Source organism: Escherichia sp. E4385, assembly GCF_963883145.1.
GTDB lineage: Bacteria > Pseudomonadota > Gammaproteobacteria > Enterobacterales > Enterobacteriaceae > Escherichia.
Window position 1 is genome coordinate 57672 of record NZ_CAWOOJ010000020.1, and the last position, 40780, is coordinate 98451.

Annotated in this window: 37 protein-coding genes and 5 tRNA genes (1 of these 42 running past the window's edge); 10 read left to right on the top strand and 32 right to left on the bottom strand. The window is 51.9% G+C overall.

Going from position 1 to position 40780, the window contains the following annotated elements; translation table 11 throughout:
* The 4 genes from hemX to aslA all read left to right on the top strand — a co-directional run.
* A protein-coding gene (gene hemX / locus AACS80_RS20815) for a uroporphyrinogen-III C-methyltransferase (RefSeq protein ID WP_138183980.1) crosses the window boundary here: on the top strand, nt 1-1040 show its 3' portion. 148 nt of this gene lie to the left of the window's left edge; only the last 1040 of its 1188 coding nucleotides appear in the window; its start codon lies beyond the left edge, outside the window; its stop codon occupies nt 1038-1040.
* 2 nt (nt 1041-1042) lie between these two features.
* The gene (gene hemY / locus AACS80_RS20820) at nt 1043-2239 is read left to right on the top strand and encodes a protoheme IX biogenesis protein HemY (protein ID WP_130261205.1); all 1197 of its coding nucleotides are present in this window, start codon (nt 1043-1045) and stop codon (nt 2237-2239) included.
* 49 nt (nt 2240-2288) lie between these two features.
* Nucleotides 2289-2879 (top strand): hypothetical protein, encoded by a 591-nt coding sequence (locus AACS80_RS20825; RefSeq protein WP_130261204.1) that lies wholly within the window; start codon nt 2289-2291, stop codon nt 2877-2879.
* Nucleotides 2880-3512: 633 nt separating this feature from the next.
* Complete coding sequence (gene aslA, locus AACS80_RS20830; RefSeq protein ID WP_135410613.1) at nt 3513-5168, top strand: arylsulfatase AslA; 1656 nt, start codon at nt 3513-3515, stop codon at nt 5166-5168.
* A gap of 167 nt (nt 5169-5335) precedes the next feature.
* On the opposite strand, the gene AACS80_RS20835 is transcribed toward aslA, so the two are convergent.
* The 19 genes from AACS80_RS20835 to trxA form a co-directional block, all read right to left on the bottom strand.
* On the bottom strand, nt 5336-6571 hold the full coding sequence (locus AACS80_RS20835) for an anaerobic sulfatase maturase (protein ID WP_135410612.1): 1236 nt from the start codon (nt 6569-6571) through the stop codon (nt 5336-5338).
* A 146-nt stretch (nt 6572-6717) separates the two neighbouring features.
* A tRNA-Pro gene (locus AACS80_RS20840) sits at nt 6718-6794 on the bottom strand.
* A 42-nt stretch (nt 6795-6836) separates the two neighbouring features.
* Nucleotides 6837-6923 (bottom strand) — tRNA-Leu (locus AACS80_RS20845).
* A 20-nt stretch (nt 6924-6943) separates the two neighbouring features.
* Nucleotides 6944-7019, bottom strand: a tRNA-His gene (locus AACS80_RS20850).
* A 58-nt stretch (nt 7020-7077) separates the two neighbouring features.
* A tRNA-Arg gene (locus AACS80_RS20855) sits at nt 7078-7154 on the bottom strand.
* A 102-nt stretch (nt 7155-7256) separates the two neighbouring features.
* Nucleotides 7257-8642, bottom strand: coding sequence for a bifunctional threonine/serine APC transporter ThrP (gene thrP, locus AACS80_RS20860; protein WP_130209408.1), 1386 nt, complete (start codon nt 8640-8642; stop codon nt 7257-7259).
* A gap of 190 nt (nt 8643-8832) precedes the next feature.
* On the bottom strand, nt 8833-9573 hold the full coding sequence (gene wecG / locus AACS80_RS20865; protein WP_135410611.1) for a lipopolysaccharide N-acetylmannosaminouronosyltransferase: 741 nt from the start codon (nt 9571-9573) through the stop codon (nt 8833-8835).
* 2 nt (nt 9574-9575) lie between these two features.
* The gene (gene wzyE / locus AACS80_RS20870) at nt 9576-10928 is read right to left on the bottom strand and encodes an ECA oligosaccharide polymerase (protein ID WP_138183981.1); all 1353 of its coding nucleotides are present in this window, start codon (nt 10926-10928) and stop codon (nt 9576-9578) included.
* Complete coding sequence (gene rffT / locus AACS80_RS20875) at nt 10925-12004, bottom strand: TDP-N-acetylfucosamine:lipid II N-acetylfucosaminyltransferase (RefSeq protein WP_135410610.1); 1080 nt, start codon at nt 12002-12004, stop codon at nt 10925-10927. Before rffT ends, wzyE begins: the two co-directional genes overlap by 4 nt.
* Nucleotides 12001-13251 (bottom strand): lipid III flippase WzxE, encoded by a 1251-nt coding sequence (gene wzxE / locus AACS80_RS20880; RefSeq protein ID WP_135410609.1) that lies wholly within the window; start codon nt 13249-13251, stop codon nt 12001-12003. Before wzxE ends, rffT begins: the two co-directional genes overlap by 4 nt.
* A gap of 1 nt (nt 13252) precedes the next feature.
* Nucleotides 13253-14383 (bottom strand): dTDP-4-amino-4,6-dideoxygalactose transaminase, encoded by a 1131-nt coding sequence (gene rffA / locus AACS80_RS20885; RefSeq protein ID WP_130209398.1) that lies wholly within the window; start codon nt 14381-14383, stop codon nt 13253-13255.
* A gap of 4 nt (nt 14384-14387) precedes the next feature.
* Nucleotides 14388-15062: a dTDP-4-amino-4,6-dideoxy-D-galactose acyltransferase gene (rffC, locus tag AACS80_RS20890; RefSeq protein ID WP_130261198.1), complete on the bottom strand. Its 675-nt coding sequence runs from the start codon at nt 15060-15062 to the stop codon at nt 14388-14390.
* Nucleotides 15063-15102: 40 nt separating this feature from the next.
* Nucleotides 15103-16365 (bottom strand): UDP-N-acetyl-D-mannosamine dehydrogenase, encoded by a 1263-nt coding sequence (wecC, locus tag AACS80_RS20895; RefSeq protein WP_135410608.1) that lies wholly within the window; start codon nt 16363-16365, stop codon nt 15103-15105.
* The gene (wecB, locus tag AACS80_RS20900; protein ID WP_064530529.1) at nt 16362-17492 is read right to left on the bottom strand and encodes a non-hydrolyzing UDP-N-acetylglucosamine 2-epimerase; all 1131 of its coding nucleotides are present in this window, start codon (nt 17490-17492) and stop codon (nt 16362-16364) included. Before wecB ends, wecC begins: the two co-directional genes overlap by 4 nt.
* 55 nt (nt 17493-17547) lie before the next feature.
* On the bottom strand, nt 17548-18594 hold the full coding sequence (gene wzzE / locus AACS80_RS20905; protein WP_130209390.1) for an ECA polysaccharide chain length modulation protein: 1047 nt from the start codon (nt 18592-18594) through the stop codon (nt 17548-17550).
* An 11-nt stretch (nt 18595-18605) separates the two neighbouring features.
* Entirely contained in the window at nt 18606-19709 is a 1104-nt protein-coding gene (wecA, locus tag AACS80_RS20910; RefSeq protein WP_130209388.1) for a UDP-N-acetylglucosamine--undecaprenyl-phosphate N-acetylglucosaminephosphotransferase, read from the bottom strand.
* Between the two features lie 238 nt (nt 19710-19947).
* The gene (gene rho, locus AACS80_RS20915) at nt 19948-21207 is read right to left on the bottom strand and encodes a transcription termination factor Rho (RefSeq protein WP_001054527.1); all 1260 of its coding nucleotides are present in this window, start codon (nt 21205-21207) and stop codon (nt 19948-19950) included.
* Between the two features lie 87 nt (nt 21208-21294).
* Nucleotides 21295-21393: a rho operon leader peptide RhoL gene (gene rhoL / locus AACS80_RS20920; RefSeq protein ID WP_032145636.1), complete on the bottom strand. Its 99-nt coding sequence runs from the start codon at nt 21391-21393 to the stop codon at nt 21295-21297.
* A 139-nt stretch (nt 21394-21532) separates the two neighbouring features.
* The gene (gene trxA, locus AACS80_RS20925) at nt 21533-21862 is read right to left on the bottom strand and encodes a thioredoxin TrxA (protein ID WP_064530526.1); all 330 of its coding nucleotides are present in this window, start codon (nt 21860-21862) and stop codon (nt 21533-21535) included.
* A 130-nt stretch (nt 21863-21992) separates the two neighbouring features.
* Between trxA and rhlB the strand changes: the two genes are divergently transcribed.
* Both rhlB and gppA read left to right on the top strand, forming a co-directional pair.
* Nucleotides 21993-23258, top strand: a complete 1266-nt coding sequence (gene rhlB / locus AACS80_RS20930) for an ATP-dependent RNA helicase RhlB (RefSeq protein WP_130209386.1) — start codon at nt 21993-21995, stop codon at nt 23256-23258.
* A 135-nt stretch (nt 23259-23393) separates the two neighbouring features.
* Nucleotides 23394-24878 (top strand): guanosine-5'-triphosphate,3'-diphosphate diphosphatase, encoded by a 1485-nt coding sequence (gene gppA, locus AACS80_RS20935; RefSeq protein ID WP_135410607.1) that lies wholly within the window; start codon nt 23394-23396, stop codon nt 24876-24878.
* Nucleotides 24879-24923: 45 nt separating this feature from the next.
* Here gppA and rep read toward each other — a convergent pair whose 3' ends face one another.
* Nucleotides 24924-26945: a DNA helicase Rep gene (rep, locus tag AACS80_RS20940; RefSeq protein ID WP_001238867.1), complete on the bottom strand. Its 2022-nt coding sequence runs from the start codon at nt 26943-26945 to the stop codon at nt 24924-24926.
* A gap of 86 nt (nt 26946-27031) precedes the next feature.
* Here rep and ppiC point away from each other — a divergent pair, with 86 nt between their 5' ends.
* Entirely contained in the window at nt 27032-27313 is a 282-nt protein-coding gene (ppiC, locus tag AACS80_RS20945; RefSeq protein WP_001140251.1) for a peptidylprolyl isomerase PpiC, read from the top strand.
* Between the two features lie 45 nt (nt 27314-27358).
* Here ppiC and ilvC read toward each other — a convergent pair whose 3' ends face one another.
* Nucleotides 27359-28834, bottom strand: a complete 1476-nt coding sequence (gene ilvC, locus AACS80_RS20950; RefSeq protein WP_000024951.1) for a ketol-acid reductoisomerase — start codon at nt 28832-28834, stop codon at nt 27359-27361.
* A gap of 149 nt (nt 28835-28983) precedes the next feature.
* Here ilvC and ilvY point away from each other — a divergent pair, with 149 nt between their 5' ends.
* Nucleotides 28984-29871, top strand: a complete 888-nt coding sequence (ilvY, locus tag AACS80_RS20955) for an HTH-type transcriptional activator IlvY (RefSeq protein WP_135410606.1) — start codon at nt 28984-28986, stop codon at nt 29869-29871.
* Nucleotides 29872-29873: 2 nt separating this feature from the next.
* Here the strand turns inward: ilvY and AACS80_RS20960 are convergent, their stop codons facing one another.
* The 9 genes from AACS80_RS20960 to ilvL form a co-directional block, all read right to left on the bottom strand.
* Nucleotides 29874-30215: a helix-turn-helix domain-containing protein gene (locus tag AACS80_RS20960; protein WP_130258653.1), complete on the bottom strand. Its 342-nt coding sequence runs from the start codon at nt 30213-30215 to the stop codon at nt 29874-29876.
* A complete protein-coding gene (locus AACS80_RS20965) occupies nt 30212-30529 on the bottom strand; it encodes a type II toxin-antitoxin system RelE/ParE family toxin (RefSeq protein ID WP_165383357.1) in 318 nt (105 codons plus the stop codon). The genes AACS80_RS20960 and AACS80_RS20965 overlap by 4 nt, the downstream gene beginning before the upstream one ends.
* A gap of 305 nt (nt 30530-30834) precedes the next feature.
* On the bottom strand, nt 30835-32379 hold the full coding sequence (ilvA, locus tag AACS80_RS20970) for a threonine ammonia-lyase, biosynthetic (protein WP_044867235.1): 1545 nt from the start codon (nt 32377-32379) through the stop codon (nt 30835-30837).
* Between the two features lie 2 nt (nt 32380-32381).
* Complete coding sequence (ilvD, locus tag AACS80_RS20975) at nt 32382-34232, bottom strand: dihydroxy-acid dehydratase (protein WP_135410604.1); 1851 nt, start codon at nt 34230-34232, stop codon at nt 32382-32384.
* 64 nt (nt 34233-34296) lie between these two features.
* Nucleotides 34297-35226, bottom strand: a complete 930-nt coding sequence (ilvE, locus tag AACS80_RS20980) for a branched-chain-amino-acid transaminase (protein ID WP_000208520.1) — start codon at nt 35224-35226, stop codon at nt 34297-34299.
* 19 nt (nt 35227-35245) lie between these two features.
* Nucleotides 35246-35509 (bottom strand): acetolactate synthase 2 small subunit, encoded by a 264-nt coding sequence (gene ilvM, locus AACS80_RS20985; protein ID WP_000983255.1) that lies wholly within the window; start codon nt 35507-35509, stop codon nt 35246-35248.
* The gene (ilvG, locus tag AACS80_RS20990; protein WP_135410603.1) at nt 35506-37152 is read right to left on the bottom strand and encodes an acetolactate synthase 2 catalytic subunit; all 1647 of its coding nucleotides are present in this window, start codon (nt 37150-37152) and stop codon (nt 35506-35508) included. Before ilvG ends, ilvM begins: the two co-directional genes overlap by 4 nt.
* A gap of 2 nt (nt 37153-37154) precedes the next feature.
* The gene (ilvX, locus tag AACS80_RS20995; protein ID WP_001387183.1) at nt 37155-37205 is read right to left on the bottom strand and encodes a peptide IlvX; all 51 of its coding nucleotides are present in this window, start codon (nt 37203-37205) and stop codon (nt 37155-37157) included.
* Nucleotides 37206-37291: 86 nt separating this feature from the next.
* A complete protein-coding gene (gene ilvL / locus AACS80_RS21000; RefSeq protein ID WP_001311244.1) occupies nt 37292-37390 on the bottom strand; it encodes an ilv operon leader peptide in 99 nt (32 codons plus the stop codon).
* 350 nt (nt 37391-37740) lie between these two features.
* On the opposite strand from ilvL, the gene AACS80_RS21005 reads away from it, so the two are divergent.
* A complete protein-coding gene (locus AACS80_RS21005) occupies nt 37741-39261 on the top strand; it encodes a YifB family Mg chelatase-like AAA ATPase (RefSeq protein ID WP_130209372.1) in 1521 nt (506 codons plus the stop codon).
* Between the two features lie 24 nt (nt 39262-39285).
* On the opposite strand, the gene maoP is transcribed toward AACS80_RS21005, so the two are convergent.
* A complete protein-coding gene (gene maoP, locus AACS80_RS21010) occupies nt 39286-39624 on the bottom strand; it encodes a macrodomain Ori organization protein MaoP (RefSeq protein WP_000841001.1) in 339 nt (112 codons plus the stop codon).
* A 118-nt stretch (nt 39625-39742) separates the two neighbouring features.
* Between maoP and hdfR the strand changes: the two genes are divergently transcribed.
* Nucleotides 39743-40582: an HTH-type transcriptional regulator HdfR gene (gene hdfR / locus AACS80_RS21015; RefSeq protein WP_130209370.1), complete on the top strand. Its 840-nt coding sequence runs from the start codon at nt 39743-39745 to the stop codon at nt 40580-40582.
* Nucleotides 40583-40677: 95 nt separating this feature from the next.
* On the opposite strand, the gene AACS80_RS21020 is transcribed toward hdfR, so the two are convergent.
* A tRNA-Trp gene (locus AACS80_RS21020) sits at nt 40678-40753 on the bottom strand.
* Between the last annotated feature and the right edge of the window lie 27 nt (nt 40754-40780).

Sequence of the window (40780 nt, forward strand, 5' to 3'; positions counted from 1 at the left end):
CAGGCGTCGGTTTGTATGGCTGGGGTAAACAACAGGCCGTCAGTCAGACTGCCACCAGCGATGCCCTGGCGAGCCAACTCACGGCACTGCAAAAAGCCCAGGAAAGCCAAAAAGCGGAGCTGGAAGGCATTATTAAGCAACAGGCTGTACAGTTAGAGCAGGCGAATCGACAGCAAGAAACGCTGGCAAAACAGCTGGATGAAGTCCAACAAAAGGTCGCTACCATCTCTGGTAGCGATGCCAAAACCTGGCTTCTGGCACAGGCGGACTTTCTGGTAAAACTTGCCGGACGTAAACTCTGGAGCGATCAGGACGTCACCACCGCAGCAGCGTTACTGAAAAGCGCTGATGCCAGCCTGGCAGATATGAATGACCCCAGCCTTATTGCTGTTCGTCGGGCAATTACCAATGATATTGCCAGCCTTTCTGCGGTAACGCAGGTGGATTATGACGGCATTATCCTCAAGTTGAATCAGCTCTCTAATCAAGTGGATAACCTGCGTCTGGCCGACAATGATAGCGACGGTTCGCCAATGGATTCCGATGGTGAAGAGCTTTCCAGCTCCATCAGCGAATGGCGCGTCAATCTGCAAAAAAGCTGGCAGAGTTTTATGGACAACTTCATTACGATTCGCCGTCGTGATGATACTGCCGTACCGCTGTTAGCGCCGAATCAGGATATCTATCTGCGCGAAAATATTCGTTCCCGTCTGCTGGTCGCCGCACAAGCAGTGCCGCGTCATCAGGAAGAGACGTACCGCCAGGCGCTGGAGAACGTCTCCACCTGGGTTCGTGCTTATTACGATACTGAAGATGCCACCACCAAAGCGTTTCTCGACGAGGTGGACCAGTTAAGCCAGCAAAATATCTCGATGGATCTCCCGGAAACACTGCAAAGCCAGGCGATGCTGGAAAAACTGATGCAGACTCGCGTGCGTAACCTGCTGGCGCAACCGGCAGCAGGGGCAACGGAAGCTAAACCTGCACCTGCACCTGCACCGCAAGCTGATGCCCCGGCAGCCGCGCCGCAAGGAGAATAACCATGCTAAAAGTGTTATTGCTCTTTGTGTTGCTGATTGCGGGGATCGTGGTCGGCCCGATGATTGCCGGTCATCAGGGTTACGTACTGATCCAGACCGACAACTACAATATCGAAACCAGCGTGACTGGCCTGGCGATCATTTTGATTCTGGCGATGGTCGTGCTGTTTGCCATTGAGTGGCTACTGCGGCGGATCTTCCGCACCGGCGCGCACACCCGGGGTTGGTTTGTCGGACGTAAGCGTCGCCGCGCACGTAAGCAGACTGAACAAGCGCTGCTAAAACTAGCGGAAGGCGATTATCAGCAAGTTGAAAAGCTGATGTCAAAAAATGCCGATCACGCTGAACAGCCGGTGGTGAACTACCTGCTGGCTGCCGAAGCCGCACAGCAACGCGGGGATGAAGCGCGCGCCAATCAGCATCTGGAACGTGCAGCAGAACTGGCGGGTAACGACACCATTCCGGTGGAAATTGCCCGCGTTCGCCTGCAACTGGCGCGTAATGAAAATCATGCGGCACGCCACGGCGTGGATAAGTTACTCGAAGTCACACCACGCCATCCGGAAGTGCTGCGTCTGGCAGAACAAGCGTATATCCGTACCGGCGCGTGGAGTTCACTGCTGGACATAATCCCGTCAATGGCGAAAGCCCACGTTGGTGATGAAGAACATCGCGCAATGCTGGAACAACAGGCATGGATTGGTCTGATGAATCAGGCACGGGCCGATGACGGCAGCGAAGGTTTACGTAACTGGTGGAAAAACCAAAGCCGGAAAACGCGTCATCAGGTGGCTTTGCAGGTGGCAATGGCGGAACATCTTATTGAATGTGACGATCATGATACTGCCCAGCAAATTATCATCGACGGCCTGAAACGCCAGTATGATGATCGCCTACTGCTGCCGATCCCACGTTTGAAAACTAATAACCCAGAACAGCTGGAAAAAGTACTGCGCCAACAGATCAAAAACGTGGGCGATCGCCCGCTGTTGTGGAGCACACTGGGTCAGTCGCTGATGAAACACGGTGAATGGCAGGAAGCATCGCTCGCCTTCCGCGCGGCGCTGAAACAACGCCCGGACGCCTACGATTACGCATGGCTTGCCGACGCGCTGGACAGACTGCACAAACCAGAAGAAGCCGCATCGATGCGCCGCGACGGCTTGATGTTGACGTTGCAGAACAACCCGCCGCAGTAATTTATATCGCCTCGTTCAGAGGCGATATTTTTTTACAAGGATGTCAAAAATGCGCATGCCTTCCCGCTACCTTTTCCGCTTGCCATCACCTGAAAGTAATCCTGTTCGGGTAAGGTTGTTACTCTGCTTTTTGATATGTGCTGCTCTGGCTGGCGTAGGCTGGCTGACTATTTCCTTCGTGCGTACGGGCAACACCTTCATCTTCTGGTTATCACTTTTTATTGTGTCTCTGATAGCCGCCGCGAAGCAGGATAAAATCAAGCTCCTCGAGAAACGCCGAATCATGGCCGATAAACGTCAGGGGCTTTCCATTTGTCAGTTTGCACGCCAGTTTAACCCTCGTACCGTAGATACATGGATCATTCGGGCTGTGTGGAATACCTTGCAAGAAAACGGCTATATCGGCTACCCACTGCCACTTAAAGCCGACGATAAACTGGACGAAGATCTGGATTTGGTAAACGATGCCGTTGAGTTAGAAGAGCTGGTCGAAGATATCGCCGCTCGCTGCGGACGCGATTTAACCGGAATAGAGAATAATCAGTTTCTTCCCATCGTCACGGTAGGCTCTCTTGTAAGGGTGCTAAATGCACAACCAATGACGCAAGAGAGACGTAGCCTGTTGTTTATTCAGCCATAAAAAAACGCCTGCTCTTATTACGGAGCAGGCGTTAAAACAGGTCTGTATGACAACAAGTGGGTGCTTCACTCAACGTTGTGTCCATGGTGTCTGATGAGGCATAAGCGACATCTGTCAGTGGACGATAAGCACCGTAAACGGCTCTGCGTCATTCCTAAGTTTATGAGGCACTAAGGCGAACATAAGAGATGAAATGAGCATCTACCCAATTATTATGCCATACAGGCCCGGGAAATAACATCCTTTAATACTTGTTATGAGAAAATTCTGCAATCCAGGTTTCTTTCATTCGCAATAATTACCTGAACAAATATTATCCAGCACCTTACTCTCTTTAATTATAAATACTGTGAATTGTTAAAAATATTCAATAACAAATATATATATTAATTACACTCCTAATCAAAAACAGCATCAATAATCAACACTATGCAATAAACCTGCCTTACATATCCCCCGCACCAGGGGTAGGATTGAAAACGCTCTCCTGATCTTTCGATTCATTCTCATGGCAAATAAATAATATATTTTCATCATAATTATTTATATACCCATTTTATCAGGGAGAGGGATCTCAATTATCAATGCTTAATTACGTCATCCATTTAATGACATGAAACCGGAGCATTTTGCATGGAAATTTCGTTTTCACCCAAACTACTGGTGATCGCAATCGCCGCCGCTATTCCTTTGCTGGCCAGTGCTGCAGATACCCCGTCAACCGCTACCACGCGCGAAGGCTATGCCGGGTATGATCACCCTAACCAGTACCTGGTTAAACCGGCGACCACCATTGCCGATAATATGATGCCTGTGATGCAGCATCCGGCACAGGATAAAGAAACCCAGCAGAAGCTGGCGGAATTAGAGAAAAAGACCGGTAAGAAACCGAACGTGGTTGTTTTCTTACTGGATGACGTGGGCTGGATGGATGTCGGCTTTAATGGCGGTGGCGTGGCGGTAGGTAACCCAACGCCAGATATTGACGCCGTTGCCAGCCAGGGATTGATTTTAACCTCTGCATATTCTCAACCAAGTTCTTCCCCTACCCGCGCCACCATTCTCACCGGACAATACTCCATCCACCACGGCATTCTGATGCCGCCGATGTACGGGCAACCGGGCGGTCTGCAAGGGTTAACCACCCTGCCGCAATTGCTGCACGACCAGGGTTACGTCACCCAGGCTATCGGGAAATGGCATATGGGGGAAAACAAAGAGTCGCAGCCGCAGAACGTCGGATTTGATGATTTCCGTGGCTTCAACTCCGTGTCCGATATGTATACCGAATGGCGCGATGTTCACGTCAACCCGGAAGTCGCCCTGAGTCCGGACCGTTCTGAATACATCAAGCAATTACCATTTAGCAAAGATGATGTTCATGCTGTACGCGGCGGCGAACAGGAGGCCATTGCTGACATCACGCCGAAATATATGGAAGACCTGGATCAACGCTGGATGGAATATGGCGTTAAGTTCCTCGACAAGATGGCGAAGAGTGATAAACCTTTCTTCCTCTATTACGGCACTCGCGGCTGTCACTTCGATAACTACCCGAACGCCAAATATGCGGGTAGCTCTCCGGCACGCACCTCGTATGGTGACTGCATGGTAGAGATGAACGATGTGTTCGCTAATCTCTACAAAACGCTGGAGAAAAACGGTCAGCTGGATAACACGCTTATTGTCTTCACCTCCGATAACGGTCCGGAAGCCGAAGTGCCTCCGCACGGTCGCACACCGTTCCGTGGAGCGAAAGGATCTACCTGGGAAGGCGGCGTTCGCGTTCCGACTTTCGTGTACTGGAAAGGCATGATCCAACCGCGTAAATCTGACGGTATTGTTGATCTGGCAGATCTCTTCCCAACAGCACTGGATCTGGCGGGGCATCCTGGGGCGAAAGTGGCGAATTTAGTGCCGAAAACCACCTTTATCGATGGTGTAGACCAGACATCTTTCTTCCTGGGAACAAACGGCCAGTCTAACCGTAAGGCCGAGCACTACTTCCTCAACGGCAAACTCTCTGCTGTGCGTATGGATGAGTTCAAGTATCACGTCCTGATTCAGCAGCCTTACGCTTATACCCAGAGCGGGTATCAGGGTGGGTTCACCGGCACGGTAATGCAAACAGCCGGATCGTCGGTGTTTAACCTCTACACCGATCCACAGGAAAGCGATTCTATCGGCGTGCGCCATATCCCGATGGGAGTACCACTGCAAACCGAAATGCACGCGTATATGGAGATCCTGAAGAAATATCCTCCACGCGCACAGATTAAATCTGACTAATCCGGCGCTATCGCAGTGATCTGCCTTTGCTGGATGCGATGCTGACGCATCTTATCCAGCCTACAGAACTCTGCAATTTATTGAATTTGCACGATCATGTAGGCCGGATAAGGCGTTTACGCCGCATCCGGCAATCAACCGCAGGCGGCCACAAAATGGCCGCTTTTTTACTTATTCACCACCATCAAATGCGCCTGCATAATGTCGCTGGCCGGGCGACCGTGCGCCAACAAATCAGCCATTGCTTTAAGATACGGCGGTAGATGGCGGAAATAACGCTGATACCCGGCACATAAATAATTCAGCCCTGGCTTGCCGCTGGCATCGAGCATAAAGCGGTGTTTCGGGCAGCCTCCCCAGCACGCTTTTAACACGTTACAACTGCGACACTGCGCCGGTAACTGCTTAAATTTATCTTCACCAAAAGTCTGCTGCTGCGGAGAATCTACCATTTCTGCGATGGTCTGCTGAAGCATATTCCCCAGTCGATATTGCGGATAAACATAGTGATCGCAGGCGTAAACGTCGCCGTTGTGCTCAACAATCATCGAGCGCCCACAGGTTGGCTGATGATGGCAAACCGCACCAGGCGCACCAACAAAATTGGCAAACGCCCATTCGATATTCATCACGAAAATCTTGCCGACGTCGCGTTTGATCCAGTGGTCGAATATCGCCACCAGAAACTCACCAAACTCATCGGGGCGCACCGACCATTCCGTCAGTTCGCCCTGAATATCGCCGGGCGCATGTAGTTTCAGTCCATCGCGGGCAGCTGTTTCATCAGCCAGACGCTCCACTACCGGAATAAACTGGATGAACTCCACGCCCGCATCACGCAGAAAATCATAGACCTGCAAAGGTTGTAACGCGCTGGTGCGGTTAACGCAGACCAGCACGTTATAGTCGACATGATGCTTTTGCAGCAGCGTCAGGACACGCATCACCAGCTTATGCGTTGGTCTGCCGCTTTTGGTCACGCGATATTGATTGTGGATCTCAGCCGGACCATCCAGCGACAGGCCAACAAGGAAATGATGCTCTGCGAGAAACGCGCACCATTCATCATCTAGCAGCACGCCGTTAGTCTGGAAGCTGTTACTTATCTTCCTGCCAGCACCATATTTCGCCTGTAGCGCCACGGCTCGGCGGTAAAACTCCAGCCCCATCAGCGTTGGCTCACCGCCCTGCCAGGTAAAAGCGACTTCGTTTTGTGGTTCGCTGGCGGCGATATAGTGACGGACATACGCTTCCAGCGTGTCTTCGTCCATATGAGTGACTGGCTTTTCACGGTAAAGGGATTGTTTTTCGAGATAAAAACAGTAGTCACAGTTCAGATTACAATCGGAACCGCTCGGTTTCGCCATCACGTGAAACGCACGCGTTGGAACCTGTTGCAGCATGGTTGCTCCTTGCCTGAAGTCATCCTTCAATAAGTTAAGGGCGAAATCATACCGTGTGGCAATGAGTTACTACGGGCGTTTATTGCGAAGGGAGAGTGATGAAATGCACAGAAAACAAAAAACCCCGCCGAAGCGGGGTTCAAAATTGGTCGGCGAGAGAGGATTCGAACCTCCGACCCACTGGTCCCAAACCAGTTGCGCTACCAAGCTGCGCTACTCGCCGAAATACTGCTTTTTGAATTTTTAGTTCAATTCTTTAAAGTCGTGGTGCGAGGGGGGGGACTTGAACCCCCACGTCCGTAAGAACACTAACACCTGAAGCTAGCGCGTCTACCAATTCCGCCACCTTCGCATTGTCACAACTTCTAATAATGGGGTGGCTAATGGGATTCGAACCCACGACAACTGGAATCACAATCCAGGGCTCTACCAACTGAGCTATAGCCACCACTACAAATCTTGTTACGCGGTATTACTACCACCGCAGCTCAAGCGCCGGGACTAAATGGCGCGCCCGACAGGATTCGAACCTGAGACCTCTGCCTCCGGAGGGCAGCGCTCTATCCAGCTGAGCTACGGGCGCTTAGCGCCGTTGCGGGGGTGGATAATACGGACTTCCCACCCCTCTGTCTAGTCCCTTTTTAAATAAAATGCGCGTTTGGTTACGGTTTGCGCGCTTTGCTGCTTATTTCTCCAGTTTATGCGCTTTACCGTGGCGATTAAGGCCAAAAACTTTATAAATCGCCGTCACCGCCAGCATGAAGATGATGCCGACAAACAGCGACATACGGGTATCTTCATTAAAGTACATACCGATCAAAACGCAAATCAGGAATGCCATTGTTACGTAGTTGGCCCACGGGAACAGGATTGAGCGGAACGGATGGCTGGCAATCGCCGCTTTGTGTGCACGACGAAAACGCAGCTGGCTTATCAAAATCACAAACCACGGCACCATGCCCGGAAGCACGCTGGCACTGTAGACGTAGACAAACACGCGCTGTGGGTTAGGGATGATGTAGTTCAGGCATGAGCCAATTAGCAGGATGACAATGGATACCGCCACTCCTGCAACCGGCACACCGTGACGGGAAACTTTCGCCATCGCCGCCGGTAACTGACGGTTTTTCGCCAGCGCGTAGAGCATACGTCCGCAACTGTACATGCCACTGTTACAGCCAGAGAGCGCAGCCGTCAGCACCACAAAGTTGATAATGCCCGCCGCTGCGGTAATGCCGATTTTGGCGAAAGTCAGTACAAACGGGCTGCCGTTGCTGCCTATTTCATTCCATGGGAAGATGGTGACGATAACGAAAATCGCGCCTACGTAGAAAATCAGGATTCGCCACAACACCTTGCCTACGGCACTGCGCAGCGTCACCTGCGGATTCTTCGCTTCACCGGCAGTAATGCCAATCAGCTCCACGCCCTGGTAGGACGCCACCACAATACACAATGCGGTCAGGAAACCTTTCCAGCCACCCGCAAAAAAACCGCCATGCTCTGTGAGATTGCTAAAACCAATCGACTGCCCGCCATTGCCAAAGCCAAAGAAAATCACGCCCAGACCAATGACAATCATCACGATAATCGTGGTGACTTTGATCATCGCGAACCAGAACTCGATTTCACCGTACAACCGCACCGCTGCCAGATTCGCCAGTGCCACCAGCGCCACTGCGATCAATGCGGGTATCCACTGCGCCATCTCCGGGAACCAGAACTGGACATAAACGCCAATGGCGGTGATTTCTGAGATCCCCACAGCCATCCACATAAACCAGTAAGACCAGGCAGTGAGATAGCCAAAGAACGGGCTCATGTAACGATGCGCATAAACGGCGAACGAACCGGTAACCGGTTCGAGGAACAACATTTCGCCCATTGAACGCATGATGAAAAAGACGAACAGCCCGGCGATGATATAGGCCAACAATACAGATGGCCCGGCCCATTTCAGGGTGCTAGCGGCCCCCATAAACAGACCAACGCCAATGGTGCCCCCCAGGGCGATGAGTTCGATATGTCGAGCTTCCAGCCCACGCTGTAGCTCTGGTTTGTTATCTGCCATAAATCCTCGTGTTGTGTTTGCATGCTTTCCGGTGTTACCGGTTATCGTTATGGGTACATCGAGTGTTGCGAATGTTTTCGTAATTCAGAAGAAATGGCAAATAAAGCATTAAAAATTTGAATGCTTTGTGTAATAAAAAGACAGGCAGGCGACGAAGTGACCACTCCGTCGCTTTACAGAGAGAGGAAAATCAGAGATCGCCGGTGTAATGCCAGCGTAAATAACGCAGCAAACGAAGCTGGCGCTTAATGCGACTCGGCTGCGAAAGCAGTCTATAAAGCCACTCCAGTCCCAGTTTTTGCCAGATTTTCGGCGCGCGTTTTACGTGACCGGTAAAGACATCGTACGTTCCACCAACGCCCATATACAGCGCATTAGGGTGCACCAGGCGGCAGTCGCGCATGAAGATCTCCTGCTTTGGTGACCCCATTGCGACAGTGACAATTTGCGCACCACTGGCGTGAATACGCTCAAACAGCGCCTGACGCTGCTCGGGTTTAAAATAACCATCCTGGCTGCCAACGATATTCACATTCCACTGGTCGCGCAGTTTAGCTTCGGTCTGCGCCAGCACATCAGGTTTACCGCCCACAAGAAATACCGGCGTCCCTTCCTTGCCTGCGCGCGCCATTACTTCTTCCCAGAGATCGGCACCGGCAACGCGGGAAACCTGTGCCTGCGGGTACTTTTTACGCACCGACCGCACAACGCTAATGCCATCGGCATATTTAAATTCGGCAGCGTTAATTAACTCCCTGACCTCGGCATTATCTTCAATGGTCAGCATTTTTTCGGCATTAATGGCAACCAGCGTTCCCTGCTTAAGCTGCCCGTCAGCGAACAGATAATCGAGGGCATGCTGCAAATCACGCCAACCGATCAACTGTAAGCCACGCAGCGTATAGGTCGGTGCCGTGGTGGTGTTATTCATTGTTATCCTTCAACCTGCGTCCGGAGCGATGATTTTATTCGTTTATGAACGAGTCCGGCGTTATCAAAAAGCCAGTACAGCAGTTTTGCAATCATCAGGCTTGCGCCGAAGACCACGATAAAAAAGACGACACGCGAGACAAACGAATCCAACCCTTCGCGCGCCAGCACGATCATATTGAAGATCGCCCCGAAGCAGAAACTGTGGAGAATCGCAGCCTTATAGCGATTAGTTTCGCGGTTGCCCAGCTCATACAGCCAGTCGAACCATTTGATGATCAGACCAACCACAATCGCCCCGAGAGGGATGAACAACGCGCCGCCCATAACAACCAGTGAGCCTATAAGCGTAGGCGAGATCGCCAGCCCGGAGTGGTTATTCAGCACTTCCCAGGTAAAGTAGTTGGCGGAGTTCAGCACCATACTCGGGCGACCCGGCCACAGCCAGGAAGGGATAAAGACATAGAAATCGCGAATAATTGGAGCCAGGCCCTGGAAGTCGATGTTGTCGTAGTTCTGCAACAGCAGCGCCAGATTCTCCCACGGCGAGAAGGTATCGCGGGTGAGATAGAGAAACGTATAGAACGCCTCATCGCCGCTCACGTTCATTCCGTAGCGTTTTAGCGCCAGCCAGAACATACCGACAATCCCCAGCACGCCCGCAGCCGCCAGCATCCACAGTGAAATCCAGCCGCGAATAATGCCGATAAACAGGAAGATAGCGAACGCGATAATGATATTGGCGCGAGTGCCGCCGACAATCATGTAAGTCAGCAAACCGAAGGCAACCGTGCTGACGAGGAAAAACAACCATGCTTTACTGTCCTGGCGCAGAAAGTAGACCACTAACATTGCCGGGATGAAAAAGTAAAAGAAACGCTTTAACGCCACGCCAGAGACTTCGCTGGAGAAGATCTGGCTGTAAGAGTTAAGCCGGAACAGCAAAAAACCGTTATGCATGAAAAAGATGCCAACGCTCACCAGCGCGATACCCATCAGAATCACCCACGTGAGATTGGTTTCCACGCGGTTCATGGTAAAGACTGGACGGCGCGGTGCATCGGCAACGCGTTTGCGTAAACGTGTTTTGTAAGTGACGTAGTAAACTGCGTAAAATCCCCCCGCAGAAAGTAACGCCTGCAACAAGATCTCTGGTGGCACCACGGCAACATCAAAGCGAAACACCAACAAGCTGGTCAGCGGGAAGCCGAAGAAAAAGGTCAGCAAAAACAGCAATGAAAAGAAGACATTGAAGTTAAAGCGCACGCGGCGAAACTCAAACCATGTCAGCGTGGCGATAAACAGCGTGCAGAGCAGCCAGACAACAAACAGGCCGCTGAATTGCAGCAGGCTCATGCGACCTCCCCGGAGGCAATAGCCAACGCCCGCTGCCAGCCTTGCAGATAGTTCGGGCTAAAGAAGGCAATGGTGTTTTTATCCACCGACGCCAGCTGGCGCTGCGCTTCATGCACAATATCTTCGTTGAGATCGTCAGTGGTAAACAGCACCGGCAAATGCTGTTCTGTCATATCCTGCCAGAACGGATTTTCCCGGTTAAGCACACAAGGAATGCCCGCCTGAATCAGTAAGCACAGCGTACCAATGCCCTGCTGGCGGGCAAAAATAAAGTAGCCGAGATCGCACTGGCGAAGTAGCGCCAGATAGGCGTCAAATTCCAGTTTTTCGCTCAGAACTTGCAGATTTTCTTCGCTGAATAACTCGAGCCCCGCCTGACGAACTTCGTCGATATACGCTTCGTTATTAGATGGATATCCCATCGGCACCACGACTTTTACCGTATCGCCAAACTGCTGATGAACAGCGCGCAAGGCGGCGATATGCTCATTGCTGCGATCGCCGGAGTTCCCTACCAAAATGGTCATTTTCCCTTCACGTTGCCGATCGTTCGCCATTGTATTGAGAGAAGGGTCCATCCGGGTTGGGAAGTAAATCAGTTCGCCCCGCACCTTTGGATGCGTTTTGGCAAAAAAGCTCAAGTCTCCCCGAGTGGCAAACACACAGCCCACTCGCTTTTGTGCCAGTCGGCGCAGAGGATAAAAGAGTTTATATTTCAATCCACTGGAAACTTCATAGAGATCTGCCCCCCAGATATGCCAGTAAAACTGGCTGGGCTTGATTCCGCCACTAAGCAGCGCCAGCCACAGCTTGGGATTGAACTGGCCGTGGAAGAAAAACCGTTGCTGGCGGTTAGCTTTCGCTTTAGCGATAACGGCTTCTGCCAGTGATTTTTTCCCAGGGAAAAATTGCACAGAAAGCGCCGGACAACTATCACTTAAGCCGTCGTCCTTGCCAGCAACCATAAACTCGCGCGCGTGCTCGCTCGTCGCGGCCAGCGCGTCATTGAAAAACCGCAGAACGGTTTGGTTATGGTGAGGGATATCCGATCCCAGTACGTGAATCAGTACAGTCATGCCCGCCTACGCCAGAGTAAAAACACGCCACAACAAAGAGAGAAATAGACGATATAGGTTGCCATGTAGGCCTGCGCCGCGCCCAGGGCGCCATGCACGGGGATCAACCAGTTGGCAAATACCATCAATAAAGTGAACTGGCTGACTTCCGCCAGAATATAAAAACGCAGCGACGCTTTGGCGATCACTAAATAACCAAAGACATAAGCGCCCACTTTCAACACATCGCCGACCAACTGCCAGGCAAAGAGATCCCGCATGGCGGTAAATTTATTCGACAACAGTAGCCAGATGGCAAAATCACGCAGTAGCCAGACGGTGAAACTCGCTGCTGCCACGGCCGGTAAAACAAATTTCAGCGACTTCACCACTTCCCGAGTGATATCGCGTTTTTCCGTTAGCCGCGACAACGTGGGCAGTAAATATACACTGAACGATGCGGTAATAAATTGCAGGTAGGCGTCGGAAATACTGCTCACCCCTTGCCAGATCCCCACTTCATCCCAGCTATACTGCGCCGCCAGCAGTTTACGCATCATGATGTACGCAACGGGCAAGGTCACCGACGTAATCAACGCCATGAGTGTAAATTTGCTCAACTGCCCTGCCAGACCGTTATCCCAGCTGGGTTTTAGATAGCTTAACGGGATAGCGCCACGCTTAATTAACATGACGGCGGCAGGCATTACCACCAGCGCGGGAATCAGCGCCAGACCAAACAACGCGCCTTCATAACCGCCAAAACGGTAACTGACATAATAAGCGATAACGCCAATCAGGCTGCCGACAATCAGCGATAACGCATTACCCGCGGCATCGCGAAAGCCTTTCATCAACGCCAGCAACAGGTTGCCCCAGGCGATCCCCATTTGCACTAGCGCCACTAAACGCACCAGCCCTTGATAGTCGTTATTACCAAACAATCCCTGGCTGATTGGCGCAGCTGCCAGCACAAAGACCAGCGCCATCAGCGTGGAGAAGCCAAGCACCATCGCAGATGAAGTGCCGACCACACGGCGCAGCTGCTGCGGATTATCGTGGTACTGGGCAACGTATTTGGTTACGCCATTAAAGATGCCCGCCCCGGCAAGCACACCGAGCACGGTTATCAACTGGCGGAAATTTGCCGCCAACCCTAGTCCTGCCGGACCAAATGACACCGCCAATAATTTACCAACCAGTAACCCAGCGCCAATCTTGACCAGCGTACTGGCCGCCGTCCACAAGGATGCTTTTGCCAGCGACATATCAGGAGAAGTAGTTCAACAAGGTCGCAATCACCGTGCGCTGATTGACGGGCGACAAGTTGTAGAACAACGGCAGGCGCAGCAGGCGCTCGCTCTCTTTGGTGGTGTAGCGATCTTCACCGTGAAACTCACCAAAGCGTTCACCCGCAGGGCAACCGTGCAGCGGAATGTAATGGAACACCGCCATGATTTCCGCTTCCTTCAGGAAGCTAATCAACGCGCTCCGGTCATCAATATCCCGCAGCTTGATGTAGAACATATGCGCGTTCTGCACGCAGTCATCCGGAATCGACGGCAGCTCGATACGCCCGGCTTTCGCCAGAGGTGCTAACGCATCGTAGTAGTTTTGCCACAGCGCCAGACGTTGCTGGTTGATGCGTTCGGCTGCTTCCAGTTGCGCCCACAGATACGCAGCTTGCAGATCGGACATCAAATAGCTGGAGCCGATATCGCGCCAGGTATATTTATCAACCTGACCACGGAAGAACTGGCTGCGGTTAGTCCCTTTTTCGCGAATGATCTCGGCACGTTCAATCAACGCTTTATCATTAATCAGCGTCGCCCCGCCTTCACCACCTGCAGTGTAATTTTTGGTTTCATGGAAGCTAAAGCAGCCAATATGGCCAATGGTTCCCAGCGCACGACCTTTGTAAGTGGACATCACGCCCTGAGCGGCATCTTCCACCACAAACAGGTTATGCTTTTTCGCCAACGCCATAATGGTGTCCATTTCACAGGCCACGCCCGCGTAATGGACCGGAACGATAACGCGTGTTTTGTCGGTGATCGCCGCTTCAATCAGCGTTTCGTCGATGTTCATGGTGTCCGGGCGAACATCAACAAAAACAATTTTTGCTCCACGCAGCACAAAGGCGTTGGCGGTGGAGACAAAGGTATAGCTCGGCATGATCACTTCATCGCCCGGTTGGATATCCAGCAGCAGCGCCGCCATCTCCAGAGAAGCGGTGCAGGATGGCGTCAGCAGTACTTTGGCGCTGCCAAAACGTTGCTCCAGCCACTGCTGGCAGCGACGGGTAAAACCGCCATCGCCGCACAGTTTGCCGCTACCCATTGCCGACTGCATATAGTCGAGTTCGGTGCCCACCACCGGCGGTGCGTTAAATGGAATCATGTGATCACCTGTATAACCAGTACGCGGTGCTTTCTACATTCGCACCACTTTGTATGTATCGTTTAAGCGCGGCGGTGTTGCCCATCTGGGTCGCCACCCGCAATGTTGTTTTACCGCGAGCATACGCCCAGTTTAGCGCCGTTTGCATCAGTTCAGCACCTGCGCCGCGTCCTGCCAGTAAACCAATGCGCGCGTCAGTGGCATTCAACTCTCGTAGAGAAACATAGCCGCGAATCTCGCCGGACGCCGCGCGTAAAACCAGGCATTGATGATCAAAGGTGCCGCGCACGGCATTTTCAATCCACTGCGCGTAAAAGCGACCACTGGCATCGGGTGCATACCACGGCATACGAAAACGGCTTTGGGCGAATGCTTCGCGGGCTAACTGGCGTAGTACTGGAATATCTGCTTCTTGAGCCACTTCCGCACGGCTTTCACTGACGTTGATCACGGAGAGCGCAAAATCCACTTCCCCTTCGACCAGCGAGAATCCCAGCTGTTGCAGGACATCTAGTTCTTCGGTATTGGATGCGGCAATTTTGGCCTGTACTCGTGACCACGGCGCCAAAACGCCTGGCGTCAGGAGCGGTGCGTCAGGACTAATGCGCACGATGGCGCTGTTAACGCCAAAAAAGGCGTTTTCCCAGGTTAGTGGTTCAATACTGGCGCGGACGGGCATTCTCTATCTCCCTCAACACAGTCGTTTACTGTAATCAGTATCAGCGCCAGACTCCTTTGGTATCCACCACATACTGCTGCTGAACATCATCGCCGCTAATGGCTTTAAACTGGCTGTGATCTACCAACATCACCAGCACATCTGCCGTCGCCAGCGCCTCGTCAAGCTGCGCCAGCGTGCAAAGCCCGGTCAGTTTTTTCGGCAACTGGTGAATATTAGGTTCAACAACCAGCGTTTCGCCGCTGTGCCACTGGGCGATCAGTTCAGCGATTTCCATCGCCGGGCTTTCGCGCAGGTCATCAATATTCGGTTTAAACGCCAGACCAAAACAGGCAATTTTCAGTTCACCGGCGCGTTTATCAGTGGCAGCCAAACAATCAGCGACCGCCGCTTTCACCTGATCAATCACCCAGAAAGGTTTGTGATCGTTCACTTCACGCGCGGTACGGATAAGCCGCGCCTGCTGCGGGGTCTGCGCCACGATAAACCACGGGTCGACGGCAATGCAGTGACCGCCCACACCCGGACCAGGCTGGAGAATATTGACTCGTGGATGGCGATTCGCCAAACGAATCAGTTCCCAGACGTTAATTCCTTGCTCGGCACAAATCAGCGACAGTTCGTTTGCAAAAGCAATATTCACGTCGCGGAAGCTGTTTTCTGTGAGCTTACACATTTCCGCCGTCCGCGAGTTAGTGACGACACACTCACCTTCGAGGAAAATTTTGTACAGTTCGCTGGCGCGCGCCGAGCAAACTGGCGTCATGCCGCCAATGACGCGATCGTTTTTTATCAGCTCGACCATCACCTGGCCCGGCAACACGCGTTCCGGGCAATAAGCAATATTGACGTCCGCCTGCTCACCCACCTGCTGCGGGAAAGTCAGGTCCGCACGCATCTCTGCTAACCATTCTGCCATCTTCTCGGTTGAGCCCACCGGCGAGGTGGATTCAAGGATCACCAACGCGCCTTTTTTCAGCACTGGCGCAATGGAGCGGGCAGCCGATTCGACGTAGGCCATATCCGGCTCATGATCGCCTTTAAATGGCGTTGGGACAGCAATCAGCCAGGCATCAGCCTCAACCGGCGTCGTGCTCGCTCGTAAAAAACCACCTTCTACGGCAGTTTTTACCACGCTCGCTAAATCAGGTTCGACGATATGGATTTCGCCACGATTGATGGTATCAACCGCTTGTTGGTTGATATCAACACCAATCACCTGTTTTTGCCGTGAGGCAAACGCAGCCGCCGTTGGCAGCCCGATATAACCCAGTCCGATAACAGAAATGGTCGCAAAACTCATAGTGATATCCGATTATTTTTTAACGCTTCCAAAATGCGAGAGCATGCCTGACCATCACCATACGGGTTATGGGCTCGGCTCATAGTTTGATATTCATCTTCGTCTTCTAAAAGACGCGTCACTTCCTCGACGATCCGTTGCTTATCCGTCCCCACCAGACGTACCGTACCTGCGGTCACCGCTTCTGGGCGTTCGGTGGTATCGCGCATCACCAGCACCGGTTTACCCAGAGAAGGTGCTTCTTCCTGAATGCCGCCAGAGTCAGTCAAAATCAACCAGGCATGGTTCATCAACCAGACAAACGGTAAATACTCCTGGGGATCAATCAAAATGACATTTTTCACATGCCCCAGAATGCGATTGACCGGCTCTCTGACATTCGGGTTAAGGTGTACCGGATAAACAATCTGGATGTCCTGATGAGTGGTAGCAATTTCAGCCAGCGCATGGCAAATTTCTTCAAAACCACGACCAAAGCTCTCACGCCTATGACCGGTCACCAGAATCATCTTTTTATCGGGGTCGATAAACGGGTAATTTGCCGCCAGTTCTGAACGCAGCGTATCGCTGCTCATTACCTGGTCGCGCACCCACAGCAGCGCATCAATTACTGTATTACCGGTAATAAATATTCGGCTGTCAGCGACGTTTTCACGCAGCAAATTTTGCCGGGAAGTTTCAGTTGGTGAGAAATGGTACATCGCCAGATGCCCGGTCAATGTACGGTTAGCCTCTTCCGGCCACGGCGAATAGAGATCGCCCGTGCGCAGTCCGGCCTCAACGTGACCAACAGGAATTCGCTGATAAAACGCTGCCAGGCTGGTTGCCAGTGTGGTGGTAGTATCACCGTGAACCAGCACAACGTCTGGTTTGAACTCGGCAAGAATAGGTTTTAGTCCTTCCAGAATCCGACAGGTTATCTCTGTCAGGCCCTGTCCTGGCTGCATTATGTTGAGATCGTAGTCAGGTACAATGGAAAAGAGTTTCAGCACCTGATCGAGCATCTCCCGATGCTGCGCAGTGACGCAAACTTTAGCCTCAAAAAAAGGATCTTTTGCCAACGCATGCACCAACGGCGCCATCTTGATGGCTTCCGGGCGCGTACCAAATACAGTCAGTACTTTCACATCGATTCTCTTCGAATAAGCGGCGAGCGCCTTTGCGCTCACCACAGCTGTGTTGCTATTTCGAGCAACGGCGGGTTAATGCGACACCAGCCCCGATCAGCCCCCCGACAATGCCCCACATAATCATCAGGAAGGCACGACGTGGGCTATCGCGTTTTACCGGTTCTTCCGGTGTACGCAAATAGCGATAGGTCTGAAAACGCGGATCCAGGGTTGGACCAACATTAAGGGTGTTTAACATGGCCCGATTCTGATCATAGTCGAGATCAAAGGCTGGGCCGACAGCCTGTAAATTTTCCAGTCGCGCCTGGAGCATCGGACGCCCCAACAGGAACATTTCTGAATCAGGTAATTCCTCGGCTGGCACGTCTGTCGCACTGCGAGAAATATTGTGTTGCTCGGCGATTTTAAGTGCCTGTTCAATACTGTTCATCCGGCGGTCGTAGATGGACTTAGCCACTTCTTCCTGACGCTTCACCTGAGCTTTCATCTGAATAGTGCGCGCCGCCCATGCGCCTTTCAGCTCATCATTCAGATGACTGGCTGCACGCTGGCTGGCAAAAGCAACATATTGACGAAGCAGGTTATTAGCATCGGGGGCAGTTTCGGCAACCAGCTTAACGCTGTCATTGACCGAGCGGGCGAAATCACCAGGAATAAACAGGATGTTGTTGATCATTTCATCCAGCAGAGCCGCATCGGCTTTACTGTTACCGACCATCCGCTGTTTGTAATAGTCAGTCTGCAACCAGAAATCGCGGCGGGTATCCCACGATGCCAGTTGCATAACAAACTCTTTATAGGCTTCATCCATAACCGATGGTTGGTCGGCAGGGGCCATATTTGAACGAACATCCAGGTTACGCAAAAATTGCTGCTGCGAGTAGTACCCGCCCAGCATATTCACGGTTGGACGATCGGTAATCGCCGTCGCACTCCACTCCTGACGCGCAAAAAAAGTATACGCTAACGCGATTAAGGCAAACGCCAGCCCCATGCCAATAATCCACAGCTTCCCAGCCCACAAGGTACGAAACAACCCACGAATATCCAGTTCATTTTCAGCGTCTTCGGCCGGTTTCCCAGGCATTGGTTGTGTCATCACATCCTCATTTATTTGGTTAAATTGGGGCTGCCACCACGATTTCTACGCAGTCTGCGTTTTACGCGCTTAATAAAGCGAGCAACTTTCCAGGCACGCTTAATGCAATATCCATAGAGGAAGAATGCTAGCAAAAAGAGCACCAGCATGACCCATTCCGGCACAAAATGAGAATATTCTGCCAGTACGCCAATAGAAGCGAGTAGCGCTGCAGCAAGGGTAATCAGCACAAATGCCTGGCGGGAAGTAAACCCGGCACGCATGATCAAATGGTGAATATGCTGACGGTCAGGTGAGAATGGACTCATGCCTTTACGCAAACGACGATACATAATCGCCACCATGTCCATCAGCGGGATAGCAATGATCCATAAGGCGGTAACCGGGCTGATTGGATGTGTGGCACCCTGGGTAGTTTCCAACAGGATCCAGATAACAGTAAAACCAATCAGCGTACTCCCCGCATCGCCCATAAAGACTTTGTAGCGACGCCCCAGAATACCAAGGTTGAGCATGATATAAGGCAGGATGGCGGCGATCATGGCAAAGCACCAGATAGCGAGGCTGGTTTGCCCATCAAACCACAAAATCATACCGATTGCCGCAAACGAGACACAGGATAACCCGCCCAGCAAGCCATCAATACCATCGACCATGTTGAAGGCATTAATCGCCGCCCAGACAGCAAACAGCGTCAGGAAGTAACCAAACGGTCCAAGCACCATCTCCCAGGAGCCAAAGATATAACCCAAACTACTGAGATAAAGTTTGCCGAACACCATCATAACAATGCCAACAGCTGCCTGTATGGTGGCACGGATTTTTACGCTGATATCAAAACGATCATCCAGCGCGCCAATGAACACAAGCACACCGGCACAAACGAGATAGAGAGCTGCATGTGGAATATAGTAATCGACAATTCCGAATGTGAAGCAAATCCCTGCATAAACCGAAATACCCCCAACGAGCGGTATCAATCCCTGGTGACGTTTGCGGAAGTTAGGTTTATCCACTAAACCGACTTTTTTTGCCACCTTGCGGGCAAAAAACAGAAACAGTGTCGTGAATAAAAAAATACTGATGAGATCAGTACTCACTGTCAGTAAATTCACAATGCATGCTCTCAGAGAAAATTATTAGCTGAAGTATACCCACGAAGACCTTTATTCAGAAGGGAAACTACTTTCTGAATCTCTCAGAAATGAGCAAAAATCAACCAATTGATATGTAAACCGCATAAAACACCCGCAAAAACCAGGAATTTTCACACCATCACAGGTATACCGCTAAGATTACAGATATAAAAGCAAAACGCCACGTAAACACGTGGCGTTTTGCTGTAACACTAACTTATGAGCGTTTCATCATCTCGAAGAAATCATCATTGGTCTTGGTCATCGCAAGTTTATTAATGAGGAATTCCATTGCGTCGATTTCGCCCATCGGGTGAATGATTTTGCGCAGGATCCACATTTTCTGCAGCTCTTCCTGAGTGGTAAGCAACTCTTCTTTACGAGTACCAGAACGGTTGTAGTCGATTGCCGGGAAGACGCGTTTTTCAGCGATTTTACGAGAGAGGTGCAGTTCCATGTTACCTGTACCTTTAAACTCTTCGTAGATAACTTCGTCCATTTTGGAGCCGGTATCGATTAGCGCCGTTGCAATGATGGTCAGGCTGCCGCCCTCTTCCACATTACGTGCTGCGCCGAAGAAGCGTTTCGGACGATGCAGGGCGTTGGCGTCCACACCACCGGTCAACACTTTACCGGATGCCGGTACGACGGTGTTGTAGGCACGAGCCAGACGAGTGATGGAGTCGAGCAGAATAATAACGTCTTTCTTATGCTCAACCAGGCGTTTTGCCTTCTCGATCACCATTTCCGCAACCTGAACGTGGCGAGATGCTGGTTCGTCGAAGGTAGAAGCAACAACTTCACCTTTAACCAGACGCTGCATCTCGGTCACTTCTTCCGGGCGTTCGTCAATCAGCAGAACCATCAGTACGCAGTCTGGATGGTTGTAAGCGATGCTCTGAGCAATGTTCTGCAGCAGCATGGTTTTACCCGCTTTTGGCGGTGCCACAATCAGACCACGTTGCCCACGACCGATAGGCGATGCCAGATCCAGTACGCGTGCGGTTAAATCTTCGGTAGAACCGTTACCACGCTCCATACGCAGACGAGAGTTTGCGTGCAGCGGCGTTAAGTTCTCAAAGAGGATTTTGTTACGGGCGTTTTCTGGTTTGTCGAAGTTAACTTCGTTAACCTTCAGCAGCGCAAAATAGCGTTCACCTTCTTTCGGCGGGCGAATCTTACCAGAGATGGTATCACCAGTGCGGAGGTTGAAACGGCGGATTTGGCTAGGAGAAACGTAGATGTCATCAGGGCCGGCGAGGTAGGAGCTGTCTGCGGAACGGAGGAAACCAAATCCATCCTGCAATATCTCCAGTACGCCATCACCAAAGATATCTTCGCCACTCTTTGCGTGCTGCTTCAGGATGGCAAAAATAATGTCCTGCTTACGCATACGAGCCAGGTTTTCCAGCCCCATATTTTCGCCGAGAGTGATCAGCTCAGAAACCGGCGTATTCTTTAATTCGGTAAGATTCATAGTGGTGTGAGTTCTTAAACTTGGGGTAAATCTCGAACTTAATGTTGTGAATGGTATGGCAGGATCATCCATGCCTGTTTACGGTCATCAACTCATGTCTTTTCGCTGTCTGGTCACAGGAGAGTACGCAGAACTGAAACGACAAGACGGATTGAGTGACGAGCCAGAAATCTGTTCACTTCGCATTTAAGAAAAACAGGAAGCGTTGGATATTACAAGATTCAAACTTAATAAGGTATGTTTAATACGAAGTCAACATTAAGTTAGCATGACTCACGCCGGGCGTCCAGTTTTTAGCGACGGGGCACCCGAACATGAAATTCCCTTACGCCAGGTTAGCGTCGAGGAACTCTTTCAACTGACCTTTAGACAGTGCGCCCACTTTGGTTGCGGCCAATTCGCCGTTTTTGAACAGCAGCAGAGTCGGGATACCACGGATGCCATATTTCGGCGCAGTGCCAGGGTTTTGATCGATGTTCAGTTTTGCAACGGTCAGTTTGCCCTGATATTCGTCAGCGATTTCATCCAGAATCGGGGCGATCATTTTGCACGGACCGCACCACTCTGCCCAGAAATCAACGAGGATCGCCCCGTCCGCTTTGAGTACATCCGTGTCAAAACTGTCGTCAGTCAGGTGAATAATTTTATCGCTCATATATAACTCCACAGGAATAAGCCTGGCGTGTTGGTTTCGTTGTTGGTGTAACATTAACCAACTAAAGGTTGACTTTATTTCACCGGATACGCTTTCGTAAAGCAATAGTAAGCTGATATTCTACCACACTATGAGCAAAACACATTTAACAGAACAGAAGTTTTCCGACTTCGCCCTGCATCCGAAAGTTGTAGAAGCCCTTGAAAAAAAAGGGTTTCATAACTGTACGCCCATTCAGGCACTGGCCCTTCCGCTAACGCTGGTGGGTCGTGACGTAGCCGGGCAGGCGCAAACCGGTACCGGAAAAACGATGGCGTTTCTTACGTCAACGTTTCATTATCTTCTCTCTCATCCTGCGATTGCCGATCGCAAGGTGAATCAACCGCGTGCCTTAATTATGGCACCGACGCGTGAACTTGCCGTGCAGATCCACGCCGATGCGGAGCCACTGGCGCAAGCTACTGGCCTGAAATTGGGTCTGGCTTACGGTGGCGACGGCTACGACAAACAGCTGAAAGTGCTGGAAAGCGGCGTTGACATTTTGATTGGCACTACGGGTCGTTTGATCGACTACGCCAAACAGAACCACATCAACCTCGGCGCCATTCAGGTAGTGGTGCTGGACGAAGCCGATCGTATGTACGATCTGGGCTTTATTAAAGATATCCGCTGGCTGTTCCGCCGTATGCCGCCTGCAAACCAGCGTCTCAACATGCTGTTCTCCGCCACGCTTTCGTACCGGGTACGTGAACTGGCGTTCGAGCAGATGAACAATGCCGAATATATTGAAGTGGAACCGGAACAGAAAACGGGCCACCGCATTAAAGAAGAACTTTTCTACCCTTCTAACGAAGAAAAGATGCGTTTATTGCAAACGCTGATCGAAGAAGAGTGGCCAGACAGAGCGATTATTTTCGCCAACACCAAACATCGTTGTGAAGAGATCTGGGGTCACCTGGCGGCAGATGGTCATCGTGTTGGCCTGTTAACGGGTGATGTAGCGCAGAAAAAACGTCTGCGTATTCTTGATGAATTTACCCGTGGTGATTTGGATATTCTGGTTGCCACCGATGTTGCCGCGCGTGGCCTGCATATCCCGGCTGTGACGCACGTCTTTAACTACGATTTACCCGATGACTGTGAAGATTACGTTCACCGTATTGGTCGTACAGGTCGCGCTGGCGCAAGTGGTCATTCCATCAGCCTGGCATGTGAAGAGTATGCATTGAATTTGCCTGCTATTGAGACCTATATTGGTCACTCAATTCCGGTAAGCAAATACAATCCGGACGCATTGATGACCGATCTGCCAAAACCGCTGCGCCTCACGCGCCCGCGTACAGGCAATGGTCCGCGTCGTACTGGCGCTCCGCGTAATCGTCGTCGTTCAGGTTAAATAAAAAATGTCATACTCAAAATCATTCAAACTGTATCAAGATGGCAAGAGAATGAATCCCGACGAGCTTATTGTAGTAAGTGATTTGGGTGAAAGAACGCAGCCAACGCAGAGACAGATTGAAGGATGAAGAGTATGGGTTCCACCTCGTCGCTTTATGCCGCTATTGATCTCGGTTCGAATAGTTTTCATATGCTGGTTGTGCGCGAGGTGGCTGGCAGTATCCAGACGCTGACGCGAATTAAACGCAAAGTGCGTCTGGCTGCTGGCCTGAACAGCGAAAATGCCCTGTCTAATGAAGCAATGGAGCGCGGCTGGCAATGCCTGCGTCTGTTTGCTGAACGTTTGCAAGATATCCCTCCCTCGCAAATTCGCGTTGTCGCCACGGCGACGTTACGTCTTGCCGTCAATGCTGGTGATTTCATCGCAAAAGCGCAGGAAATCCTTGGCTGTCCGGTACAGGTCATTAGCGGTGAAGAGGAAGCACGCCTGATTTATCAGGGCGTTGCTCACACCACTGGCGGTGCAGATCAGCGCCTGGTGGTAGATATCGGCGGCGCCAGTACTGAACTGGTAACCGGCACCGGCGCACAAACGACGTCCTTGTTCAGCCTGTCTATGGGCTGCGTTACCTGGCTTGAGCGCTATTTTGCCGATCGTAATCTGGGGCAAGAAAACTTTGTCGCAGCCGAACAAGCCGCGCGCGAAGTGCTACGTCCTGTTGCCGATGAATTGCGCTATCACGGCTGGAAGGTGTGCGTTGGTGCTTCCGGCACCGTGCAGGCTTTGCAGGAAATCATGATGGCGCAGGGTATGGATGAACGCATTACCCTGGCGAAATTGCAGCAACTGAAACAGCGCGCTATTCACTGTGGCAGGCTGGAAGAGTTGGAAATCGAAGGGCTGACGCTGGAACGCGCGTTAGTATTCCCAAGTGGTCTGGCGATCCTGATAGCCATTTTTACCGAGCTGAATATCCAGTGTATGACGCTGGCCGGCGGCGCACTGCGTGAAGGCCTGGTTTACGGCATGTTACATCTGGCGGTCGAGCAGGATATTCGCAGCCGAACACTGCGTAATATTCAACGTCGCTTTATGATTGATACCGATCAAGCACAGCGTGTGGCTAAACTTGCCGCTAACTTGTTCGATCAGGTCGAAAATACCTGGCATCTTGAAGCGATTAGCCGCGATTTACTGGTCAGCGCCTGTCAGCTTCATGAAATTGGCCTTAGCGTTGATTTCAAACAAGCGCCGCAACATGCCGCTTATCTGGTGCGTAACCTGGATCTTCCCGGTTTTACCCCCGCGCAGAAAAAGCTGCTGGCGACGTTATTACTCAACCAGACGAATCCGGTCGATCTCTCATCGCTGCATCAGCAAAATGCCGTACCGCCGCGCGTCGCAGAACAACTCTGTCGTTTACTGCGCCTCGCCATCATTTTTGCCAGCCGTCGTCGTGATGATTTAGTACCAGATATTAAATTACAGGCCGATCATGAGCAGTTGACCTTAACGCTGCCACAAGGTTGGCTGACCCAGCATCCGCTGGGTACAGAGGTTATCGATCAGGAAAGCCAGTGGCAGAGCTATGTCCACTGGCCGCTGGAAGTGCATTAACGTGCAAGGTGCTGGATGCGATGCTCGCTTCTTATCCGGCCTTGATTATTTTCCTCGTTTTGCCGCCATCATCGCTTTCAGATTTGCCAGATGGCTTTGCCCTTTCTGCATCCGTTCTTCGGCGCTGACCACTTTACGCTCTTGTTCCCAAATCAGATCATCCTGCGGCAGCTCCAGCAGGAAGCGGCTCGGCTCCGGGCGTACCAGTTCGCCGTACTGACGGCGTTCTTTACACAGTGTAAAGGTCAATTCCTTCTGGGCGCGGGTGATGCCGACATAAGCCAGTCGCCGCTCCTCATCGATATTATCTTCATCGATGCTGCTCTGGTGCGGCAAAAAACCTTCTTCCATACCGACCATGTAGACATAGGGAAACTCCAGCCCTTTCGACGCGTGCAGAGTCATCAGTTGCACCTGATCCAGTTCTTCCTCGCTTTCACCCCGTTCCATCATGTCGCGCAGAGTAAAGCGCGTCACCACTTGGGTTAACGTCATCGGCTCATCCAGTTCGCTGCCTTCCAGCATCTCCGTCATCCAGCTAAATAACTGGTTGACGTTCTTCATGCGCATTTCGGCGGCTTTCGGACTGGGCGATGTTTCGTACAGCCAGGATTCATAATCCATGCCGTGGATCAGATCACGTACCGCGGCAATCGGCTCCCGCTCCGCCAGACGCTGGATTTCTGCCAACCAGTGAGTGAAGCGGGTCAATGCTTCATAACCACGTCCGCTAAGCGTCTGACTCAGGCCCATATCAAAGCTGGCGGTAAACATGCTTTTATTGCGCGTCATCGCCCACTCACCCAGCTTTTTCAGCGTCGCCGGGCCAATCTCTCGCTTCGGCGTGTTGACGATACGCAGAAATGCGCTGTCATCGTCCGGGTTAGTCAGCACACGCAGATAAGCCAGCAAATCCTTGATTTCAGGACGAGAGAAAAACGACGTACCACCGGATATTTTGTACGGGATGCGGTTTTGCATCAGGAATTTTTCAAACACCCGCGACTGATGGTTGCCGCGATAGAGAATGGCGTAATCTTTGTACTGCGTTTTATTGACGAAGTGATGCGCAATCAGTTCACCGGTGACGCGCTCGGCTTCATGTTCCTCGTTATTCGCGCTTAAAACTTTTAGCTCCGCGCCGTAGCCCAGTTCGGAGAACAGACGCTTTTCAAAGACGTGCGGGTTATTGGCGATCAGGATGTTCGCCGCTTTCAGAATACGTCCGGAAGAGCGGTAATTCTGCTCGAGCTTAATCACCTTCAACGCCGGGAAATCCTGACTCAGCAGCACCAGGTTTTGCGGACGTGCGCCGCGCCAGGAGTAGATCGACTGGTCATCATCACCCACCACGGTAAAGCGCGCGCGGCTGCCCACCAGCAGTTTCACCAGTTCATACTGGCTGGTGTTGGTGTCCTGATATTCATCCACCAGCAGGTAGCGAATTTTGTTCTGCCAGCGCTCGCGGACTTCTTCATTGCGTTGCAGAAGTAACGTCGGCAATAAAATCAGATCGTCGAAGTCGAGAACATTGCACGCTTTCAGGTGCGCATCATACAGTCCATAACAATGGGCAAAAATTCGATCCCGCTCGCCCTTTGCCTCTGCCGCCGCCTGCGCCGGTGTTTTTAGATCGTTTTTCCAATTGGAGATGGTCGAAATTAGCTGTTGCAAGAGAACTTTGTCATCTTCGATCAGCCCTTCGGTCAACTCTTTAAGCAAAGCAAGCTGATCGGTATCGTCAAACAACGAGAAGTTTGCCTTCATCCCCAATGCTGCATACTCGCGTTTGATGATATCCAGCCCCAGCGTGTGGAAGGTGGAGATCATCAGCCCGCGCGCCTCTTTACGCCCCAGCGTCTGCCCGACACGCTCTTTCATCTCGCGCGCCGCCTTATTGGTAAAGGTCACCGCCGCGATATGTCGCGCCTGATAACCGCAACCGCGGATCAGATGGGCGATTTTATTGGTGATAACACGAGTTTTACCGGAACCCGCGCCCGCCAGCACCAGGCAAGGGCCGGTAACGAATTCGACAGCTTGTTGTTGGCCGGGGTTTAGACGCATAGGAAAATCGCTCAATGAAAGTCGGGAGGGGAAAATAACAGCGTGGTAGTATAGCTAGCCTCATCCTTACCACTCAAGGCACGATCATGGCAAAAACAGCAGCAGCACTGCATATCCTTGTAAAAGAAGAGAAACTGGCTCTGGATCTTCTCGAGCAGATTAAGAACGGTGCCGATTTCGGCAAGCTGGCGAAGAAACACTCCATTTGCCCATCAGGCAAACGCGGCGGTGATTTAGGTGAATTCCGCCAGGGTCAGATGGTTCCGGCGTTCGATAAAGTGGTTTTCTCTTGTCCTGTACTGGAGCCAACCGGCCCGCTGCACACCCAGTTCGGTTACCACATCATTAAGGTGTTATACCGCAACTAACAGCAAGGCCTTCTCCAGGAGAAGGCCTTGAACTCTGAATCGCTATTAACCCGCAACAGCAATACGTTTCATATCCGTCATATAGCCGCGCAGTTTCTTACCTACCTGCTCAATCGCATGGCTGCGAATCGCTTCATTCACATCACGCAGCTGCGCGTTATCTACCGCACCTTCCGGAATAGCTTTACCCAGGTCGCCCGGTTGCAGCTCTGCCATAAACGGTTTCAGCAGCGGCACACAAGCGTAAGAGAACAGATAGTTACCGTACTCGGCGGTATCAGAGATAACCACGTTCATTTCGTACAGACGCTTACGGGCGATGGTGTTGGCAATCAGCGGCAGTTCGTGCAGTGATTCATAGTAGGCAGACTCTTCAATGATGCCGGAATCAACCATGGTTTCAAACGCCAGCTCAACGCCAGCTTTTACCATCGCGATCATCAGTACGCCCTTATCGAAGTACTCCTGCTCGCCGATTTTGCCTTCATACTGCGGCGCGGTTTCGAACGCGGTTTTGCCGGTTTCTTCACGCCAGGTCAGCAGTTTCTTATCGTCGTTGGCCCAGTCCGCCATCATGCCGGAGGAGAATTCGCCGGAGATGATGTCGTCCATATGTTTCTGGAACAGCGGTGCCATGATCTCTTTCAGTTGTTCTGACAGCGCGTAAGCACGCAGTTTCGCCGGGTTAGAGAGACGGTCCATCATCAGCGTGATGCCGCCCTGTTTCAGCGCTTCGGTGATGGTTTCCCAACCGAACTGAATCAGTTTTTCTGCGTATGCCGGATCGGTGCCTTCTTCCACCAGCTTGTCGAAGCACAGCAGAGAGCCAGCCTGCAACATACCGCACAGAATAGTTTGCTCGCCCATCAGGTCAGATTTCACTTCCGCAACGAAGGAAGATTCCAGCACGCCCGCACGGTGGCCACCGGTTGCTGCCGCCCATGCTTTAGCGATCGCCATGCCTTCGCCTTTCGGATCGTTTTCCGGATGAACGGCAATCAGCGTCGGTACGCCGAATCCACGTTTGTACTCTTCACGTACTTCGGTGCCAGGGCATTTCGGCGCAACCATTACTACGGTGATGTCTTTACGGATCTGCTCGCCCACTTCGACGATGTTGAAACCGTGCGAGTAACCCAGCGCCGCGCCGTCTTTCATCAGTGGCTGTACGGTGCGCACTACATCAGAGTGCTGCTTGTCCGGCGTCAGGTTAACCACCAAATCCGCCTGCGGGATCAGTTCTTCGTAAGTACCCACTTTAAAACCATTTTCGGTCGCTTTACGCCAGGATGCGCGTTTCTCAGCGATTGCTTCTTTACGCAGAGCGTAGGAGATATCGAGACCAGAATCACGCATGTTCAGGCCCTGATTCAGACCCTGTGCGCCACAGCCGACGATGACCACTTTTTTACCCTGAAGGTAGCTCGCGCCGTCGGCGAATTCATCGCGCCCCATAAAGCGACATTTGCCCAGCTGTGCCAGCTGCTGGCGCAGGTTCAGTGTATTGAAGTAGTTAGCCATGGTGATTCCTCGTGATGTTGTGCTTCTTATTGTTCGGTTCGCGTTTGCGAGATTGAATTCACTATATGACAGGAAATTTATTGCGGAAATTGATATATTCACAACGTCACATTGCAATTTCTGCAACGTCAAGATTGAGGGCTGCGCCATTGGATTTACGCGATCTGAAAACCTTCCTGCATCTGGCGGAAAGCCGCCATTTTGGCCGCAGCGCGCGGGCGATGCACGTTAGCCCGTCCACGCTCTCACGGCAGATTCAGCGCCTGGAAGAAGATCTTGGTCAGCCGCTGTTTGTGCGCGATAACCGCACGGTGACGCTGACCGAAGCGGGGGAAGAGCTGCGTGTTTTCGCCCAGCAAACGTTGTTGCAGTATCAGCAACTGCGCCACACCATCGATCAGCAAGGGCCGTCGCTCTCTGGAGAATTACATATCTTCTGCTCGGTGACCGCCGCTTACAGCCATCTTCCACCGATTCTCGACCGCTTCCGCGCGGAACATCCGTCAGTGGAGATTAAACTCACTACTGGTGATGCGGCAGATGCGATGGAAAAGGTGGTCACTGGCGAAGCGGATCTGGCAATTGCTGGTAAACCGGAAACCTTGCCCGGCGCAGTGGCGTTTTCGATGCTGGAGAATCTGACGGTGGTGCTGATCGCGCCTGCCCTACCGTGCCCGGTGCGTAATCAGGTTTCGGTAGAGAAGCCGGACTGGTCTACAGTGCCGTTTATCATGGCCGATCAGGGACCGGTACGCCGCCGCATTGAACTGTGGTTTCGACGCAATAAAATCAGCAACCCGATGATTTACGCCACGGTTGGCGGACATGAAGCGATGGTATCGATGGTGGCGCTCGGCTGCGGCGTGGCCTTGTTGCCAGAAGTGGTGCTGGAAAACAGCCCGGAGCCGGTGCGTAACCGCGTGATGATTTTAGAGCGCAGCGATGAGAAAACGCCGTTTGAGCTGGGCGTTTGCGCACAAAAAAAGCGGCTGCATGAGCCGCTGATTGAGGCGTTCTGGAAGATTTTGTCGAATTAGTTTTACGGCCCCACCATTACCCGAACGGGCTTCCCAATACGACTTAGCATATTCACCAAAGCATCGATGGTGAATTTGCTGCATTTCTTGTTGACGACATCAGAGACGCGCGGCCGTGATATATGTAAAACGGTTGCCACCTCGGCTTGCTTCATCTGGTTTTGCTTAATCCAGAGGGTAATTTCTTCCATGAGCTGTTCTTTGATGACTAACGTGTTTTCAATTTCACTCAGGGAATCAGCGTAAAGCTTTTCAGCTTCCTGCTTATCAAACCCCAAATCAGCAAAAACATTACCGCCAGATGGCGTCACATGGCGAATATCACTATCAGTTTTGGCAATCACAGGCTGTTTCTCCGTTGTTGCACCACCCGGTTATAACGCGTTCTGGCGATGTTTTTATCGTGCTGACTGGTTTGTTGCGTCTGTTTCTGGAAACTATGCAAAACGTAGAGCGCTTCTACGAACTTCGCAACATACATAACGCGATAGATGCCATTGTTGTCACGAATACGAATTTCATTTACCCCAGCCCCAATTTCTGAAAACGGTTTCCAGTCATCGGGTTCAATTCCATACTGAATTTTGTGAAGCTGATAACCGACGGCTTTACGTACCGTTATGGGAAAAGCCAGGAGATCCTCCAGAGAAGATCCCACCCATCGAATTTCTTTTTCATTGGAGAGAGCTAGGGGGAGTAACATAATATCCTTGTGTATAAAATTTTATACATTGCTTTTGACTGGTGCAAGTGATAGCGGTGCAAAAATAACCAAAATGGCGGTGCTAACGATATTGTGAGCCGAGTTTCACCACAAGCAGGTTGAGCGCCTTCTGGAAAACGTCTCGCAAAATTGAATGAGTGGATGCTTCGGACTGGCAGAAAAGCCCAATAACTGAGGGAAGATCATATCTGGATATTAGGCCCACTTTACTTTGTGGGCCTGAAAACCGAAAAGCTGAGTTAACCCGCCAAAAAGAACCTGAACGCCGGATTATTGGTTTCGTCGTGGCAATCGTATCCCAGCTCATTTAGCCGGGTTTCAAAATCCGGCTCATGATCGCCAAGTTCGAAGGCCGCCAGTACGCGCCCGTAGTCGGTACCGTGGCTGCGATAATGGAACAGAGAAATGTTCCAGTGCGTACCCAGCGTGTTGAGGAAGCGCAGCAGCGCGCCCGGTGATTCCGGAAATTCGAAACTGTAGAGGCGTTCCTGCAACGGATGCGATGGACGTCCGCCGACCATATAGCGCACGTGAAGCTTCGCCATTTCGTCGTCGGAGAGATCAACCACGCTGTAGCCGCCATCGTTGAGCATCTGCAAAATTTCTTTGCGCTCTTCGAGGCCGCGGCTTAAGCGCACGCCGACAAAGATGCAGGCGTTTTTGGCATCAGCAAAACGGTAGTTGAACTCGGTGACCGAGCGCCCGCCAAGCAGCTGGCAGAATTTGAGGAAACTGCCTTTTTCTTCCGGGATAGTCACCGCCAGCAACGCTTCACGCTGTTCGCCCAATTCGCAGCGTTCCGAGACGTAGCGTAGGCCGTGGAAATTGACGTTTGCCCCCGAAAGTACATGCGCCAGTCGTTCTCCGCGAATGTTGTGCTGGGCGATGTATTTTTTCATCCCCGCCAGCGCCAGCGCGCCAGACGGCTCCGCCACCGCGCGCACATCTTCGAACAGGTCTTTCATCGCCGCACAGATAGCATCGCTATCAACGGTAATGATGTCGTCGAGATACTCCTGGCACAAACGGAAGGTTTCATCGCCGATGCGTTTTACCGCAACACCTTCAGCAAACAGCCCTACGCGCGGCAAATCAACCGGATGACCGGCATCCAGCGCCGCTTTCAGGCAGGCGGAGTCTTCCGCTTCTACGGCGATCACTTTGATTTGCGGCATCAGCTGTTTGATCAGCACTGCCACACCCGCCGCCAGGCCGCCGCCGCCGACCGGTACAAATACGCGATCAAGATGGGCGTCCTGCTGGAGCAGTTCCAGCGCCAGCGTGCCTTGCCCGGCGATCACCATCGGATGATCGAACGGCGGTACCCAGGTGAAGCCCTGCTGCTGCGACAGTTCAATTGCTTTGGCTTTCGCTTCATCAAAGTTTGCGCCGTGAAGCAGCACTTCGCCACCGAAGCCGCGCACCGCATCAACTTTGATGTCAGCGGTGGCGGTTGGCATGACGATCAGCGCCTTCACGCCTAACCGTGCGGAAGAAAACGCCACGCCCTGCGCGTGGTTACCCGCCGAGGCGGTGATCACGCCATGCGCTTTCTGTTCTTCCGTCAGGCCCGCCATCATGGCGTATGCGCCGCGCAGCTTGAAGCTGTGCACTGGCTGGCGGTCTTCGCGCTTCACCAGAATCACGTTATCAAGACGCGACGACAGTTTTTCCATTTTTTGTAGCGGCGTGACCTGCGCCGCTTCGTAAACCGGTGCGCGTAGCACCGCTCTTAAATATTCGGCACCTTCCGGAGCACCGGAGAGAGGTTGTGAATCAGCCATCATCAACCCCCCAGTTTCGATTTATCGCGCACCGCACCTTTGTCGGCGCTGGTTGCCAGGCTGGCGTAGGCGCGCAAGGCAAAGGAAACCTGGCGTTCACGGTTTTTCGGCGTCCAGGCCTGGTCGCCACGCGCTTCCTGCGCTTCACGACGCGCGGCAATTTCCTGCTCGCTCAGTTGCAACTGAATGCCGCGATTCGGAATGTCGATTTCGATCAGGTCGCCATCTTCAATGATCGCGATATTGCCCCCGCTTGCCGCTTCCGGTGAAACGTGGCCGATGGAGAGGCCGGAAGTCCCGCCGGAGAAACGGCCATCGGTGATCAGCGCGCAGGCTTTGCCGAGGCCCATCGATTTCAGAAAGGTGGTCGGATAGAGCATTTCCTGCATGCCAGGGCCGCCTTTCGGACCTTCGTAGCGGATCACCACGACATCACCCGCGACGACTTTACCGCCGAGGATAGCTTCTACCGCGTCGTCCTGGCTTTCGTACACTTTCGCCGGGCCGGTGAATTTGAGGATGCTGTCATCGACGCCTGCGGTTTTCACGATGCAGCCGTTTTCCGCAAAGTTACCGTAGAGTACCGCCAGGCCGCCGTCTTTGCTGTACGCGTGCTCCAGCGAGCGGATGCAGCCGTTTGCGCGGTCGTCATCGAGAGAATCCCAACGGCAATCCTGCGAGAACGCCTGGGTGGTACGAATACCTGCAGGGCCAGCGCGGAACATATTTTTTACCGCGTCATCCTGGGTCAGCATAACGTCGTATTGTTCCAGCGTTTGCGGCAACGTCAGGCCAAGTACGTTTTTCACATCACGGTTCAGTAATCTCGCGCGATCCAGTTCACCGAGAATACCGATAACACCACCAGCACGATGAACATCTTCCATATGGTATTTCTGGGTGCTCGGCGCAACTTTACACAGCTGCGGAACCTTTCGGGAAAGTTTATCGATATCACTCATGGTGAAGTCGATTTCCGCTTCCTGCGCCGCCGCCAGCAGGTGAAGTACCGTGTTGGTAGAACCGCCCATTGCGATATCCAGCGTCATGGCGTTTTCAAACGCCGCCTTACTGGCGATATTACGCGGCAGTGCACTTTCGTCGTTTTGCTCGTAGTAACGTTTGGTCAGCTCAACAATGCGTTTACCGGCATTGAGGAACAGTTGCTTACGGTCGGCGTGAGTTGCCAGCAGCGAGCCGTTGCCCGGCTGTGACAGGCCCAGCGCTTCGGTCAGGCAGTTCATCGAGTTGGCGGTGAACATCCCGGAACAGGAACCGCAGGTTGGGCAGGCAGAACGTTCAACTTGATCGCTCTGGGAGTCAGAGACTTTCGGGTCTGCGCCCTGGATCATCGCATCAACCAGATCGAGCTTGATGATCTGATCGGACAGTTTGGTTTTCCCGGCCTCCATCGGGCCGCCGGAAACGAAGATCACCGGAATATTCAGGCGCAGGGAAGCCATCAGCATCCCCGGGGTGATTTTGTCGCAGTTAGAGATGCAGACCATGGCGTCGGCGCAGTGGGCGTTGACCATATATTCAACGGAATCAGCGATCAGTTCGCGAGATGGCAGTGAATAAAGCATCCCCCCGTGGCCCATGGCGATCCCATCATCCACCGCAATGGTGTTGAACTCTTTGGCAACACCGCCAGCCACTTCAATTTGTTCGGCGACCAGTTTACCGAGATCGCGCAGATGGACGTGACCCGGTACAAATTGGGTGAACGAGTTCACAACCGCGATAATCGGCTTACCGAAATCGGCGTCGGTCATTCCGGTGGCGCGCCACAGCGCACGAGCACCCGCCATATTACGACCATGAGTGGTGGTGGCGGAACGGTACTTAGGCATACTTTATTTACTCCCAGTGTCTGTCTCGTAAATGGGACGGTGCGTGCCGTCCCATTTTTTGTATTTATTGATTAACTTGATCTAACCAGCCCCATTTATCTTCGGTTTCGCCAGTGAAGAGGCCGAAGAAGGCTTGCTGGATGCGTTTGGTAACCGGGCCGCAACGGCCTTCACCAACCTGAATACCGTCTACGCTGCGCACTGGCGTGATTTCTGCCGCCGTACCGGACATAAACACTTCATCCGCCAGGTACAGTGATTCGCGCGACAGCACCTGCTCACGCACTTCAATTCCCAGCTCTTTCGCCAGTTTGATGATGGCGTCACGGGTAATACCCGGCAGCGCGGATGAGGTGAACGGTGGGGTGAACAGCACACCGTCTTTCACTTCAAACAGGTTTTCGCCTGCGCCTTCAGAGATGTAACCGTTCACATCCAGCGCGATACCTTCCTGATAACCGTGGCGGCGCGCTTCGCTACCCACCAGCAGGGAAGAGAGGTAGTTACCACCGGCTTTCGCCGCGGTTGGGATGGTGTTTGGTGCTGCGCGGTTCCAGGAGGAAACCATCGCATCGATCCCCTGCTCCAGCGCTTCTGCGCCCAGATACGCTCCCCACGGGAAAGCAGCGATAATCACGTCGGTGGAGTATCCCGCAGGCGGGTTTACGCCCATGCCAACATCACCGACGAAGATCAGCGGACGGATATAGGCGCTGGTGAGATTGTTTTTGCGGATCACGTCACGACAAGCTTCCATCAGCTCATCAATGCTCTGCGAAACCGGGAAGCGATAGATTTTGGCGGAGTCATGCAGACGCTGCATATGCTCACGATGGCGGAATACAACCGGTCCTTTGTGCGAGTCGTAGCAACGGATGCCTTCAAAAACCGAGGTGCCATAGTGCAGCGCGTGCGACATCACATGCACCTTCGCGTCTTCCCAGCGAACCATCTCCCCATTGAACCAAATGTAATCAGCTTTCTTCGTGGTCATTTTTATATTCCTTTTGCGCTCAGGCGCGGATTTGTTGTGATGTGGTTGTGCTCTGGCAGATGGCAACGTGTGCGACGTCCACCAGTTTATTTAACTGACTAAACAGTAAGTCGACCGACCGTGGGCTGGCAACGGTCAATTCGATATTTATATTTTGTGCATCGCTGGCGGCGGCCATATTCATTGAGCAGACGTGGAAACCACGATGACGCACCACGCGTAAAACACGTTCTAAGGTTTCCGGATTGAAGCGAGCCGATACATTGACCTGATGTTGCATCATGATAATTTCTCCAACATTTCTGAATTACTGGCACCAGGCGGCACCAGCGGCCAGACGTTCTCAAGTTCGTCGATTGAGACATGAAGCAGGTATGGCCCATCACTGTTAAGCATGGTGTCGAGTGCCGCTTCAACCTGGTCTTTACGGGTGATGTGTTGGCCAGGGATGCCGAAGGCGCTGGCTAACATGAGGAAATCGGGGTTATCGGTAAGGGTGGTTTCGCTGTATCGTTCCTGGAAAAACAGTTGCTGCCATTGTCGAACCATCCCTAACCGTTGGTTATCGAGTAAGACGATTTTCAACGGTAACTGCTTGCGTTTTACGGTGCCCAGCTCTTGCACATTCATCATGAAAGAGCCGTCACCGGAGATACAGACAACGGTATCGTTCGGTCGTGCGACTTGCGCGCCAACCGCTGCCGGTAAACCGAATCCCATAGTGCCTAAGCCGCTGGAGGTGATGAAATTTTCCGGGCGAGTATGGGCGATGTGCTGCGCAGCCCACATCTGGTGCTGCCCCACATCTGTGGTCACGACGCAATCCGCAGGTTTACGATCTGACAGTTGTTTTAACAACAACGGCGCGTAGATAGCATCACCGGGATGGTCGTAACGCCAGGCATGTTCATCACGCAGCTGCGCGCAGTATTGCTGCCAGTCATTGATATTTAACGTGTGCTGTAACGCAGGCAACAGCGTGTTTAAATCACCCTGTAATGCCACATGCACCTGACGCAGCTTGTTCATTTCTGCCGGGTCGATATCCATATGGATAACACTGGCGTGCGGTGCGAAGGTGTTCAGCTTGCCGGTCACCCGGTCATCAAAACGTGCACCTACGGCGATCAGTAAATCACATTCCTGCACCGCGAAGTTCGCCGCTTTGGTGCCGTGCATTCCCAGCATTCCCAGATAGTACGGATAATCCGCTTCAACTGCGCCCAGCCCTTTCAGCGTACAGGTGGCAGGCATTTTTGTGGCAGCGAGAAATTCACGCAAAGCCGGAACCGCCTGTGCCATGCCCACGCCACCGCCAACGTACAGCATCGGTTTTTGCGCTTTTGCCAGCATCTGGCGCGCTTGCTCGACTTCGGCATGTGGGAAAGTCACTTCGTTTTCAACGGTGGTGAACCACGGTTCCAGATCGCCGCTGGCTAACTGGATATCTTTTGGGATATCGACCAGAACTGGACCAGGACGACCTGAGCTGGCAACCTCAAACGCTTCGGCCATGATGCGCGGCAACTCTTCCAGCGACTGTACCAGGAAGCTGTGTTTGGTACAGGCTAATGACAATCCCAGGACATCCACTTCCTGAAATGCGTCGGTACCGATAAACGGAGCGGACACCTGACCGGTGATGGCAACAACAGGGATGGAATCTAACAGCGCGTCCGCAAGCCCGGTTATCAGGTTGGTTGCGCCCGGACCAGACGTGGCGATACATACGCCAGTTTTGTCAGTAGCACGGGCATAGCCGATAGCCGCCATTGCCGCTCCCTGCTCATGTCGGCACAGCAAGTGCTCCACGCCGCCGTCATACAATGCATCGTAAACCGGCATAATTGCGCCACCCGGATAACCGAAAACGGTGTTCACACCCTGTGCCCGCAACGCATGTACCACCCACTGTGCGCCATTCATAGTTAGTTCCCCGTCCTGAATCTTGAGAAACAGAATTTTGTACTGTTATTCATTGTCTGCTCCTCGGTTATGTTTTTAAGGTCAAAAAAAACCCCCGGACCTTTCGGTGCGGGGGTCTTAGTTCGTTAAGGCTTGATCTTTAAGCCTTTCCTCGTCCAAGTGCAGCCCCGCACGGTGGGATAATAATCACCACCACGCTAATCACGACCAGGCTAATCACTCGTAGAAGGGCTGTCATTTTGTCTTTTCTTGCATCTTGTTCGAAGGAATGCCTAAAGAGTTACCATAGATTTTGCGAATAGCACAAGATATTTTTTAATCATATTTTGTTGGATTCCCAATCATTTCGATAAAAACCATTGTTTTTTATATAAAAAAAGGTGAGTGAAAAAAATTCAATTCCCGTATATTTCTTACCCTCGCCCAGAGGCTAAGTTTTTTACTTCTCAATTTTGCGAGAGTCATTCCATCACTCATACAACTCAGTTCACGTTGCATAAATAAACGGGAATCAGCCGCTAATTAACGCAATCTGGCAGACTACAGCAGCGATCTCTTATGCACATAATAGTGGCTCAAGGAGGGCTTATGTCACTGTCAATTGTTCATACTCGTGCAGCTCTGGGAGTAAACGCACCCCCGATCACTGTTGAGGTTCATATCAGTAAAGGTCTACCAGGATTAACGATGGTGGGCTTACCAGAAACAACGGTAAAAGAAGCACGCGATCGCGTGCGCAGCGCCATTATCAATAGTGGATATGAATATCCGGCGAAAAAAATCACCATTAACCTTGCACCAGCCGACCTGCCGAAAGAAGGAGGGCGATATGATTTACCTATCGCTATTGCTTTGCTGGCAGCTTCTGAACAGCTTACAGCCAATAAGTTGCATGAATATGAATTAGTCGGGGAACTGGCGCTTACAGGCGCTCTGCGCGGCGTTCCTGGCGCAATCTCCAGTGCAACTGAAGCCATTAAGTCAGGCAGAAAAATTATCGTCGCGAAAGATAACGAAGATGAAGTGGGGCTAATTAACGGTGAAGGATGCCTGATAGCCGATCATCTGCAGGCTGTCTGTGCGTTTCTCGAAGGTAAGCATGCTCTCGAACGCCCGTCACCAACTGATGTTGTATCCCGGATATTACAACATGATCTCAGTGATGTTGTCGGTCAGGAGCAAGGAAAGCGAGGGCTGGAAATTACCGCCGCAGGGGGCCACAACCTTTTACTGATTGGACCACCAGGAACAGGTAAAACAATGCTCGCCAGCCGTATTAATGGCTTATTGCCAGATTTAAGTAATGAAGAAGCTCTGGAGAGTGCCGCAATATTAAGCCTGGTGAATGCCGAGTCAGTGCAAAAACAATGGCGGCAGCGCCCGTTCCGCTCACCGCATCACAGTGCGTCGTTAACTGCGATGGTGGGCGGTGGTGCAATTCCAGGGCCAGGTGAAATTTCGCTGGCGCATAACGGCGTGCTTTTTCTTGATGAGCTACCTGAATTTGAACGGCGTACACTGGATGCCTTGCGAGAGCCGATTGAATCCGGGCAGATCCATCTTTCACGCACGCGAGCAAAAATAACCTATCCAGCCCGTTTCCAGCTTGTTGCGGCGATGAACCCCAGCCCTACCGGACATTATCAGGGAAACCATAACCGCTGCACACCAGAACAAACATTACGTTATCTCAACCGACTCTCTGGTCCCTTTCTTGACCGCTTTGACCTTTCACTGGAGATCCCATTACCGCCCCCCGGCATTTTGAGTAAAGCGGTAGTGCCAGGAGAAAGCAGCGCCACCGTTAAACAACGTGTAATGGCCGCCAGAGAGCGCCAATTTAAGCGGCAGAATAAACTGAATGCCTGGCTGGATAGCCCGGAAATACGGCAATTCTGCAAGCTTGAGAGCGCAGATGCGCAGTGGCTGGAAGAAACGCTGATCCATTTGGGGTTATCGATTCGTGCCTGGCAGCGATTACTGAAAGTAGCACGAACCATTGCTGATATTGATCAGTCTGACATCATCACACGCCAGCATTTGCAGGAGGCGGTTAGCTATCGTGCGATTGACCGCTTGCTCATCCATTTGCAAAAACTGCTGACATAAAAAAAGGGCATTTCGCCCTTTTTATTAATCGTCGGAATCGGTGTAGTCTTCAGCACCTTCGACCTGCGGTTTACCGCCGGAAAGGGTATGAAAACGTTTTGGACGTTTAATACGCGTCATATACTTGGACCACACGCGTTCTGCTTCTGTCACTGGCTCACGTTCGCCACGGCATACTGCTACGAAGAGTTTCTCTTCCTCGGTAACCGGCTCGCGCTTGCCGAGATCCAGCTCATTGAAGGCATAACCATGACGCTCAAGCAGTTGTGCCTCTTTGATGGTGAAATCACCATGACGAGAGAATCCACGTGGATAATGTTTATTGTCGAAATATCGATTAGTCGTCGTAAAGCTTTCCGCCATCCTGCACGCTCCTAATTCTTTGACCGAGCTAGTTATGGCGCGGAGTATTAGTTACGCTTGACAGAGTGTAAAACAAAACATTTAAATCATAACGACAAATAATTTTGCGGAGAGCACTGTGGATACGGAATTGTTAAAAACTTTCCTGGAAGTTAGCCGAACGCGTCACTTTGGTCGAGCGGCTGAATCGCTCTATCTAACCCAATCAGCCGTGAGCTTTCGAATCAGACAACTGGAAAATCAACTGGGTGTGAATCTTTTCACCCGCCATAGAAACAATATCCGTTTAACCGCTGCCGGAGAAAAGCTTCTGCCTTATGCAGAAACGCTCATGAGCACCTGGCAGGCCGCCCGCAAGGAGGTGGCGCATACCTCACGACATAATGAGTTTTCTATCGGTGCCAGCGCCTCGCTGTGGGAGTGTATGCTTAATCAGTGGCTGGGGCGCTTGTATCAGAATCAGGATGCCCACACAGGCTTGCAATTTGAAGCGCGGATTGCTCAACGACAGTCTCTGGTAAAACAGCTACATGAACGTCAACTTGATCTTCTTATTACCACTGAAGCGCCCAAAATGGACGAATTTAGTAGCCAGTTGTTGGGACATTTCACTTTAGCGCTCTATGCCAGCGCCCCCTCTAAGTTAAAGGGTGATCTTAACTATCTGCGTCTGGAATGGGGGCCGGATTTTCAACAGCATGAGACAGGTTTGATCGGTGCTGATGAAGTTCCAATCCTGACAACCAGTTCTGCTGAACTGGCACAACAACAGATTGAAATGCTTAATGGCTGCACCTGGCTACCGGTAAGTTGGGCGCGCAAAAAAGGCGGTTTGCATACTGTTGTCGACAGTACAACACTTTCACGGCCGCTCTATGCCATATGGCTGCAAAATAGCGACAAACACGCGCTGATTCGAGATCTATTGAAAATTAACGTACTAGATGAAGTGTATTAATCTGAATGGCTGGCAAGGACGCCGGTGGAAGGATTTACTTCGGAGAGGGTTGTTTTAGATAAAAAAAATCCTTAGCTTTCGCTAAGGATGATTTCTGGCAGGGGCGGAGAGACTCGAACTCCCAACACCCGGTTTTGGAGACCGGTGCTCTACCAATTGAACTACGCCCCTAATTAGGGTGGCGGAACGGACGGGACT

Coding starts and splice junctions, on each gene's coding strand:
- wecC (WP_135410608.1), bottom strand. CDS start 16,365: ATGAGTTTTGCGACCATTTCTGTTATCGGACTGGGTTATATCGGGCTG.
- maoP (WP_000841001.1), bottom strand. CDS start 39,624: ATGGCGGAAAGCTTTACGACGACTAATCGATATTTCGACAATAAACAT.
- rhlB (WP_130209386.1), top strand. CDS start 21,993: ATGAGCAAAACACATTTAACAGAACAGAAGTTTTCCGACTTCGCCCTG.
- AACS80_RS20835 (WP_135410612.1), bottom strand. CDS start 6,571: ATGCTGCAACAGGTTCCAACGCGTGCGTTTCACGTGATGGCGAAACCG.
- aslA (WP_135410613.1), top strand. CDS start 3,513: ATGGAAATTTCGTTTTCACCCAAACTACTGGTGATCGCAATCGCCGCC.
- rep (WP_001238867.1), bottom strand. CDS start 26,945: ATGCGTCTAAACCCCGGCCAACAACAAGCTGTCGAATTCGTTACCGGC.
- wzzE (WP_130209390.1), bottom strand. CDS start 18,594: ATGACACAACCAATGCCTGGGAAACCGGCCGAAGACGCTGAAAATGAA.
- rffC (WP_130261198.1), bottom strand. CDS start 15,062: ATGCCCGTCCGCGCCAGTATTGAACCACTAACCTGGGAAAACGCCTTT.
- ilvG (WP_135410603.1), bottom strand. CDS start 37,152: ATGAATGGCGCACAGTGGGTGGTACATGCGTTGCGGGCACAGGGTGTG.
- rffT (WP_135410610.1), bottom strand. CDS start 12,004: ATGACTGTACTGATTCACGTACTGGGATCGGATATCCCTCACCATAAC.
- AACS80_RS20825 (WP_130261204.1), top strand. CDS start 2,289: ATGCGCATGCCTTCCCGCTACCTTTTCCGCTTGCCATCACCTGAAAGT.
- ppiC (WP_001140251.1), top strand. CDS start 27,032: ATGGCAAAAACAGCAGCAGCACTGCATATCCTTGTAAAAGAAGAGAAA.
- thrP (WP_130209408.1), bottom strand. CDS start 8,642: ATGGCAGATAACAAACCAGAGCTACAGCGTGGGCTGGAAGCTCGACAT.
- trxA (WP_064530526.1), bottom strand. CDS start 21,862: ATGAGCGATAAAATTATTCACCTGACTGACGACAGTTTTGACACGGAT.
- AACS80_RS21005 (WP_130209372.1), top strand. CDS start 37,741: ATGTCACTGTCAATTGTTCATACTCGTGCAGCTCTGGGAGTAAACGCA.
- ilvA (WP_044867235.1), bottom strand. CDS start 32,379: ATGGCTGATTCACAACCTCTCTCCGGTGCTCCGGAAGGTGCCGAATAT.
- ilvD (WP_135410604.1), bottom strand. CDS start 34,232: ATGCCTAAGTACCGTTCCGCCACCACCACTCATGGTCGTAATATGGCG.
- gppA (WP_135410607.1), top strand. CDS start 23,394: ATGGGTTCCACCTCGTCGCTTTATGCCGCTATTGATCTCGGTTCGAAT.
- ilvL (WP_001311244.1), bottom strand. CDS start 37,390: ATGACAGCCCTTCTACGAGTGATTAGCCTGGTCGTGATTAGCGTGGTG.
- rho (WP_001054527.1), bottom strand. CDS start 21,207: ATGAATCTTACCGAATTAAAGAATACGCCGGTTTCTGAGCTGATCACT.
- rhoL (WP_032145636.1), bottom strand. CDS start 21,393: ATGCGAAGTGAACAGATTTCTGGCTCGTCACTCAATCCGTCTTGTCGT.
- ilvC (WP_000024951.1), bottom strand. CDS start 28,834: ATGGCTAACTACTTCAATACACTGAACCTGCGCCAGCAGCTGGCACAG.
- ilvE (WP_000208520.1), bottom strand. CDS start 35,226: ATGACCACGAAGAAAGCTGATTACATTTGGTTCAATGGGGAGATGGTT.
- hemY (WP_130261205.1), top strand. CDS start 1,043: ATGCTAAAAGTGTTATTGCTCTTTGTGTTGCTGATTGCGGGGATCGTG.
- rffA (WP_130209398.1), bottom strand. CDS start 14,383: ATGATTCCATTTAACGCACCGCCGGTGGTGGGCACCGAACTCGACTAT.
- ilvM (WP_000983255.1), bottom strand. CDS start 35,509: ATGATGCAACATCAGGTCAATGTATCGGCTCGCTTCAATCCGGAAACC.
- wecG (WP_135410611.1), bottom strand. CDS start 9,573: ATGAATAACACCACCACGGCACCGACCTATACGCTGCGTGGCTTACAG.
- wzyE (WP_138183981.1), bottom strand. CDS start 10,928: ATGAGCCTGCTGCAATTCAGCGGCCTGTTTGTTGTCTGGCTGCTCTGC.
- wzxE (WP_135410609.1), bottom strand. CDS start 13,251: ATGTCGCTGGCAAAAGCATCCTTGTGGACGGCGGCCAGTACGCTGGTC.